We start from the raw sequence: 57463 nt of genomic DNA on the forward strand, positions 1-57463 counted from the left end.
TGGCCACACTGGCAGCACTGCGCACTCACCGCGTTCAGGACACGAACAAGGAGGCTGGCATGAACAAGATGACGTTCCCCAACGCCTGCCAGGTGATGCGTTGGCATTTCCATCCGCTGGGCTTCGAAGCCAGCATGGATGCGCCACGCAGCATGGTCGCCCGGCTGTTCGACCGGGCCACTGGCGAAACCCTGCTGGCGGTGGCCGGCATTCCCTGCGCCACGGTCATGCCTGCGGCCGATGTCGAACGGATCATCGAGGCGGTGGAGGCCGAGATGGACACCTTCGACCTGCTCGCCAGCCCGCTGCGCAGCGCGGTCTAGCCCGCCTGCTGCCGCGCCCGCAGCGCCTGCAAACCTGTCATGAACTGCTCGGCCGGCACCGGCTGGCCGAGCAGGTAGCCCTGTAGCGAATCACACCCCAGGCGGGTCAGGAAGTCCTGCTGGCGATCGGTCTCCACCCCTTCGGCGACGATGCGCAGCCCCAGCGCCTGGCCGAGGGCGACGATGGCCGAGACGATCGCCGCGTCATCGCTGTCCTGCTCCAGGTCGCGAACGAAACCACGATCGATCTTCAGCTCGTTGGCCGGCAAGCGCTTGAGATACATCAGGCTGGAATAACCAGTGCCGAAGTCATCAATGGACAGGTCAACACCCATGTCCGACAGCCGTTGCAGCACGTGCAGGCTGGCATCAGCATCGCGCATGGCAGTGGTCTCGGTGATTTCCAGGGTCAGCCGGTTGGCCGGCAGGCTGTTGTCGGCCAAGGCAGCGGCAACACTGTCGACCAACCCGGCATGGCAGAACTGGATCGCCGAGAGGTTGACCGCGATACGCCAGTCGTCATGCCCTTCGTCCATCCACTGACGCATCTGCCGGCACGCCTCGCTTAATACCCACTCACCGATGGGAATGATCAAGCCGGTCTTCTCGGCCAGGCCGATGAAGCGGTCCGGCAGCATCAGGCCGTGTTGCGGATGCTCCCAGCGCAGCAACGCCTCGGCACCGATGGGCTGGCGCTGCACGGCGTCGAACTTGGGCTGGTAGTGCAAGCGGAACTGGTTGTGTTCCAGGGCCGTGCGCAAGTCCTGGAGCAATTGCAGCTGCTGGCGTGCATTGCTGTTCATCGACGCGTCGAAGAAGCTGTAGCCGTTCTTGCCGGCGCTCTTGGCGTGGTACATGGCGGCGTCGGCGTTGCGTAGCAACTCGTGCTGGTCCAGGCCATTGCCCGGGTACAGGACGATGCCCAGGCTCGCCGACAGCTGCAGGTCGTGTTCGGCCACGCGGAACGGCTTGGCCATCAGGTTGACCTGCTTGACCGCGACATTCATGGCATCGTCTGGCTCGTCCAGTTCCACCAGCAGCACGAACTCGTCGCCGCCGATCCGCGCCAGGGTGTCCTGGCTGTGCAGATGGCCGCGCAGGCGCGCCGCCACGGCCTTGAGCAACAGGTCGCCGACATGGTGGCCGAAGGCATCGTTGACTGGCTTGAAGCCGTCCAGGTCGATGAACATCAAGGCAAAGCAACCGCCCTGCTCCGCCACCCGGCCGATAGCCTGCTCGATCCGGTCGGCCAGCAGCGTGCGGTTGGGCAACCCGGTCAGGGTGTCGTGCAAGGCCAGCTGGGTCAGTTCCTGGTTGGCCAGGGTCAGCGAACGGGCCAGTTCCGCGGTACGCGCCTCCAGGCGCGCATCGAGCACCGAGGTCAGCAGGGCCACCGACAGCACCGCCAGGGTGGTGATCAGCACCAGGTAGTCCAGGCCATCGCCCGCCAGGCCCGTGGTCAACGCGCCACAGAAGCTGCCTTCGGGGAAATTGGCCGCGGCCATGCCGGTGTAGTGCATGCCGACGATGGCGATGCCCATCACCACCGCCGCCACACCACGAATCTGCCGCACGTATGGCGTGTGCTGGCGCAGGCGGAAGGCAATCCACAGCGCGGCGGCCGACGCCCCTACCGCTATGGCCAGCGAGGCACCGAACAGGGTCGGGTCGTAGTCGATGCCCGGCTGCATGCGCAGCGCCGCCATGCCCATGTAGTGCATGCAGGCGATACCGGTGCCCATGATCAGCGCCCCGAACGCCAGCTGCAGCAGCGGCAGCTTCGGCTGGCTCACCAGCCACAGGGCAAAGCCCGAGGACGCCACCGCGATCAGTAGCGACAGCGCCGTGAGCACCGCGTCATAGCCCAGTTCGATGGGCAAGCTGAAGGCGAGCATGCCGATGAAGTGCATCGACCAGATGCCGATACCCATGGCGAACGCCCCGCCAGCCATCCACAGGTACACCGCGCGCCCCTTGGCCGTGGCAATGCGTCCGGTCAGATCCAGGGCGGTATAAGAGGCAAGAATGGCCACGCACAGGGAGATCAACACCAGCGAGGAGGAATAACTACCGATCAGCATGCGTACTTCCAGGAGCGGGCCGAGGGAGGGCCCGAAAAAGCCGATAATTGTACTCAAGCTTTAGCGAAACGCACGGGGTTTTCACTGGCAAGGATGGATCCAATATATGGCTATAGGCGTTGCCAGGCTTGAGGTAGAGCACTTTCGCGGAGCAATAGAGGCATATTGCCATTTATCGATTGTTCTCCCCGGACACGGGCGCACGCTGCAATCCACCACCCCGAACGAAGCGACTCCCGCTAGACTGAGCAGGCCAACACTCGACTATCGACCTTCAGGAGCTCGCGATGGCCACCCTGCCCAGGCGCATCCCTTTGCTCGTCCTCACCTTGTTCGCCATGGCCGTGGTTGTAGGTTGTTCCAGCAAGCACAACAGCAACCGCTACGCGGCCCAAGGCTCCAAATGCTACGCCAAAGCCCTGCCCAGCAGCGGCGAAGGCGGCCTGGCATTCGGCCCGACCCTGGCCATGGCCAGCAAGAAGTCACTGGACAGCTGCGTGCGCTACGCCAGCCGCTCGGGCGGTACACCACGCACCTGCCAGGTCGTGGTCGCCAAGTGCAAAGGCTGAATCAGCCCAAGGCTTCGTAGATCAACCCAGCGACCTCCTTCGCCCGGGATGCCAGCGAAGCATGGCTGGCCTCCAGCGTAAGGGTCTTGCGTGGACTCATCCGCGCCGCCATGCGCTGCTGATTCTCGGGCGCGATCATGTGATCGTCGCTGGAAATCTGATACCAGGCAGGCTTGTGCTTCCAGGCCGGATCGCTGACTACGTCAGCAAAAGTACTCGCCAGCGGCGCCTTCTGCGTCACGGCCATGACCAGCGCCTCATCGGCCGCAAGGTCCTGGCAAAAACTTTCGTGGAACTTGTCAGCCTTGATCCACAGGTAACCGTCGCTGTCCGGCGCGAGGTTGGCCACCGCCTTGGGGATATGCTGCTGGGTAAGCCCGCCAGGGCTTTCGCCTGCATCTGGCGCAAAGGCCGCGATAAACACCAGGCCCACCACATTGGGCTGATTGCCAGCCTGGGTAATCACCGCCCCACCATAGGAATGCCCTACCAACAACACCGGCCCCTGGACCTGCGCCACCATCTTGCGAGTGCGCTCGGCATCGTCGGCCAGGGAGGTCAAGGGCAGCTCCACCGCGCGAATATCATTGATGCCCCTGCCCGCCAATTCGACGATCACCTTGCCCCAATGGGCGGCCCCGCCCCAGAAACCATGTACCAATACGACAGTTGGCTTGCTGCTCATGAAGAAGTGCCTCAGCGAGTGATTGTGCGCGAGGCAACAGCTTAGGCCACCCATCCAAGGGCATTAGATCAAAGCCATTGGCTGCGGCCTTGGCTAATTACCGCACGGATTCGACTTGCTGGCGTCGCCAGCGCTCCAGGTTCTGCTCCACCAGTTGCCCCGGCAACGGCCCGGCCACCAGTTCGCTCATCTTGCGCGCCAGCTTTTCCCGTAGCGCCGGCACATTGCAACCAGATTTGCGGGACAACGCCAGGTACAAACCTTCGCTTGAGATCGGCGGATCGAGGATATCCAACGCCTCGTCTTTATCCAGAGTGCGGGCCAGGGCGAGGCCGGGGTATTGCTCGAAGACCACATAGTCGCTACGCCTCAGCAGCAATTTCTGGAACGCCTGCGAGGCGCTGGGCACTGCCTCCAGGTTCAACTGGGCACGGGCATAGTCGTCGAAGGCCTGGCCGTGGCTGTTGTTGACCAGGGTCCCGCCACGTCGGCCCTTGAGGTCGGACCAGTCGTTGTAGGTGAAACCTTCGCCCTTACGCACCCAGGCCACGCTGGAGGTGTAGAGAAATGGCGGGCTGATGAAGTCGGTCACCAGCTCGCGCGCGTTGGTGCGGAAATACCCGGCCAACAGGTCTACACGCCCGGTGTTGACCTCTTCCTGAGCCCGCGACCACGGCCCCACATACACCACATCCACCACCAACCCCAGCGCCTTGGCCAGGTGCTTGAGCAGGTCGGCGTTGGCGCCGATCAACTGCCGGGGATTTTCTGGGTCACGCCAGAGATATGGGGGGTATTCCGGATTGCCGGTGGCCGTGAGGTGCTGGCAATCGCCCGCGGCCAGCGCAGCCTGGGACAGCCAGACCATGACGAGCGTCAACAACGCAGGCAGGGCCAGACGGCGTTCGCTCATTGTCTTCCTCACCCTATGCAATTGCGCCACTGGCAACGTGGCTGCACATAGTGTGCACGAGAAATGGCCGACCGCCACGTGTTGTGAGCGATCACTGGTGCGGTACAGCGTCACGCGCTACTGGCCAATCGGCTGGATGGCGAAGTAGACGCTGCCGGGATGGCACCGGCTGCGCCGGCTCCTACCTCTAACACATCAGCTTCGCGTCTGCCTCACTGCTCGGCCAACGCAGCCTGGGCATCCCATCCGCCGCCAAGCGCCGCAATCAACTGCACGCTCGCGACCAACCGCCCTTGCAGCAACGTCAGCACACTACGCTCGTTGCTCAAGGCCGTGGTCTGCACGTTCACCACATCCAGGTAGCCGATCAACCCGGCCTTGTACTGGTTTTCGGTCAGGCGCAAAGACTCGCGCGCCGCCTCCAGCGCTTCCTGACGCACCACCGCCTCGTCGCCGTACACCTTCAACTGCACCAGGTAGTTCTCGACTTCCTTGAACCCGTCCAACACGGTCTGGCGGTACTGCGCCACGGTCTGGTCGTACACCGCCACGGTGCGGTCCACCTCGGCGCTGCGTTTGCCGGCATCGAACAGGGTCAGTGCCAATTGCGGGCCCACCGACCAATAACGGTTGGGCAGCTCGATCCAGTTCTTGAAACTGCTGCTGGAATAGCCGCCGCTCATGCTCAACGACAGGTCAGGAAAATATGCCGCGCGCGACACGCCGATATTCGAGTTGGCCGACATGACTTTGCGTTCGGCAGAGGCGATATCGGGGCGGCGCTCCAGCAGCTGCGACGGCAGTGTCACGGGAATCTGTGGCAACGCCGGGATGTCGTTGCTCGCGGCCAGGGCAAAATCGGCCGGCGCCTTGCCCATCAGCACGGCAATGGCGTTCTCGTACTGCGCGCGCTGCCAGGCCAGGTCGATCAGGTCGGCCTGGGTGCTCTTGAGCTGGGTACGCGCCTGGGCCACCGCATCCGGCCCGGCCACGCCGGCGCGATACTGGTTCTCGTTCATTTTCAACGAGCGCTCATAGGCCGCCACCGTGGCCTCGAGCAGGCGTTTCTGCTCATCGATCACCCGCAGTTGCAGGTAGTTCTGCACCAGCTCCGACTGCTGGCTGAGGCGGATCGCCGCCATGTCGGCCAGGCTGGCCTCGGCGCTGGCCTCATTGGCATTGAGGGTTTCGCGTAGCTTGCCCCACAGGTCGATCTCCCAGCTCACGCCAAGCTGGGCGTTGTAGGTGTTGCGAATACCGCTGCTGTTGTTCGACAGGCTGGAGCTGGAACTGCCGGTGCCCTGCGCCGAGCGGTTCTTGCTGGTGGTCAGGTCCAGCGACGGGAACAGCGCCGAGCGGCTGCTGCGCACCAGGGCCTGGGCCTGACGGTACTGCGCCTCGTACTGGGCCACGGTCTGGTTGCTGCGGTTCAGCTCCTCGACCAGGGCATTGAGCTGCTTGTCATCGTAGATTTCCCACCACGCGCCGCGGGCGATGGCATCCGACGGCTTGGCCTGCGTCCAGCCGTCGGCTTGCTTGAACTGTGCCGGGGTGCTGAGTTCGGGCCGGTGGTAGTCCGGGCTCAGGGTACAGGCGCTGAGCATCGCCACGCACAGGCCGGCGCCGAGCAGGCGCGAGCCGCGCCCCTGGGTCAGCAGCTTGAGGGCGTGGTGGATGCGAGTCTGAGCAAAGTTCATAGCGGGGTATCCAGGGCAGCGTCGGTGCGCACACCGCGCCAACGGTTGAAACGGTGGCGCAGGCGGTCGAGGTACAGGTAGACCACCGGCGTTGTGTACAGGGTCAGGACCTGGCTGAACACCAGGCCGCCGATGATGGTCAGGCCCAGGGGCTGGCGCATCTCGGCGCCTTCGGCGCGACTGAGCAACAACGGCAAGGCGCCGAGGATCGCGGCCAGGGTGGTCATCAGGATCGGCCGCAGGCGCAACAGGCAGGCGCGGCGAATCGACTCTTCTGGCGACAGGCCTTCATGGCGCTCCAACTGCAGGGCCAGGTCGATCATCAGGATCGCGTTCTTCTTCACCACGCCAATCAACAGGAACAGCCCCAGCAGCGAGATGAGGCTGAACTCGCCGCCGGTCAGGTACAGGGCCAGCAAGGCCCCCACCCCGGCCGACGGCAAGGTCGAAAGGATGGTCAGGGGGTGGATGTAGCTCTCGTAGAGGATGCCCAGCACCAGATACACCAGCACCAGGGCACCGAGGATCATCAGCGGCTGTCCTTCAGCCGTCTTGGTGAAGGCATTGGCGGTGCCGCCGAGCTTGGCGATCACCGCTTCCGGCAGGCCGAGCTTGGCCACCGCGCGTTCCAGCGCAGCCATGGCCTGGTCGGGGCTGTAGCCCTCGGCGACATCGAAGGCGATTTCTTCGGAGGCGAACTGGTCTTCATGGCTGACCCGGTCGTTGGCCAACGAGTTCTCGTAGCGGGCGAAACTCGACAGCGGCACGCGGGCACCGTCGGCGGTGATCACCTGCACCTGCTCCAGGGTGCTCGGGTCCCAGGCGTACTGGGGGTTGATCTCCAGTACCACCTGGTATTGGTTGAGGCTGTCATAGATGGTCGAGATCTGCCGCTGGCTGTAGGCGTTGTTGAGCACCGCCGTGACCATGTCCATGTCGATCCCCAGGCGCTTGGCCTGGTCGCGGTCGACCACCAGGGTCACCTGCTGGGTGCCGGCGCCATCATGGGCGTCGACGGCCGTCAGCTCGGGCACCTTGCGCATCTCGGCGGCGACTTTCGGGAACCACTCGCGCAGCGCGGCCAGGTCGTCGCTCTGCAAGGTGTAGAGGTATTGCGAGGTGCTCTGGTCACGGCCGCCGCCGCCCAGTTGCAGGTCCTGGTCGGCCATCAGGTACAGGCGCCCGCCCGGGACCTTGGGCATTTCCTTGCGCAGCCGCTCGATGACCTTCTGCGCGTTCTCCTTGCGCTCGGCGATGGGTTTCAGGCGCACCAGCATGAAGGCATTGTTGGTGCCGCTGTTGCCGCCGATGAAGCCGGCCACGCTCTGCACGGCCGGGTCCTTGAGCAGTGCCCGGCGGTAGATCTCCATTTTCGGCTGCATCACGGTGAACGACAGCCCGTCGTCGCCGCGGATGAAACCTTGCAACTGGCCAGTGTCCTGCTGCGGCATCAACGTCTTGGGCACCACCACGTACAGGGCAATGTTGAGGACGATGGTCGCCAGCAGGCTGAGCAAGGTCAGGCGCTTGTGCCGCAGGGCCCAGCCCAGGCTGCGGTCGTAGCCGGCGACCATGCGCTGGTGGATGTGATCGCTCCAGCGCTGCAGGCGGGTCTGCTGCTGCGGGCCGTGGACCTTCAACCAGCGTGAGCAGAGCATCGGCGTCAGGGTCAGCGACACCACCAGCGAGACGATGATCGCCGCCGCCAGGGTGATCGAGAACTCTTTGAACAGACCACGCACGATACCGCCCATGAACAGGATCGAGACGAACACCGCCACCAGCGAGACGTTCATCGACAACAGGGTGAAGCCGACTTCCTTGGCGCCCTTGTAGGCGGCCTGCATTGGGTTCTCGCCGTTCTCGATATGCCGGGAGATGTTCTCCAGCACCACGATGGCATCGTCCACCACCAGGCCGGTGGCGAGGATCAGCGCCATCAGCGACAGGTTGTTCAGTGAAAAACCACACAGATACATGACCGCGAAGGTGCCCACCAGCGACACCGGCACCGCCAGGCTGGGAATCAGCGAGGCGCGGAAATTGCCCAAGAACAGGTACACCACCAGGATCACCAGCACCACGGCGATCAGCAGGGTGTGCTCGGCTTCTTTGAGGGTGGCCTTGATCACCGGCGAGCGGTCCATGGCGACATCGAGCTTGACGCTGGCCGGCAACAGCGATTGCAGTGCCGGCAGTTCGGCCTTGATCTGCTCGACGGTCTGGATGATGTTGGCCCCGGACTGGCGGTTGACCACCAGCAGCACCGCGCTTTCATCGTTGAAGAAGCCACTGTTGTAGCGGTTTTCCACGCCATCGCTGACCTTGGCCACGTCGGACAGGCGCAGGATCGCGCCGTTCTGCTGGCGGATCACCACCGGCTTGTAGTCCTCGGCTTTCTCCAACTGGTCGTTGGCGCGCACCTGCCAGTTCCGCTCGGCGTCCTCGACGAAGCCCATGGGCCGACGCTGGTTGGCATTGGCCACCGCGGTACGCACATCGTCCAGGGCCAGGCCGTACTGATTGAGCAACTGCGGCTCCAGCTCGATGCGCACGGCGGGCAGCGAGCTGCCGCCGATCTGCACCTCCCCTACCCCGCTGACCTGGGACAGGCTCTGGGACAGGATGGTGTCGGCCAGGTCGTACAGCTGGCCCTTGGACAGCACCTCGGACGTCAGCGACAGCACCATGATCGGTGCCTGGGACGGGTTGATCTTCTTGTAGGTGGGCATGCTGCGCATGCCGCTGGGCAACAGGTTGCGGGTGGCGTTGATCGCCGCCTGCACCTCGCGAGCGGCGCCGTCGATGTCGCGGCCCAGGTCAAAGCCGATGATCACCCGGGTCGAGCCCTGGTTGGAGCTGCTGGTCAGGGTGGTGACCCCAGCGATACTGCCGAGCTTGCGCTCCAACGGTGTGGCCACGGTGGAGGCCATGACCTCGGGGCTGGCGCCGGGCAGGCTGGCCTGCACCACGATCACCGGGAAGTCCATCTGCGGCAGTGGCGACACCGGCAACAGGCCGAAGCTGACTCCACCCAGCAACATGATCGCCAGGCTCAGCAGCATGGTCGCGACCGGCCGGCGGATGAAGGGGCCGGAGAGGTTCATTTCCCGCTCCATGCTTCAAGCGGCAAGCGGCAAGCTTCAAGCCGCAAGAAAAAGCGCGCGTGAGCACCGTACTTGCATCCACTCCGATCAGCTTGCCGCTTGCCGCTTGCCGCTTGCCACCGGAAGCTGCTCATACCGCCTCCTCGCTCATACTCGAATCGCCCCAACGCCGCGCCAGGCGATCAAAGTACAGGTAGATCACCGGCGTGGTGAACAACGTCAGCACCTGGCTCACCAGCAGACCGCCGACCATCACCAGGCCTAGCGGCTGGCGCAGCTCGGCGCCGGATCCGGTCGCGAGCATCAGCGGCACGGCGCCGAACAGCGCCGCCAGGGTGGTCATCAGGATCGGCCGGAAGCGCAGCAACGCCGCCTGGTAGATCGCGTCACGCGGGCTCATGCCCTGGTGACGCTCGGCCTCCAGGGCGAAGTCGATCATCATGATCGCGTTCTTCTTGACGATGCCGATCAGCAGGATGATGCCAATGATGGCGATCATGCCCAGGTCGTTGCCGCTGAGCAGCAGCGCGAGCAAGGCGCCCACCGCCGCCGAAGGCAGCGTCGAAAGAATGGTCACCGGGTGGATGTAGCTCTCGTAGAGCACGCCCAGCACGATGTACATGGTCACCACGGCGGCGAGGATCAGCAGCAAGGTGCTCGACAGCGAGGCCTGGAACGCCTCGGCGGCGCCCTGGAAGCGGGTCTGCACGCCCAGCGGCATGCCGATGTCCCGTTGCACCTGCTCGATCACCTGCACCGCCTCGCCCAGGGAGGCGCCATGACCCAGGTTGAACGACATCATCACCGAGGGGAACTGGCCGATGTGCGAGATGGCCAACTGCGCCTGGCGCTGCTCGATGCGCGCCAGCGCCGAGAGGCGCACCTGGCCACCGTCGGCAGCCTTGACATGGATCGACTCGAGCGCCTGCGGGCCGAGACTGGCGGCTGCCTGTGCCTGCAGCACCACACGATACTGGCTGGCCTGGGTGTAGATGGTCGAGATCTGCCGCTGGCCGAAGGCGTCGTACAGGGCGTTGGTGATTTGCGCCACACTGATCCCCAGGCGGCTGGCCATGTCGCGGTCGATCACCAGGTACACCTGCAGGCCCTTGTCCTGCAGGTCGCTGGCGACGTCCTGCAACTCGGCGCGGTCTTTCAGCGCGCGCACCAGCTTGCCACTCCACTCGGCCAGCAGGTCGGCGTCGGGGGACGACAGGCTGAACTGGTACTGGGTGCGGCTGACCCGGTCCTCGATGCTCAGGTCCTGCACCGGTTGCATGAACAGGCGGATACCCACCAGCCGATCGAGCTGCGGTTGCAGGCGGGCGATCACCTCGGCGGCGGTGACGTCGCGCTCGCCGTGGGGCTTGAGGTTGATCAGCAGGCGGCCACTGTTGAGGGTGGCGTTGTCGCCGTCCACGCCGATGTACGACGACAGGCTCTGCACCGCCGGGTCCTCGAGGATTACCTTGGCCAAAGACTGCTGGCGCTGGCTCATGGCACTGAACGAGGTGGCCTGGGGCGCTTCGGAAATGCCCTGGATCACCCCGGTGTCCTGCACCGGGAAGAAGCCCTTGGGCACCATCAGGTACAGCACCACGGTCAGCGCCAGGGTGGCCACGGCCACCAGCAGGGTCAGCGGCTGGCGCTTGAGCACCCAGGTCAGGGCGGTGCCGTAGTGCCGGATCAACCAGTCGATCCAGGCGCCGCTGGCCCGGTAGAAGCCGCTTTGCTCCTCGTCCTTGGGCTCGCGCTTGAGCAAGCGCGCGCACATCATCGGCGTCAGGGTCAGCGACACCACCAGGGAAATCAGGATCGCCACCGCCAAGGTGATGGCGAACTCGCGGAACAGCCGCCCGACCACATCGGCCATGAACAGCAGCGGGATCAGTACCGCGATCAGCGAGAAGGTCAGCGAGATCAAGGTGAAGCCAATCTGCCTGGCGCCCTTGAGCGCGGCCTGCAGCGGTGTCTCGCCCTCTTCTATGTGGCGGGAGATGTTCTCCAGCATGACGATGGCATCGTCCACCACGAAACCGGTGGCGATGGTCAGCGCCATCAGCGTCAGGTTGTTGACCGAGAAGCCGGCCAGGTACATCACGCCGAAGGTGCCGATCAGCGACAGCGGCACAGCGATCGACGGGATGATCGTGGCACTGAAGCGGCGCAGGAAGACGAAGGTGACCATCACCACCAGGGCGATGGCGAACAGCAGCTCGTGCTGCACGTCGCGCACCGCCGCGCGGATGGTCTGGGTACGGTCGGTGAGCACGCTGACGTCCAGGCCCGCCGGCAGGTTGTCGGTGATCGACGGCAGCATGTCCTTGATCCGGTCGACCACCTCGATGACGTTGGCCCCGGGCTGGCGCTGGATGTTCAACAGCACCGCCTCGTTCTGGTTGGCCCAGGCGGCCAGGCGCTCGTTCTCGGCGCCGTCGACGATCTCGGCGACGTCCTTCAGGCGCAGTGGCGCACCGTTGTTGTACTTGAGGATGAGCTCGGCGTACTCGGCCGGCGAGCGCAACTGGTCGTTGGCGTCGAGCATCGACACCCGGGTCGGGCCGTCGAAGTTGCCTTTGGGTTGGTTGACGTTGGAGGCGCCGATCAGCGTGCGCACGTCGTCCAGGTTCAGGCCGTTGGCGGCCAGGGCATCGACATTGACCTTGATTCGCACCGCTTGGCGCTGGCCGCCGGCGATGCTGACCATGCCGACCCCGCTGATCTGGGCGATCTTCTGCGCCACGCGGGTATCGACCAGATCGTTGAGCTTGGGCAGCGGCAGGGTCTTCGAGGAAATGGCCAAGGTCAGCACCGGGGTATCGGCCGGGTTGACCTTGTTGTACACCGGTGGCGCCGGCAGGTCGCTGGGCAACAGGTTGCTGGCGGCGTTGATTGCTGCCTGCACCTGTTGCTCGGCGACATCCATGTTCATGTCGAGGTTGAAACGCAGGGTCAGCACCGAGGCGCCGCCCGAACTGGTCGAGGCCATCTGCTCAAGACCCGGCATCTGCCCGAACTGGCGCTCCAACGGCGCGGTCACCGCGCTGGTCATCACCTGCGGACTGGCGCCAGGGTACAGGGTCATGACCCGGATGGTCGGGTAGTCGACCTGGGGCAAGGCCGCCACGGGCAGCATCTTGTAGGCGATCAGGCCGGCCAGGACGATGGCCAGCATGCTCAGCGTGGTGGCGACCGGCCGCAGGATGAACAGGCGCGAAAGGTTCATGCGCCCGCCTTGGAGCTCGACTCACCGACCTCGGCCGAGCCCTTGGCATCCTGGCCCTGCAGGTGCTGGCCGGGGGTGGTCGGCACTTGCGAGCTGTCGTCGACCACCTCGACCTTGGTGCCTTCGCGCAGGCGGTCGGTGCCTTCGAGCACCAGGCGCTCGCCAGCGGCCAGGCCTTCGACGATCACGCTGTTGTCACCGTCGCTGGGGCCGACCTTGAGCTTGCGGATATTGACCTTGCTGTCCTTGTCGACCACGTAGGCGAAGGTGCCATCGGTGCCGAACTGGATCGCCGCGGCCGGCGCCAGCACCACCTGCTTGAGGGTGTCAGCCAGCAGGCGCACATTGACGAACTGGTTGGGGAACAGCGCGTGGTCACGGTTCTGGAAGGTGCCTTTGAACTTCAAGGTGCCGGTGGTAGTGTCGATCTGGTTGTCGAGGCTGCCCAGTACGCCACTGGCCTGCAGTTTTTGGTCGCCGCGGTCCCAGGCCTCCACCGTCAGGCTAGCGCCGCTGCGGTAGCGGGCGAGGACGGTGTCGAGCTGGGTTTCCGGGAGGGTGAAGGCGACGCTGATCGGCTCGGTCTGGGTGATCACCACCAGCGCGGTGGTGTCGTTAGCCGCCACCAGGTTGCCCAGGTCCAGCTGACGCAGGCCGACCCGGCCACTGATGGGCGCGCGGATCTGGGTGAAATCGAGATTCAGGCGGGCATCGTTGACCTGCGCCTGGTTGGTCTTGACCAACCCGAGGAACTGCCCCACCTGGGCCTCGGCGGTGTCGAGGGTCTGCTTGGCGATACTGTCCTCGGCGTACAAGCCTTTATAGCGGGCCAGGTCGACCTGGGCGTTCTTCAATTGCGCCTGGTTCTGCGCCAAGGTGCCTTCGGCCTGCTGCAGGGCGATGCGATAGGAGCGCGGGTCGATTTCGGCGAGCAGGTCGCCGGCCTTGACCTGCTGGCCTTCCTTGAAGTGGATCTTGACCAGCTCACCGGCCACTCGGCTGCGCACGTTGACCGTGTTGGTCGCGGTGACGGTGCCCAGGGCCTTGTAGTACAGCGGGAAGTCACCAACGCGCACCGGCTCGACGCGCACTGGCACCGGGTCGGCGGAAGCGCCGAAGCCCGGGCGCCCGCCCTTGCCCGGCCGCCCGTTCGCCTCCTTGTGGGCCGGCGTTGCAGGCCACAGCCACCAGGCCAGCAAGGCCACCAGCAGCAGGATCAGCAGGCCGAACAGCCAGCGACGGGGGGAACGGGAATTGGAGGCTTGCATGGGTTGAACGAACCTTGTTCAGGGAAAGACGGCGTGGAGAGCGTGAACGATAAGCACTGGTATCGTTTTAGCAAAGGGGCTTTACCAGTGCTTTACCTTCGACTGACGTTGGCAAAGGGGGAACTTTAAATGAAAACGGCCTGGGACGGGGCCCAGGCCGTAACCGCGTGTAACTTGTGTTCGCGGCTTCAGCCGCGAACACCGGCGCTCCCGCAGGGTGGCGCGATTTACTTCAGTACAGCCAGCGCCGCCTCGTAGTTCGGCTCGTTGGCGATTTCGCCCACCAGCTCGGCGTGCAGCACCTTGTCCTGCTCGTCCAGTACCACCACGGCACGGGCGGCCAGGCCGGCCAGCGGGCCGTCGGCGATGGCGACGCCGTAGTTCTGCAGGAACTCGACACCGCGCAGGGTCGACAGGTTCTTAACGTTCTCCAGGCCTTCGGCACCGCAGAAGCGCGCCTGGGCGAACGGCAGGTCGGCGGAGATGCACAGCACCACGGTGTTGGCCACGTCATTGGCCTGGGCGTTGAACTTGCGCACCGAGGTGGCGCAGGTCGGGGTGTCGACGCTTGGGAAGATGTTCAGCACCTTGCGCTTGCCGGCGAAGTCTTTCAGCGATTTGTCGGACAGGTCACCGGCGACCAGGGAGAAAGCTGGCGCCTGGGCACCGGCCTTGGGCAGCTCGCCTTTGACCTGTACCGGGTTACCTTTGAGCGTCACTTGAGCCATGGCGGAAATCCTTATGCGGGTTTGGAAAAAGACCCCGAGTTAAGCATGAAGCCGCGCAAGTGCCTATACGCAAACATGAAATTGTTGTATTGCCAGACAATTATTGTGGACAAAAAAATGCCCGGGTGGCGACAACCGACCCGGGCATTTTTGCTGTCAGCGCGGCATCAGGCCAGCAGGCCGTACACCACCGAGGTCAGGGCCACCAGGCCGACGACCACCACGAACAGGTTCGACAGCGCGCCGCTGTACTTGCGCATGGAAGGCACGCGGCGGATGGCGTACATCGGCATCAGGAACAGCAGCACGGCGATGATCGGCCCGCCGAGGGATTCGATCATGCCGAGGATGCTCGGGTTGAGGGTGGCGACGATCCAGCACACCACCAGCATCAGCGCGGCGACCACGCGGTCCAGGGCCTTGGCGCCCGGGCGCATGCCGGCCTTGGTGATCATGCCCTTGAGGCCCTCGCTGGCACCGATGTAGTGGCCCAGGAACGACTTGGCGATGGCGATGAAGGCGATAAGCGGCGCGGCGAAGGCGATGGCCGGCTGTTCGAAGTGGTTGGCCAGGTACGACAGGATCGACAGGTTCTGCGCCTTGGCCTCGGCCAGTTGGGCGCTATCGAGGGTCAGCACGCAGCTGAACACGAAGAACAGCACCATCAGCACCATCAGCAGGTGGGCGCGACGCAGGATCTGGCCGCTGCGCTCATCGGCATGCTCGCCGTAGCGACGCTTCTGGTCGACGGCGAAGGCCGAGATGATCGGCGAGTGGTTGAACGAGAACACCATCACCGGGATCGCCAGCCACACGGTGTGCAGGAAGGCCGAGCCCGACGGCACCTGGGAAGCGGTGTCGAGGATGCCACCGGTCCAGTGCGGCACCAGGTACAGGGCCAGCAACGCGAGGGCGACGATGAACGGGTAGACCAGCAGGCTCATGACCTTGACCGTGGCCTGCTCGCCGCAGCGCACGATGCCCAGCAGGCCAAGGATCAGCAGGAATGACAGGATCGCCCGTGGCGGCGGGGCCATGTGCAGCTGGTGCTCCATGAAGCTGCTGACAGTGTTGGTCAGGGCCACGCTATAGATCAGCAGAATCGGGAAGATGGCGAAGAAGTACAGCACGGTGATCAGCGCACCGGCGGTGATGCCGAAGTGCTCCTCGACCACCTCGGTGATGTCGCCAACCTTGCTGCCCGAGAGCACGAAGCGGGTCAGCCCGCGGTGGGCGAAATAGGTCATGGGGAAGGCCAGCAAGGCCAGCACCAGCAGCGGCCAGAAGCCGCCGAGGCCGGCGTTGATGGGCAGGAACAGGGTTCCAGCGCCGATGGCCGTGCCGAACAGGCCCAGCATCCAGGTGGTGTCTTGACGCGACCAACTGCCGAGGGTGGCGGGGGTCGATTCTACAAAGCGTTGTTCAACGCTTGGGGCCTGCTCATTCATTCCGGGTGAAGCTCCACTCGCAAGACTGCAACAGGCTGAGAATGGCGAAATAGACGATTCGCCCAACTCAACCGGGGAAGAGAGGCGCGATTGTGCATGCAAAGGTTGCACTTGGGGAAGCCCCGGCCGAGGGACGGTTGCACTTGTCTGTACAAGAACAAGATTTTTCTGAAGGACAAATGCCCCGCGGTAAAGGCCAGCCCTTTCAAGGTCTTTGCGTTTTTCGGATGTGGCCGCTTCAATTCAAGATTGCCGGGGCTGCGTTGCAGCCCTTTCGCGACACAAGGCCGCTCCTACAGGACGGCACGGTCACCTGTAGGAGCGGCCCTGCCGAGGCGTCGGACCGGTCGGAATGGGTCGCAAAGCGACCCCAAGTCTAAGTCGGACGCCAATTCTCAACACCTTGAAAGGGCTGGCGGTAAAGGCGGGTCAGCCCTTGTAGACGGCGGCGAATGCCTCGGCCACCTGGCGCAGGTTGGCCGGACGCAGGCCAGACATGCACACCCGGCCGCTGTCGATCAGGTACACACCGAACTCGTCACGCAGGCGACGCACCTGCTCGACGCTGAAGCCGGTGTAGCTGAACATGCCGCGCTGGCGCACGAAGAACTGGAAGTCCTGGCCCGGCAGCAGTTCGCCAAGCAGGTCGACCAGGCCCTGGCGCATGTCGAGGATACGCTTGCGCATCACTTCGACTTCCGCCACCCACTGCGCATTGAGGCCGGCATCGCCGAGCACGCCGGCCACCAACTGGGCGCCGAAGCACGGCGGGCTGGAATAGTTGCGGCGCACGGTGGCCTTGAGCTGGCCAAGCACGCTGGCGGCGCTGTCGGCGTCGTCGCAGACCACCGACAGCCCCCCTACCCGCTCGCCGTACAGCGAGAAGATTTTCGAGAACGAGTTGCTCACCAGGCACGGCACGCCGGCGCGGGCCATCTCACGGATGGCGTAGGCGTCGGCCTCCAGCGATTCGCTGAAGCCCTGGTAGGCGATGTCGAGGAATGGGATCAGCTGGCGTGCCTTGACCACCTCGATTACCTGCTGCCACTGCTGCTGGTCCAGGTCGGCGCCGGTGGGGTTGTGGCAGCACGGGTGCAGCAGCACGATGCTGTTGGCCGGCAGGGTCTGCAGGGTTTCGAGCATGCCAGCGAAGTTGACGCCGCGACTGGCCTGGTCGAAGTACGGGTAGCTGTGCACCTTGAAGCCCGCGCCTTCGAAGATCGCCCGGTGGTTATCCCAGGTCGGGTCGCTGACCCAGACTTCAGAGCCGGCGAAGTAGCGCTTGAGGAAGTCGGCGCCGACCTTCAGCGCGCCCGAGCCGCCGACGGTCTGCACCGTGGCCACCCGACCCGCGCTCACCGCCGGGTGCTCGGCACCGAACAGCAGCGCCTGGATCGCCTGGCGGTAGCTGGCCAGGCCTTCCATCGGCAGGTACAGCGAGGCTTCATGGGGTTGCCCGGCCAGGCGCTTTTCCACCTCAGCCACCGCCGCCAGCTGCGGCACCACGCCAGCTTCGTCGTAGTACAGGCCGATGCTCAGGTTGACCTTGTCGGCGCGCGGATCGGCCTTGAAGGTTTCCATCAACGAGAGGATCGGGTCGCCGGCATAGGCATCGACATGTTTGAACACAGCGTGCAGCTCCTTGGTACGGATGGGGTCGCGAAAAAGAAGGTATCGAGAATACCGCCTGCCGACACGGGTTACATCCCCTGGCCGGCAATCGCATATGGCAGCCTTGCAAAGAGCCGGTGTCAACTCGCGTTCAACTGCCTTGCTGAGATTTCTCAATCCGGCGTGACACCTGTGGGAGCAGCCTCAGTCGCAAACACCGCGATGCTTGCTTCGCGGGTAAACCCGCTGCCACAGGCCTAGCGTATGCCCTGAAGCCGGCGCGATCCCTGTGGGAGCGGCTTCAGCCGCGAACACCGGCGCAGCCGGTGCCAGGCACCACCACGCTGGCTTCGCGGCCCGCTGCCACAGAGGGCCTACCCCACCAACGCCTGCAACCCCACCCACTCCTGCTCGCTCAGCGCCACCCCTTCGCGCCCAGCCACTTCGCGCTCGCGATAGCGGCGCTCGCCCGGCATGCGGTTCAACCCCACCGCCTGCATCTGCTCCACCAGTTCGCGGCTACGCTGGGCAAAACGCTCACCCTCGGCCTTGGACGGGTCGATGACGATCAGCAGTTGCCCGGTCCAGGGCGTCTTCGCCCCCGGATGCCCGGACCAGTCGAACTCCCAGGAGAAGTGCCCACCGGTCAACGCCGCCGCCAGCAACTCGACCATCATCGACAGCGCCGAGCCCTTGTGCCCCCCAAACGGCAGCAAGGCGCCACCTTCGAGGATCGCCTGGGGATCGGTGGTAGGCTGGCCGCTGGCATCCACGCCCATGCCTTCCGGCAAGCGCTGCCCGGCCCGCGCGGCGATCTGCACATCGCCATGGGCCATGGCGCTGGTGGCCATGTCGAAGACGATCGGATCAAGCCCGGCGCAAGGCGCGGCGAAGGCAATGGGGTTGGTGCCGAACAGCGGCTTGCGTGCGCCATGGGGCACCACGCAGGTCATGCTGTTGACCACACTCAAGGCCACCAAGCCCTCTTCGGCGAACGGTTCGACATCGGGCCACAGCGCGGCGAAATGATGGGAGTTGTGAATAGCCAGCACCGCGATGCCGGCAGCGCGCGCCTTCGCCACCAGCAGCGCACGCGCCGCCGCCAGCGCCGGCTGGGCAAAACCGCCCCGCGCATCCACCCGTACATACCCCGAAGCCACATCGCTCACCACAGGCTCTGCCTGGCCATCGACCCAGCCACTGGCCAGCGTCGATACATAACCGGGAATACGGAACACGCCATGGCTGTGGGCGCCATCACGCTGGGCGCTGGCGCAGTTGTGGGCAAGCACGGCGGCCACGGCCGCGCTGCAACCGTGGCGCTGCAAGATCGCCTGTAACAGCGCCTGCAGTTCGGCAAATGGCACGCGCACGACAGCGCCGGTGGTAGGTGCGGACATCTGGAGCTCCTTATTGGAATTGGATTCGCTACAGCGCAACGCCCTCGACTCTCCCGCGAATGACAGCTATCTGTCAAATATTGACTTGATGACAGAAAACAGCCATTTTCATTCCCACGCCAGAAATCAGCCGGAGCCGTCCATGAGCCCATCGATCAGGCAACGCCTGGAAAGCAGCCTGCACAGCGCTGCCGCCTCCGGCCGCAAGATCGCCAGCTACATGCTCGCCAACCTGCATGAACTGCCGTTCCAGACCTCCGCCAGCATCGCCGCCAAGCTCGACGTCAGCGAGTCCAGTGTCGGCCGCTTCTGCCGCGCGCTCGGCTACGCGCACCTCAAGGCGCTCAAGCAGGATTTGCAGAGCGACCTGGGCCAAGGCCCCTGGTTGGTCGGCGACCGCCTTCAGGAATACCGCCAGGCCAGCGCCCCGTCCGACCATGACGGCTGCCTGGAAAAGGAAATCGCCGCGCTGGTACGCGTGCACGAATACAGCCGCACCGACACCTGGCACCAGGTCGCCCGGCGCCTGGCCGACCGGCCCCGGGTATTCATCGCCGGGTTCCAGACCGAACGTGGCGTGGCCATGTGCATGGCCCACCTGCTGCAATACCTGCGCGATGGCGTGCAACTGGTCGACGGCAGCGCCGGGCATTTCGGCGATGTGCTGCTGGGCCAGCCCCAGGCCAGCACCCTGGTGGTGTTCGAGGCGCGCCGTTACTCACGCCATGCCCTGCAGCTGTGCCAGCAGGCGCGGGCGCGGGGCATCCCGGTGACCCTGGTCACCGACACCTTCTGCGACTGGGCCGAGGAACACGCCGACGAGGTGTTCCGCATCCCCACCGAATTCAATCTGTTCTGGGAGTCCACCGCGACCATGCTGTCGTGGGTGCACCTGATGGTCAACGAGGTCTGCAAAAAGCTCGGACCGGATGTTGAAACACGCTTGGAAGCAACTGCCGCTCTACATAACGAGTTCGTCGGCTACACCTCGTGGCCGGCGGGCAAACAACAATAGCAAGAGTGCTGGAACAGAGGTGCGAGATGAACAAAACCATGGCTATGGTGGGCGCATGCGCCCTGCTGCTGGCGGGCCACGCCAGCGCCGAAACCCTGCGCTTCGCCACGGAAGGCGCGTATCCCCCGTTCAACTACGTCGATGCCAACAACCAGCTGCACGGCTTCGACATCGACATCACCCATGCCCTGTGTGAACAGATGAAGGTCGAGTGCACCTTGGTGGCCCAGGATTGGGAGGGCATCATCCCGGCGCTGATGGCGCGCAAGTATGACGCCGTGGTCGCCTCGATGATCGATACCGAGGAACGGCGCAAGAAGATCGCCTTCACCGACCACTACTACCGCACCCCACTGACCGTGGCGGTGCCCAAGGACAGCCCGATCAGCGACGCGCAGACCGACTTCAAGGGCTACACCGTCGGTGCCCAGTCGGCCTCGACCCAGGCGATCTACGCCGAGGATGTGTATGGCAAGGCCGGCGCGGACGTGAAGCTGTACCCGACCCTCGACGAAGCCAACGCCGACCTTGCCGCCGGACGCCTGGACGGGGTGATCGCCGACAAGTTCCCGCTGCACGAATGGCTGAACAAGAACAGCCAGGACTGCTGCAAGATCCTCGGCGATGTCGATGGTACCAAGGCCGACGCGGCAATCGCCGTGCGCAAGGACGACCAGGCCCTGCGCACGCGGCTGAACGAGGCGTTGGCAGCGATCGTCGCCAACGGCACCTACCAGAAGATCGCGAGCAAGTATTTCGCCTTCGATATCTACCAGTAGCCACCAGGTCTCCTGTGGGAGCGGGCTTGCCCGCGAAGGCGCCAGATCAGGCAACCCTGTCTCGGCCGCTGACGCATTCGCGGGCAAGCCCGCTCCCACAGGGATGGCGTGCGCACACAGGGGCTTCCCCATGCTCGATCAACTCTCCCTGCTGTCCTTCGCCAGTGGCGGCTGGGGCCAGGCGCTGCTGGCCGGCGCCCTGGTCACCGTGTCGCTGGCCCTGGCCTGCCTGCCCATCGGCCTTCCACTGGGGCTGGTGGTAGCCCTCGCGGCGCGCTCGCGCAAACGCCTGCCGCGCGCCTGGGCCACCACCTTCTCCACGGTGTTTCGCGGCCTGCCCGAACTGCTCACCCTGCTGATCATCTACTACGGCTGCCAGATCGCCGCGCAGAAGATCCTCGCCGCCCTGGGTTATGAAGGCGAGGTACTGATCAACACCTTCCTCGCCGCGATGGCCGCCTTCAGTCTGGTGTTCGCCGCCTTTTCCAGCGAGATCTGGCTGATGGCCTTCAAGACCCTGCCCAAGGGCCAGCTCGAGGCCTGCGCGGCCCTGGGCCTGAGCCGGCGCACGGCGTTCTTCAAGGTCCTGCTGCCGCAACTGACGCGCATCGCCCTGCCGGGGCTGTCGAACAACTGGCTGAGCCTGCTCAAGGACACCTCGCTGGTGTCGACCATTTCGCTGATCGACCTGATGCGCCAGACCAACCTGGCGGTCAGCGTGACCAAGGAGCCGATGCTGTTCTATGGCGTGGCCTGCCTGGTCTACCTGCTGTTCTCGGCGCTCTCGGGGCGGGTCTTCGCCCTGCTCGAACGGCGCAGCAACCGTCACCTGCAAGGAGCCCGGCCATGACCTTCGAGCAATTGCTGGCCTACGTGCTCGACCCCGACCTGCTGGAACGCTACGGCCCACGTTTCATCGACGGGCTGCTGGTGACCGCCAAGCTGGTGGCAATCTCGTTCACCCTCGGCGCACTGCTGGGCATGCTGCTGGCCCTGGCGCGCATGTCGTCGCGCGGCGCCCTGCGACGCCTGGCCGCCGGCTATGTGTACTTCTTCCGCGGCTCGCCACTGCTGGCCCAGCTGTTCCTGCTGTACTACGGGCTGGGCTCGCTCAAGGGCTTCTGGCAGGACGTCGGGCTGTGGTGGTTCTTCCGCGAGGCCTGGTACTGCGCCCTGCTCGCCTTCACCCTCAACACCGCCGCTTACCAGGCCGAGATCTTCCGCGCCAGCCTGATGGCCGTCGCCCCCGGCCAGTACGAAGCCGCCCGGGCCCTCAACCTCAAGCGCTCGACCACCTTCTTCAAGGTGGTGTTGCCACAGTCGCTGCTGGTGGCCATCGGCCCGCTGGGCAATGAACTGATCATGATGATCAAGGCCAGCGCCATCGCCTCGCTGGTGACGATCTATGACCTGATGGGGGTGACCAAGCTGGCCTTCTCGCGCAGCTTCGACTTCCAGATCTACCTGTGGGCGGCGGTGCTGTACCTGCTGATCGTGGAGATCGTCCGACGCACCCTGAAACACCTGGAAGCCCGCCTGGGCCGCCACCTGAACTGATTGAAGGAAGGTTCCATGCATTGCCAGACCATCGTCCTGGGCGCCGGCATCGTCGGCGTCAGCACCGCACTGCACCTGCAAGCCCGCGGGCGCCAGGTGATCCTCATCGATCGCGACGAGCCGGGCAGCGGCACCAGCCATGGCAACGCCGGGCTGATCGAACGCTCCAGCGTGATCCCCTATGCCTTCCCCCGCCAGTTCGGCGCGCTGCTGCGCTATGGCCTGAACCGCCAGCCCGATGTGCGCTACAGCCTTGCTCACCTGCCCAAGGCCGCGCCCTGGCTGTTGCGATATTGGCAACAGTCGGCACCAGGGCGCCTGGCCAAGGCCGCGGCGGACATGCTGCCGCTGGTGCAACGCAGTGTCGAGGAACACGACGCGCTGATCGAGGCCGCCGGGTTGCAGGCACTGGTACAGGACAAAGGCTGGATCGAGGTGTACCGCGACAGCACGCTGTTCACCAAGGCCAAGCAGGAACTGCCGGGCCTGGCCCGCTATGGCCTGCGCTATGAGATTCTCGACCGCGCGGCGCTGCAAGCCCGCGAGCAACAGCTCGACGGTGACGTCATCGGTGGCATTCACTGGCTCGACCCGAAGACCGTGAGCAACCCCGGCGGCCTCACCCGCGGCTATGCCGCGCTGTTCGTCCAGCGCGGCGGGCAGTTTTTCCATGGGGACGCGCGCAGCCTGCGCCAGGTCGAGGGCGGCTGGCAGCTGGACAGCCGCCGCGGCACGGTCAGTGCCGACGAGGTCGTGGCCTGCCTTGGCCCGCAGTCCGCCGAGCTGTACGAGCGCCTGGGCTACCACTTTCCCCTGGGTATCAAGCGCGGCTACCACATGCACTACAGCACCCGCGCCGATGCCGAGCTCAAGCATTCGATCTGCGATACCCAGGGCGGCTATGTGCTGGCGCCGATGGCCCGTGGCGTGCGCCTGACCACCGGCATCGAATTCGCCGCCAGCGACGCCGCGCCCAACGAGATCCAGTTGCGCCGCTGCGAGGCCTTGGCGCGCAAGCTGTTCCCGGCCCTGGGTGAACGACTCGACGACAAGCCATGGCTGGGCCGTCGCCCGTGCCTGCCGGACATGCGCCCGGTGATCGGCCCGGCATCACGACACCGCAACCTGTGGTTCAACTTCGGCCACGCCCACCACGGCCTGACCCTGGGTCCGGTCAGCGGCCGCCTGCTGGCGGAGCTGTTGACCGGCGAGCGTCCCTTCACCGACCCGGCGCCCTACAGCGCCGCGCGTTTCGACTGAACTTTAGCGGGAGAACAACAACATGACCGCCCCCCTGAGCCTTGCCCGCCTGTCCCCTGCCGCCGATACACGTCCGGAATTGATCCGTATCGAGGGCCTGAACAAGCACTACGGCGCCTTCCAGGTGCTGCACGATATCGACCTGTCGGTGCGCGAGGGCGAGCGCATCGTGCTCTGTGGCCCGTCGGGCTCGGGCAAGTCGACGTTGATCCGCTGCATCAACCGCCTGGAGGTCGCCGAACAGGGCAGCATCCAGGTGGCCGGCATCGACCTGGCCGGCAACAGCCGCCAGGCCAGCCAGGTACGCAGCGAGATCGGCATGGTGTTCCAGCACTTCAACCTGTTCCCGCACATGAGCGTGCTCGACAACTGCCTGCTGGCGCCGATGAGCGTGCGCGGGCTGTCGCGCCAGGAGGCCGAGCAGCGTGCGCGGCTGTACCTGAGCAAGGTGGGGATCGAGAACCAGGCGCACAAGTACCCCAACCAGCTCTCCGGCGGTCAGCAGCAGCGTGTGGCCATTGCCCGGGCTTTGTGCATGGAACCGCGGATCATGCTGTTCGACGAGCCGACCTCGGCGCTCGATCCGGAGATGGTCGCCGAGGTGCTCGACGTGCTGGTGCGACTGGCCGACACCGGCATGACCATGCTCTGCGTGACCCACGAGATGGGCTTTGCCCGGCAGGTGGCCGAGCGGGTGCTGTTTCTCGAGGGTGGGCAGATCATCGAAGACAGCACCCCGGAGGAGTTCTTCGGACAGCCCAGGACCGCGCGGGCTCAGGCGTTTCTCAAGCAGATCCTGCATTAGCGATTTACGGATGTTTACAGGCGGGAGCCAACGGGGTGACACGGCCTGTAGGCTGGATGACCAATCAAGCAGTTGTTGCTCTGTTGTTGCTCTGTTGTTGCTCTGTTGTTGCTCTGAAAATCCGTAAGTCCAGCCTCGTCGTCCGCTAGCGGCAGCTGCGCCAGTGCAGACGCCGCCCGTACCTTCGCGACTTCAGGAGGCCGAACGCAGGCCTTGCGGAGGGAGGTGACGGGCATGGATGCCCGTCAAGCGCTGCGCCCCAGGATGGGGCGTTCAGCGCGGTCCTCCCGGGAGCAAGGCCGGAGTGAGGGGACCCGGAGCGAAGCGGAGGGCCGGATGAATGGAGCGCAGCGTTTTTTGGTTACTTTTTGTCGCGTTTGACAAAAAGTGACTCGCCGTAATGGCGAAAAGGTGACTATGCGTCGACATAGCAAATGAATGCGCTTACATCTGTAGAAACCCACGCCGACCGACTTTAACTTTGACTTTGACTTTCGGAGCGTGGGTCTTGAAAGTTATACGCTCATTCATTGGCGATGGCGACGCACAGTCACCTTTCCGCCCTTACGGCGGGTCCCTTTTTGAAGGATCAAAAAGGAACCAAAAAATCCTCGCTCCATTCATCCGGCCCCTACGCTGCGCTCCGGGGTCCCCTCGCTCCGTTCTTGCTCCCGGGAGGGCCGCGCTGAACGCCCCATCCTGGGGCGCAGCGCTTGACGGGCATCCATGCCCGTCACCTCCCTTCGCAAGAACTCCGCTCGGCCTCCTGAAGTCGCAATTGGTGGCGCCTGAACTATCGCGCGCTTAGAAGCAAGATCAAGATCAAGATCAAGATCAAGATCAAGATCAAGATCAAGATCAAGAAACTTGAATCACACTATTGATTCCACACCATGATGCCGCTGCAATAACACAACAGAACCTGAACTTGACCCCAAGCGCTCTCCACCACCTCCCTACCTGAACACCCCGCCTCGACCATCCACCAGGCCTCATCATTGCGCCGATGCAAAGACCCGACTGCGTCGTTAAATATTATTGACCTGCGTCCCCGCCAAACCCTTGTCGCCAAAGGCCCGGCCACCCTCAAGCCCCCGAAAACAGGCACCTTCACCCCACGCCACTCGTTTGACATATCGAACGGCTCTGGCAAGCTATGACTCAGGCCCCGACCGACATCGCCCGCAAGGCGAGCCGGCAGTGCTCGGGGCTCCAGGCAGCACTCAAGGCCCCGGCCGTGCGCCTGCACAACAACGACAGGCATGACCTGTCCCAAGGTGACATATGTCCAACAGCAACATTGGCAACAAGCAACCCTCCCTGCGCAAACCCATCGTCCTGATGACCATGGGCAGCCAAGAGCGCAAAGGCCATGACTATCAAGTCATGACCCACAAATACATCACCCCGCTGGTCGAATTCGCAGGTTGCGTCCCGGTCCTGGTGCCCACCTGCTGCGGCGTCGAAGACCTCGAGACCTACCTCGACATGGCCGACGGCGTGTACCTGACCGGTGCCGGCAGCAACATCGACCCCGCCCTCTACGGCCAGGAAAACCAAACCCCCGGCAAAGGCCAGGACCAGAACCGCGACCTGTTCGACATCCCCCTGGTCAAAGCCGCGATCAAGCGCGGCCTGCCAATCTTCGGCATCTGCCGCGGCATGCAGGAAATCAACGTGGCCCTGGGCGGTGACATTTACCAGAAGGTCTACGCCGAGCCCGGCTTCAACGACCACCGGGAAAACCCGGAAGACCCGGTTGAAGTGCAATACGCCCAAGTGCATGGCGTGAAGATCAACCCAGGCAGCTGGCTGCGCGACACCCTGGGCACCGACGAGATCCGCGTCAACTCGCTGCACGGCCAAGGCCTGCGCAAGCTCGGTGCCGGCATCGAGCCGATTGCCCATGCTGAAGACGGTCTGGTCGAGGCCATCCACGCCCCGAGCATTTCGCCCTTCCTGTTCGCGGTGCAGTGGCACCCGGAGTGGCAGGCGGCGAAGAACCCCGATTCGATCAAGATGTTCCAGGCCTTCGGCGACGCTTGCCGCGCCCAGGTCCGCAAGTCCCAGATCAAGCACCACCAGGCTGCCTGATCCGTCTAAGCTTCGTTAGCTTCGATCGCGGGGCGGCGCAAGGCCGCCCCCGCTTGCCACGGTCACCCTCTGCTGGTCCCAGAACACTTCCCGTGACAAGCGGGCGGCGGGCATGTGCCTGTCTCCGCGATCCTTTTTTCGGCCTGCGCACCTGGCATCACGACGCCCGAACAGATGCTCACGTACCTCGACGTGCCGCGGACGGCGGCTGCCCCATGACTCGCCGGTACGCACTGGCAAACGCGCTGGAGCTGTCGTAGCCAAGATCCAGGGCTATCGCAGTCACCGCCTCGCCCGCCGCCAAACGGGTGACCGCAGCCATCAGGCAAGCCTGCTGCCGCCATTGGCCGAACGAAAGCCCGGTCTGCTCACGAAAACGCCGGCTGAAGGTACGCGGGCTCATGTTCATCGACCGCGCCCACTCCTCGGCGCGGACAGTGATCGCAGGCTTGACCAGCAACGCCTGGCACAGCCGCGCCAGCGCGGGCTCAGCCGGCATCGGCGCAAATAGCGGCAGGCGCCGGGCGCTGCCCAATTCGTGCAGGATCAAGCCGAGCAGCAGGCCATCGCGCCCCGCGGGCGCGTACAGCGCCGGCACCTCGGCACTGGCCAACAGCAACTGGTGCAGCAACGGCCCGACCTGCAATGCCTCGCAGGCATCGCCCGTGCGCGGCACTGCCTCCGGCTCGATGTACAAGCTGCGCGTGCTCACCCCACGCATGCGCACCTGGTGTGGCTTGCCGGGCGGAATCCAGACCCCGCTGTAGGGTGGGATGACCCAGGCGCCGTCGTCGGTCTGCACCTCCATCAACCCGCTCATCGCGTACAGGAACTGCGCGCGGCGATGGACATGCCGGGGCAACAGCGTATCGGGCGGGTAGTCGGTGGCGATCGCCAGCACCGGGCGCGGGGTGGCATCGACCTGGGACAGCGGGGTATTGCGCATCGCAATGGACCATGGCTGAAAAACGATGATTATTGGCCAGTTGACGAAAGCTGGCCAGCCCTGTCCGCCCTACGCTGGCAAGCCCTCACCTGTGAAAGGCCCTCGCCATGTTCTATCCCCTGCTCGGCCTGTTCGGTCTGTGCGCCGGTATCACCACCCTGCTGTTCGGCTTTGGCGGTGGCTTCTTCGCGGTGCCCCTGCTCTATGCGCTGCTGCTGGCCAGCCACGGTGCTGGCTCCACGGTGGCCGAACACGCCATGCAGATTGCCGTGGCCACCTCGGCCGCAGTGATGATCTTCAGCAGCGCCTTGGCCACCTGGCGCCATCACCACGCCGGCAGCCTGCACTGGGACCTGGTGCGCCCACTGGCCCCGGCCATCGCCCTGGGCGCCCTGCTCGGCGCCTGCGCGGCCTTGTACGTGACCAGCGCCTGGTTACGCTGGCTGTTCATCGCCTACCTGCTGCTGAGCCTGCTCGACGCCTGGCTGCGCCCTGGTTTCGTTCGTGCCAGTGGCCAACCGCTGAATGGGCTGAGTCGCGTCGGCGCGACCCTGGCCGGCGTGCCCATCGGCGCGCTCGCCGCCCTGCTGGGCGTGGGCGGCAGCGTGATGACCGTGCCACTGCTGCGTCGCCGCGGCGCCAGCATGCGCACCGCCACGGCCATGGCCAATCCACTGTCGCTGCCCATGGCCCTGGCAGCCACGCTGGTGTATGCCCTGTTCCCGGCGTCCAGCCTCGACCTCGGCGCTGGCGTGCTGGGCTTGGTCGACTGGCGTGCCGCGCTGGTGATGGCCCTCGGCGCCTGGCTTGGCATGCACCTGGCCGCGCCGCTGCTTGGGCGCATCTCCGATACGGCCCACGCCAGGGCCTACCTGGCCTTGTTGGCCGGGGTGTTGCTGGTGATGCTGGCCACGGGAGGCTGAAGATCGTCTAGAGGGCCACAAACTGACAGCAAAGTGCTGGCCCCCAGGCCACTGAAGCAAAGGCAAACTTCGTTTCTCTTCAGATGCTTAGGACAGCAATATGCGGGTACTTCTTGCCACCGTGACCGGCTGCCTGCTGGCCACCGCCGCCTTCGGCGCCCAGGCCCGGGCCCTGAGCCAGAATGAACGCCAGGTGTGCGGCTGGGGCGCGCAGATCGCCGCCGAGGCGCAGCAGGCCAAACTTTCCGGGGTGACCCTGTACGCCACGCGCAAGAAGTTGCAGGTACGCAAGTTCGCCAAGCCGTGGATGCGCATGACCGCGTTCGGGATTACCGAGCAGACCTACAACAGCCGCTCCCGGCTCAAGCCGGCGGCGATCAGGCAGACGTATTACGAGCAGTGCGCGCAGCATGCCGTAGCCAAGAGATAGATAAATAAAAACAAATATTTATCACAGTGAATTGAGGCCGCTGATCGTGCGAGCCGTGGTCTTGCCGAGTTGTTCAATCTGCCACTGGTGACGAAAAGGGGCGCAACACGCGCCCCTCGCCATCGATCAAGGCTCGGCGATACCCGTGGTATCGCCAATCAGCGACTCAGCCTTCAACGCCACCGGCGCCACCTTGCGCAGCGCCTTCACCTGCCCGGCATCCACCGCCGGCGCCTGGTTGCCCCAACTGCTGCGGATGAAGTTCACCACATCGGCCACCTGCTGGTCCGACAGGCGCCAGCCGAAGCCCGGCATGCTGAAGGTCGAAGGCGCCGTCGCCGTGGCCGGCAAGGTCGCCCCTTCCAGCACGATATGGATCAGCGAAGTAGGGTCCTGCCCCTGCACCACCGGGTTGCCGGCCAACGCCGGGAACACCCGCGCATAGCCTTGACCATCGGTGCGGTGGCATGCCCCGCAGTTGTCCACGTACAACGCCGCGCCGGTCTTGCCGTCATCGCCCTGCCAGAGTGCCTTTGCCACCGCCGGGTCGGCCTGGAACGGCTGGTCGCCTGGATTGACCGCCGGTAGCGTCTTCAGGTAGCGGGCAATGGCCGTCAGGTCGGCATCGCTCATGTACTGCATGCTGTGCTCGACCACATCGCTCATGCCGCCGAACACCGCCGTGCGTTCATTGCGCCCGGTCTTGAGGAAGGTAACGATCTGCGCTTCATTCCAGCTGCCCAGGCCATCCTTGTGGTCGCCGCGCAGGCTCTTGGCGATCCAGCCTTCCAGCGGTGCGCTGCCGGCCAGGAATGCCTCACCATCGCCAGCCTCCAGGGCTTTCTCCTGCATGGTGATCGCCCGCGGCGTGTGGCAGGCACCGCAGTGCCCCAGGCCTTCGACCAGGTAGGCGCCACGCGCCACCACCGGGTCACGCCCGGCAGCGTCGAACGCTTTCACCTCAGGGGCGAACAACCCACGCCAGAACGCCAGCGGCCAACGCATGCTCAACGGCCAGGGGATGTCGCTGTCCTTGTTGGCTTGCGCCACCGGCTGCACGCCATGCATGAAATAGGCATACAACGCCTGCATGTCCTGGTCGCTGACCCGTGCGTAGGACGGGTACGGCATCGCGGGATAGAGCGTGCTGCCGTCCTTGCCGATACCCTGGCGCACGGCTCGCTCGAAATCCTCGTAACGGTAGTTGCCGATACCCGTGGCATCGGGGGTGATATTGGTCGAATACAGGGTGCCGATGGGCGTTTCCATCGGCAATCCACCCGCGAATGGCTTGCCGCCCTTGGCGGTATGGCAGGCCACGCAGTCGCCCGCACGGGCCAGGTATTCGCCCTGCTTGAGCAACGCCGGATCGACGTTTTCAGCGGCGTGCAGCAGGCTGCTGGCACCCAGGCCGAGCATGGCGATGAACAGTGTCTTGAGCTTCATGACCGACCTCCTCATGCCTGCACCAGTGGGCCGGGGTTCTTCAGGTAGTGCTCGCGGATCGCCCGCGCCGACCAATAGGTCAGCGCCGCCACCAGCCCGGTGGGGTTGTAGCCCAGGCCCTGGGGGAAGGCCGAGGCGCCGGGGACGAACACGTTGTGCACGTCCCAGCACTGCAGGTAGCGGTTGAGCGCGCTGGTCTTGGGGTCGGTGCCCATGATCGCGCCGCCGTTGAGGTGGGTGGTCTGGTAGGTGGAGGCATCGAAATGCTGGCCGAAGGCCTTTTGCCCCGCGCTGATTGCCTTGGGCCCCATGGCCTCGGCGATCTTGCTCATGCGCTCGACCATGAAGCGGTTCATCTTCACGTCGTTGTCCTTCCAGTCGAAGGTCATGCGCAGCAGTGGCTGGCCGTAGGCGTCCTTGTACACCGGGTCCAGGTCCAGGTAGTTGTCGCGGTACGACTGGTGCGCGCCGTGCGCGTCCATCGACAGCATGTGCCGGTAGCTGTCGGCCACCGCGGCCTTCCAGGCGCTGCCCCACTTCGGCGTGCCCGGTGGCGTCTTGACCCCGGAGATCGGTTTGGCGCCGGCCTGGTTGACCCAGAACGGCGAACCGCCGACGAAGCCATGGGGGCCGTGGTCGAAGTTGTCGGCGTTGAAGTCGTCCACCGCCACGCCGTTGCCGCCAGCACCGATGAACGGATTGGTGTGATGGCTGTCACGGTCGAAGAACGCACTGACCGTGGAGATGTTCTGGTAGGCGAAGTTGCGCCCCACCACCCCTTCGTTGCTGATTGGGTCGTAGGGTTTGCCGATGCCGGAGAGCAACATCAGGCGCACGTTGTTGTACTGGAACGCGCCGAGGATCACCAGGTCGGCCGGCTGCTCGATCTCGCGCCCCTGGCTATCGACGTAGGTCACGCCGGTGGCCAGGCGCTTGTCGGCGCTGAGGTTGACCCGCAGCACATGGGCGTTGTTGCGCAACTCGAAGTTCGGCACCTGGCGCAGGGCCGGGAGGATGTTCACGTTGGGCGAAGCCTTGGAATACATGTAGCAGGCATAGCCGCTGCAGTAGCCGCAGAAGTTGCACGGCCCCATCTGCGCGCCATAGGGGTTGGTGTAGGGCCCGGAGGTATTGGCCGACGGCAGGTTGTAGGGGTGGTAGCCGACCTCGCGCGCGGCCTTTTCGAACAACTGCGCCGACACGGTGTTCTTCTGCGCCACCAGCGGGAAGTCGCTGGAGCGATCGGCGGCGAACGGGTTGCCGCCCTTGTCGCGGCCCACCACTTGGCCGTTGATCGACCAGGCCGTGCCGGAGGTGCCGAACACCTTCTCGGCGAAATCGAAGTAGGGTTCCAGCTCTTCGTAGCTGACGCCGAAGTCCTGGATGGTCATGCCCTCGGGGATGAACGCCTTGCCGTAGCGCTCCTCGTAGTGGCTGCGCAGGCGCAGCTCCACCGGATCGACGCGAAAGTGCACGCCGGACCAGTGCAGGCCGGCGCCGCCGGTACCGGTGCCGGGCAGGAAGGCGCCGAACTGGCGATAGGGCACGGCCACATCGTTGACACTGTGGCGCAGGGTGACGGTCTCGCGGGAGATGTCCATGAACAGCTTCTTGCGCGAGTTGTAGGTCAACTCGTCCATAGTCTGCGGATAGACGCCGTCCGGGTAGGTGTCACGGGCCGGACCACGCTCCAGGGCAAGCACCTGCAGGCCAGCCTCGGTGAGCTCTTTGGCCATGATCGCCCCGGCCCAGCCGAACCCGACGATGACCACATCGACTTTTTTCATCTGGCTCATGGTTTACCCCCGCTCGCCGCTGATGGAGACCGGCGGGAACGGATAGCGCTCGTCGCGCTCCACCCAGTCCATGAAATCGGCGCGGGCGCCGGGGAAACCGACCAGCTTCCAGCCGGCCAGGCCCTGGTTGCCGCCGTGCAGCGGGTCACTGAAGAAGCCTTCGCGGGTGTTGAGCCAAAGCATGTTGAAGAAGGTCGCCGCCGGTACCGCGGTAAACGCCGCCTGGCCGCTGTCCAGGGCCTCGAGCGTCTGCTGCTGGCGCGCCGCGTCGAGCTGGGCGAAGCCTCGCCCCCACTGCGCCTGGCACCAGGCGTCGGTCTCGGCGATGCCCAGGCGGTAGATTTCCTGGGGGTTGAGCTTGAGCTGGTAGCCCAGTTCGCTGGGCGCATCGGGGCGGAACGGCCCCTGCATGTACCACAGCCCACCGCTGCCATAGCGGGTGTTGAGCTGACGGTCGATGAATTCGGGCACGCCGGCCTCGGCCGCACCAGCACCGAGGGCGTCGGTGGGAATCAGCACGGCCACGGCGGCGCTGACGAACGCCCATTCCTCGGCAGTGAAAAACGTCGGCTGGTAGGCCCGGGCCGGCGTCGGGCTGGCCGGCTCGGTGGGCTTGGCTGGAGCGGTGTCGGCAAGCACTGCGCTACCCATGCCCGAGCTGGCGAGGGTCGCCACCGGGATCAGGGTCAGGGATTTGCGCAGGAACTCCCGGCGCGCCGGTTGCACGGAGGCGGGTTGGTCCTTGGACATGAGGATGTCTCTCTATCGATCAGGTCATACGGGAATCGTCGCTCTTTTGGTGGGAGGTTCCGGGGCCGCACCGCGGCCCCAGTATCTTGAATGCCACACAAGAGCTGTTGTTATCAGGCAAGCACAACGCTCACCCGGTTCAATGGCTTCGGCGCGCCCACGCCCCCGGGTTGACCAGGTTCGCTGGCCGCTCGCCGGCCAGCGCGGCCAGCAGGTTGTCCACCGCGCAGCGAGCCATGGCCTCGCGGGTTTCCAGCGTCGCCGAGCCGATATGCGGGGTGACCACCAGGTTGTCCAGTTGCAGCAGTGGCGAATCCGCCGGCAACGGTTCCTGCACGAACACATCCAAACCGGCGCCACGGATACGCCGTTCAGCCAATGTGCGCAGCAGCGCTGCTTCGTCCAGCACGCGCCCGCGCGAAATATTCACCAGGATAGCCGAGGGCTTCATCAGGGCCAGCTCACGCTCGCCGATCAGGTTTTGTGTCTCGGCACTCAACGGCAGGCACAGGCAGACGAAATCCGACTCGGCCAACAGCGCGTCGAGGCTGCGGTAGCCGGCGTCGAATCGTGCCTCCACCTCGGGCCGTGGCCGCCGGGTGTGGTACAGCACGCGCATGCCGAAGCCGGCATGCGCGCGACGGGCCAGGGCCTCGCCGATGCGGCCCATGCCAACGATGCCCAGGGTCTTGCCCTGCACATCGCAGCCAAACTGCGCCGGGCCAATACTGGCGCGCCAATGACCGGCGCGAATCCAGCCATCGAGCTCCACCACCCGCCGGGCGCAAGCCAGGATCAGGGCGAAACCGGTGTCGGCGGTGGTCTCGGTGAGCACGTCGGGGGTATTGGTGAGCAGCACGCCGCGTTGGTCCAGCGCCTCGATATCGTAGTTATCCACGCCTACCGACACACTGGACACCACCTCCAGCTGCGGCGCCAGGTCGAGCAGCGCGCTGTCCAGGCGCAGGCTGGCGCCGAGCAGGCCATGGGCGCCCGGCAGCGCCGCGCGCAGGCGGGCCAGGCCATCGGCGCTGGGCGACTCCACCAGGGTCACCTCGGCCTGCGCCCGCAGGCGCGCCATCAGCTCATCGGACAGGCGTTTGTAGACGACGATGCGTTTGTTCATCAGAGGCTTCCTATCGGCTCGGCGCCAGGCTGTGCCGGCGCGTCTGTTGCAAGGGATTGAGGACGGCAGTCAGGGCCACGGCCAGCAGCAGCGCGACGCACATGAACAGGTACGAGGCGCCGGGACCACCGGTGGCGCCATTGAGATAACCGACCAGGTACGAGCCCGAGAACGAGCCCAGCGCGCCCATGCTGTTGATCAGCGCCATGGCGCCACCGGCGACGTTGGCCGGCAGCAGCTCGGGGACGATGGCGAAGAACGGCCCGTAAGGCGCGTACATGCAGGCGCCGGCGATCACCAGCAAGGCATACGACCACCAGAAGTGCTCGGTGCCCAAGGCATAAGAGCCGTAAAACGCCAGGGCGGCGATCAGCAGCGGCGGCCAAACGAAGCGCTTGCGCTTTTGCAGCCGGTCCGAAGCCCAGGACACTCCGAGCATGGCCAGCACCGCGCCCAGGTAGGGCACCGCCGACAGCCAACCGGCGGTGACGATGTCCAGCGCCGCGGCCTGCTTGAGGATCGACGGCAACCACAGGACGAAGCCGTACACGCCGATGCTCCAGCAGAAGTACTGCAGCGAGAGGATGATCACCGTCGGCGAGCGGAACGCCTCGGCATAGTTTTTCACCGGTTTGATGCCCTGCTGCTCGGCGTCCAGCGCCTCGCGCAGCGCGGTCTTTTCCCGGGCATCGAGCCATTTGGCCTGCTCGGGCCGGTCATCCACCAGGCGCCACCAGATGAACGCCCAGATGATCGCCGGGGCGCCTTCGATGATGAACATCCAACGCCAGTCGAACTGCTGCACCAGGTAGCCGGACACCACCGACATCCACAGGATGGTCACCGGGTTGCCGAGGATCAGGAAGGTATTGGCCCGCGAACGCTCGGCGCGGGTGAACCAGTGGCACAGGTAGATCAGCATGGCCGGCATCACAGCCGCCTCGACCACGCCCAGGAGGAAGCGAATGGCGATCAGCCAGTAGACGTCATGGACGATCCCGGTCAGCGTCGCCAGGCCGCCCCAGAGGATCAGGCTGGCGAAGATCAACTGTTTGACACTGCGCTTTTGCGCATAGATCGCGCCGGGTACCTGGAAGAAGAAATAGCCGAGGAAGAACAACGCGCCGAGCAGCGAGGACAGCGCCGGGGTGATCTTCAGGTCGTCGGCCATGCCTGAGGCGGCGGCAAAACCGTAGTTGGCCCGGTCGAGGTAGGCCAGGCTGTAGGTGATGAAGACGATGGGCATGATGTACCACCAGCGTCTGGGGGCGAGGCGATCGGTCTGCATGGAGGTGCTCCTGGTCTTGTTGTTTTTGTCACATCAGGTTCAAGGGGGTTCAGATTCGGTTGATCAGGTTGCTTTCGTACTGTTCCAGCTCATGCCGCTGCGGTAGTCCTTCCATGTCGCCGCGGCTCTGCACCGCGCGGCTGCCGCACCAGTTGCCGCGGTCCACCGCGCGGCGCAATGGCAGTCCGGCGAGCAAGGCGCTGACCACGCCGACGGCGAAGGCGTCGCCGGCGCCGACGGTATCCACCACCTGCTCCACCGGATGGCCAGGCACCACGCCGTGGCGACCCTGGGCATCACGCCAGTAGGCACCCTCGGCGCCCAGTTTGATCGCCACGTACTGCACGCCACGCGACAGGTAAAAGTCGGCGATCGCCTGCGGCGTGTCGCACCCGGTGAGCAGGCGGCCCTCCTCCAGCCCCGGCAGTACCCAGTCGGCCTTGAACGCCAGGGCGTTGATCTCATCGATCATGGTCTGCCGGTCAGGCCACAGCGAAGGACGCAGGTTGGGGTCGAAGGAAATGCTGCGACCCTGCGCGCGCATGCCGTCGAGCAACGCATGGGACAACGCGCGACAACTGGCCGAGAGCGCCGGCGGGATGCCCGTGGCATGCAGGTGGCGCGCCTGCAGCGCGCGAGGGTGCAGTTGCGCAGGCGACAACCGGCTGGCCGCCGAGCCACGACGGAAGTACTCGACCTTGGGGTCGCGACCATCGTCGCAACGCTCCTTGAGCTGGAATCCAGTGGGGTGCTCGCTGTCGACTTCGACCTGGGTGCAATCGAGCCCCTCGCTACGCAAGGTGGCGAGCACGAAGGCGCCCAGCGAATCGTCACCGACCCGGCTCAGCCAGTTGACCCGCAGGCCCAGGCGCGCCAGGCCGATGGCCACGTTGCTGTCGGCACCGGCGATGCGCTTGCCGAAGCCCTCGACCTGGGCCAGGTCGCCGCACTGGCCGGCGACGAACATGGCCATGGTTTCGCCAAAACACAGCACGTCATGCTCAGCCATGGCACACCTGCCCTTCGAGTTCGGCCAGCTGGGCGACCTGCTGCGCGGTGAGCGCCAGCAGATCCTCGGCCACCAGCGGGTATTCGATGGCGCGCGGCAGGCCTGGGGCGAAGTGCGTCATCAGCTCGCGCCACTGGGCCAGGTCCTGGGCCTGGGGGCGCACCGCCACCAGACGCCCATCGTCACGCCGGGCCACGGCCTTGCAGTGCACATAGCGCACCCACGGGCCAAGCAATTGCGCCGCCAGCAGCGGCGATTCATCGTGCCAGTACCAGTTGCCGATATCGAAGGTCATGCCAGGGGCAACGCCCAGACGCTGGGCTTCACGGAAAAACTGCACCAAGGTGTCCAGCCGGCCACCCTGGGGTGTCTGGTCGTTTTCCACCAGCAGCGCCACGCGGTGCTGCAACAACGGCACGAGGGTGTGCAAATCGCAGCCGTCGCGGTAATGGCCCAGCGACACCTTCAAGGCCACGGCCCCCAGTGTTTCGGCCCACTGCAAACGCTCGACGATGGCTGGCTCCAGCTGGCCATCCTCGCGCCACAGCTCCAATGGCGTGGAGTAGAGACTCTCCAGGCCATATTCGGCAGCCTGGTTGCGCAAGGCCAGAAGATCGGGCGTTTCGCTGAACAACTCTTCACGCCATTCCACTCGGCGTACACCCGTGGCCGCCAGCAAAGGCAGGTAGGACGCCTGGCCGAGCTGGCGCACGGTGTCGGCACCGAAACTCGACAGGCTGATGGAGACAGTGTTGCTGTGCATGGTGGTAATCCTTGTTCTTGTAAAGATGAAACCGGTTTCATTCTTGGGCGAGCGCAACCGCGTCGATGACGCCGTCACGGACGCGGTCGGGTGGAACCTCGAGGGATCAGTCGGGCACGCAGGCCCAAGCGCCTGGCCTGTGCATGGCTGCCCTGCAGGCGCTCCAGCAAACACTGCACGGCGGCTGCGCCAATCTCGGCGGTCGGTTGCGCCAGGGCGGTAATGCCGCTGCCTACCAGGGGGTACCAGTCCAGTTCGTCGAGCGCGAGCAGGCCGACTTGGTCGAACAGTTGCCCGCCGCGCGCATGCAGCTGGCGCACCACCTCCAGGGTGGCAACACCGTTGCAGGTAAACAGCGCCTGTGGCCCGTGCCCTGCCCCGGCGAGAAAACCGGCCAACTGTTCGGCCAACTGCGCGCCGGTCTCCAGCACCTGCCCACGCATGCCAGGACGCTGAGCAATACCCGCCAGGAAGGCATCGACCCGTTCCTGCCGCGAACTCGTGCCATCGAGCGGTTCGGTCACGGCCAGGATGTCGCGGTAGCCCTGCCGTTGCAGGTGATCGAGGGCCTGCTCGACGGCATCGCCGTTGTCCAGGCCCACCAGGTCGACCGCCAGCCCGGCCAGTTGCCGGTCGACCAGCACCATCGGCAGCTCACGGGCCAAACCGGCCAGCTCGCCGGCCCGATGACCAAGGGTGTTCACGATCAAGCCATCGACGTTGTAGGCCTGCAGGGCCTGCAGGTGGGTGCGCTCCTGGTCATCGTCACAATCGGTGTTGCACACCACCAGGCTGTAGCCCTGCTGGCGGCAGGCGGTTTCGACGCCGTGCATCACCGCCACCGAATAGGGGTTGCGGATATCCGCCAGGAGCATGCCGATCAACCCGGTGCGGCCGCGCTTCAGCGCGCTGGCCATGCGGTTGGGGCGATAGCCGAGGCGTTCGACCACTGCGGCGATACGCGCGGCGGTGGCCTCGGCCAGCAATTGACGATCTTCACCCATGTAGCGCGAGACGGTGGCCTTCGACACGCCGGCCGCCTTGGCGACTTCGCTGATGGTGACCCGCGTGCGAACGGGAGCTTGATCCTTGTCCACCCAATGCCCTTCTTGTCTTGTTATCGATGCATGCGCAGGGGTTATGAAAACGGTTTCAATGAAATCAGGGATGGCCCGGATCGTCAAGTGACGCTCGTTCGGCCAAAGCACCGGCGAAGTGTGCCAAGGGACTGTACGGTCGAAACATGCACGTTATGGTGGAGCAGGAGTCCATCTCGACCGTATCGGAGAGCGCCATGACCACCGTATTTCGCATCAGCCTGCTGTTGTTGCTCGCCGGCGTGTTCCTGGGCGATATCGTCGTGGCCAGCATCGGCCTGGCGGGCCTGTGTGGCGGCGCGGTCTATGTCAGCATCCTGCAGGATGCCGAGGCGCCCGCCCCGGTCGAATCGGAATTCATCGCCTAGCAGCCGGTCAACGCCACGGCCCGTCGCTCCCCGGCAAAGAACATCGGGCGTAGGCGCACACCCACCAGGTTGCCAGCGTACGCCGCCACCAGCCACAACCAACCATGCACGCTGCCCGAAGCGATACCGCTGAAATACGCGCCGATATTGCAGCCATAGGCCAGACGTGAGCCATAGCCGAGCAACAGCCCGCCAATCACCGCCGCCAGCAGCGAGGCCAGGGGAATCTTCAGGCTGGGCGCAAAACGCCCGGCCAGGCCGGCGGCGAGCAGTGCCCCCAGCACGATGCCAATGTCCATGACCGTGGTGATGTCCTGCCACAGCGGCGCGGCCAGGGCCTTGGCATTGGCCGGCGCCTGCCAGAACACCCAACTCCCCACCTCAACGCCCAGGCCGTTCAGGGCCTTGGCCCCCCACAAGGCGAACGCCGAGGTGATGCCCCAAGGCCGCCCGGCCAGGGCCAGCGTGGCGTAGTTCAGCAGTGCCAGGGCAATGGCGCCCCACAACAGCGGCCACGGCCCCCGCAGCACGCGGCGCAGCCCCTGGTGCTCGCTGACGGGTGCGGCCTCCAGCACGCCATGGCGACGCTTCTCCAGCACCACCGTGGCCCACCCGATCACCGCGAACAGCGCCAGGCTGGCCAGCAGCGCTGGGCCCACGCCCCAGGCCTGGACGATCGAGGTCGCCGGGAACGACGGCAGCGCGAACCACCAGTCGGCATGGTGGGTGGCGGTTACCGAACCAATGATGAAGAACAGCAGGGTCACCAGCATCCGCGCATTACCGCCACCCACGGTGAACAACGTGCCCGAGGCGCAGCCGCCGCCAAGCTGCATGCCAATGCCGAAGATGAACGCACCGAACACCACCGACACCCCGGCCGGAGCGACCAGCCCGGTTACCGGTTGGCCGAACAAATTGCCCGCCGCCAGCGCCGGGAAGAACAGCAGCACCGCCAGTGCCAGCATGACCATCTGTGCCCGCAGCCCTGCGCCTCGACGCTCGTTGATAAATACCCGCCAAGCCGAGGTAAAGCCGAAGGCGGCGTGATAAAGGGTCAAGCCCAGCGCGGCGCCAACGCTCAGCAGCAGCACCTGCTTGTAGCCGACTTGCAGGTTGAGGAACCAGGCCCCAGCCAATAGCAGGGCCAGGGCGAACGAAGGCGCGCCAAGGCGACGCGGCAGGGATGTGGCAGGCATGGAAAGACCCATCAGAATACTCGGACATCAGTGGAACAGGCAGCGAGTATACCGTCGCGGCGCAGCAATACCTCGGAAACAGCCTAACGTAGGTACAAGAAATTTCGGATTGGTCGTTGTGTTTTGCTACGGGCTTGGATTTCCCGTCACAGGACAGTGCCATGCTCAAACCCGCGCAACTCGAAAAGCTCCGCGAAGTCATCTCGGAAAACCTCCGCGTCCAGCGCGACAACGACCCGGTCGCCTACATCAGCGTCGGCACCGCCCTGCAGGATGCGGTCGCCAAGCAGAACCACGCCATCTTCGCCCGCCGCGGCTGTGGCAAGACCCTGCTGCTGCACCACTCCTCGCGCAGCCTCAAACCCGAGCTCAAGAGCATCTACCTCAACTGCGAGGACTTCAAACGTCACTCCTTCCCCAATGTGCTGGTGGAGATCCTCGCGTCGATCTTCCGCGAACTCGACAAGAACATCTCGGGCTGGTTCGGCAAGAAGAAAAAGCTCAAGCAGATCATCAAGGACATCCTCGACAAGCTCAAGACCCTGCACGTCAACGCCGATGCCCACGAGGAAGAGGTCAGGAGCCGCAGCGCCAGCGAGCAGCATGCTGGTTTCGACGCCGGCATCAAGATCGACGACATCACCTTGAGCGCCAAGAGCACGGCCAAGGAAAGCCAGGAAGTCGAGCGTTCGTTCCGCATCCACCGGCAGAAGCTGCAGGAACTCGACCTCTGGCTGCCGCGGCTCAAGGACAACCTGCGCGAGCTGTTCGTGGCCTCGAGCACGGTCAAGGGCATCTTGCTGCAGATCGACGACCTGTATCACCTCAAGCGCACCGACCAGGCGTTCGTCGTCGACTACGTGCACCGGCTGTGCAAGGACATCCCGATCTACTTCAAGATCGCCACCCTGCGCCACTCCTCCACCCTCTACGTCGACCGCGAGGGCCAGCCTATCGGCGCCCAGGAGCGCCACGACTATCAACCCATCGACATCGACTACACCTTCAGCAACTTCCCCCGCACCCTCAAGCAGAACCGCGCCATCCTCTTGCAGTTCGGTGCCCAGGCGGGCATCAGCGAGGAGCAGATCATGGGGCTGTTCAAGGGCGAGGGCTTCGAGCGCCTGGTGATGGCTGGCGGCGGCGTGCCGCGCGATGTGCTGTCGCTGTTCCTGCATCTGCTGAACGATACCGTGCAGAACGAAGGCGGCAAGATCGGCAAGGACGAGGTGCGGATCCTCTCGCGCAACAACTTCGAGCGCAAGATCGAGGAACTCAAGCAGGACTCCAAGGATGATGAGCAGGACGACCTGATCAAGGGCATCTACATCATCAAGAGTTTCTGCCTGGACAAGAAGAACAACATTTTCGTCATCGAGGAAAAGCTGCTGCAGCAGAACGATGCGCTACGGGCCTTGATCTACCGCCTGCTCGACTACCGAATCATCCACAGCTGCGCCACCGCCCTGACCCACAAGTCAGCCGAAGGCACCTTCCAGGCCTTCGCCGTGGACATCGGCTGCTACGCCCACTACCGCAAGCTCGACAGGCGCTTCAACGAAATCGACGTAACCCATGCCGCGGCCAAGGAGCGCATGCGCTCGGCGCCGATTCTCGACCAGACCAAGATCGACAACATCGTGGCCTCCCTGCCCGGCCATGGCCCAGTGGAGTTGCTGGCCGAAGCCATGGAGGAGGAAACCAGCGAGGCCTAGCCCTTGCGTGCCCAACAGCCAAACGCCACGTCACCGATGTATATGCCCTGGGTTTGCCGGCGCTCGGCCTCAAGCCGGGCCGGCAGGGTCTCGATGCCGACCTGTCGCGGCGTGGCCACGCCCAGGGCGACGATGCGCGGCAGGCAGGCGCGGATGATCTCGGCCAGGCCCGTGTCATTGTCAGGGGTCTGTATCACGCATTCGGCGCGCAGGTCGTGTACGGTCAGGCCGGCCTGGCTCAGGGTGCCGTGCAGGTGAAAACCACAGTGCAGGTCCGCGCCCTCCGCCGCCAGCATGCGCTGTAACCAGTGGGTCGCCTTGCGGTGCAATGGGAACGGCTCGAGGCTGGCTGGGGCCAGGGTGGTGTCATGCTCCTGGAACACCATCACGCCCCCTGGCAGTAACTGCCGGGCCAGCGCCCGCACAGCCTTGACCGCGTCCGCCTGGTACATCAGCACCCGCCGCCCGACCACCGCGTCGAACAGCCCCAGGGCGGTTGGTGGGGCGTTCAGGTCACACACCTGAAATTCCAGCGCTGCCGCGCCCTTGGCGGCGTCCTGTTGGCGGGCGATGTCGAGTGCGGTGGCCGACTGGTCGATCCCTACCACGGCCCCGTCGCGCCCGACCAGTGTTGCCAGCAAGCGGGTCACCTCGCCCCTGCCACAGCCGACATCGAGCACGCGCATGCCCGGGCCGATCCCGGCGTCGACCAGCAGGCGTGTGGTGAAATCCGCTGTTGCAGGTGCCATGGCATGCTCCTTTGCAAGGCGGCCAGTGTGCCGAGCCTGGGGGGATGGGCACAAGGATTCCTTTCCTCATTGGCCGATTTACGGGCCGGACTTGGAAAAGTTGAAATTGGTTTTTGACCATTAGTTATTTACTGGCTGTTCCGGCCCTTTCGCGGGTAAACCCGCTCCCACAGAGCGGTCTGTAACCCTGTGGGAGCGGGTTTACCCGCGAATGCGGTCCTGAGATCAAGTAGCAACAGCTGCGCCAGTGGTAACTAAGGCACCTGGTCACCCGCCACCCGCGCCCGATAACTCCCCGGACTCTGCCCGGTCCACTTCTTGAACGCCCGGTGAAACGCGCTCGGCTCCTGAAAACCGGTCTGCCCGGCAATCTCGGCAATACTCAACCGCCCCTCGCGCAACAGTTCGAAAGCCATGGCTCGACGCACCTCGTCCTTGATCTGCTGGTACGAGCGCCCTTCCCGCTCCAGCTGGCGACGAAAACTGCTGGCACTGACCCGCTGACGTTCGGCCATGGCGTTGAGCGTCGGCCACTGCCCGTAGTGCCGCGCCCGCAGATGCCGATAAACCTCGGCCACCAAGCCGTTCTGGTTGCGAAAACGAATCACCAGCCCTTGCGGCGCGCTGCGCAAAAAGGTCTTCAACGCCGCCAGATCCTGCACCACCGGCAGCCGCAGCCAGGCGCTGTCGAACTCCACCTCGGTACGCCCGCTGCCCAACCGCAGGTCCGGCCCCCAGAGCAAGGCGTCGTCTTCCTGGGCCGGGCGCGGCAGTGCCAGTTCCGTACGGTCGATGGCGATACGCCGCCCAGCCAGCCAACAGAGCAGGCCAACCACCAGCACCAGGTAGGTCTCCTCGGCATACACCCGCGTCAACGGGTCATCGATGGTCGAGGTCACAGCAATCACCGCCCGCGCACCGCGCACGCTGACACTACCGCGCAGGTCGCGCAGGAACAGGCTGAAACTGCCCAGGCACTGGCGCAGGGCCTTGCCCACATCCGGCTCCTGGATCAAGCCACGGCAGATCAGGGCGAAGCTGCCCAGGGGCATGCCGTGGCTGTCGAGGTGGAAGAACTCGTCGTGCAATTCGTCGATCAACGCCAGCCACAGCTGGGCGAAGGCCTTGGCCGGCACCCGTGCCTGGGGCTGGGCCAGCAGCGCCGGGTCGATGCCTACCGCGCGCAGATGCGCGTCGCGCGCCGCAGGGCGTTCGCGCAGGGCATGGAGCATGGCGTTGAGAAAATACACCGCGACCGTATCGCTATCGCGCATGGCTGGAAGTCCACTGTCTAGGCTGAGTGGCAAAAAATGCCAGGTTGGCTGAGCAGATCCGGCATAGGCCGCCTCCAGACCTTTGCCTAGACTCGATCCACCGACGGGGTTGCAAGAACGTGCCGCGCATTGTCGCAGAGCCTCGCCCCACCTCGCCATGCCTTCGCAAACGGAGCCCTTATGAGCAGCACAGAAATCTACGTCGTCAGCGCAGTACGTTCGGCCATCGGCAGCTTCGGCGGTTCGCTCAAGGACCTGCCCCTGGCCGACCTGGCCACCCAGGTGAGCCGTGCAGCCATCGCACGCTCAGGCGTGCCCGCCGAACAGATCGGCCATGTGGTGATGGGCAACGTGATCCCCACCGAGCCGCGTGACGCCTACCTGGGCCGGGTCGCGGCGATGAACGCCGGCATCCCCAAGGAAACCCCGGCGTTCAGCGTCAACCGCCTGTGCGGCTCGGGCCTGCAGGCGATCGTTTCAGCCGCCCAGGGCCTGCTGCTGGGCGACAGCGACATCGCCCTGGCCGCCGGCGCCGAATCCATGAGCCGTGGCCCCTACTTGCTGCCGCAAGCCCGTTGGGGCGCGCGCATGGGCGACCTGCAAGGCATCGACTACATGGTTGGCATCCTTCAGGACCCATTCGAACACTTCCACATGGGCATCACCGCCGAGAACGTCGCGGCAGCGCACGGCATCACCCGTGAAATGCAGGATGAAGTGGCCCTGACCAGCCAGCATCGCGCTGCCCGGGCCATCGCCGAAGGGCGCTTCGACAGCCAGATCGTGCCCATCGAGCTCAAGACCCGCAAAGGCACCGTGCAGTTTGCCGTGGACGAGAACGTGCGCGCCGAGGCCAGCGCCGAGCAGCTCGCCGGCATGAAAGCGGTGTTCAAGAAAGACGGCACCGTCACCGCCGGCAACGCCAGCAGCATCAACGATGGCGCCGCCGCCCTGGTGCTGGCCACCGGCGATGCGGTGCAGCGCCTGGGCCTTAAACCACTGGCACGCCTGGTGGCCTATGCCCATGCCGGCGTTGAGCCAGCACTGATGGGCCTGGGGCCGATTCCGGCGACCCAGAAAGTGCTGGAAAAAGCTGGCCTGAAGGTGTCCGACCTGGATGTGATCGAGTCCAACGAGGCCTTCGCCTCCCAGGCCTGCGCCGTGGCCCGTGCGCTGGGCTTCGACCCGGAGAAGGTCAACCCCAACGGCTCGGGCATCTCCCTCGGCCACCCGGTCGGCGCCACCGGCGCGATCATCGCCACCAAGGCCATTCACGAACTGCAGCGCATCCAGGGCCGCTACGCCCTGACCACCATGTGCATCGGCGGCGGCCAGGGTATCGCCATCGTCTTCGAACGCGTTTAAGGAGCCAGCAGGATGACTATCGAACAGATCGCCGTGATCGGCGCCGGCACCATGGGCAACGGCATCGCCCAGGTCTGCGCCCTGGCCGGTTACCAGGTTTTGCTGGTGGACGTGGCCGAGGCGGCCTTGGAGCGAGGCCTGGCCACCCTGGGCAAGAACCTCGAACGCCAGGTCAGCAAAGGCACCGTCGAGGCCGACAAGGCCGACGCGGCCAAGGCGCGCATCCGCACCAGCACCGATTACGCGCAGCTGGCCGGCGCGCAACTGGTGATCGAGGCGGCCACCGAGAACCTGGCCCTCAAGCAACGCATTCTCCAGCAGGTGGCGGCCAACGTCAGCGCCGACTGCCTGATCGCCACCAACACCTCGTCGCTGTCTGTGACCCAGCTGGCCGCCAGCATCGACAACCCGCAGCGCTTCATCGGCGTGCACTTCTTCAACCCGGTGCCAATGATGGCCCTGGTCGAGATCATCCGCGGCCTGCAGACCAGCGACAACACCTACGCCCAGGCTCTGCTGGTCACCGAAAAGCTCGGCAAGACGCCAATCACCGCCGGCAACCGCCCAGGCTTCGTGGTCAACCGCATCCTGGTGCCGATGATCAACGAAGCGATCTTCGTGCGCCAGGAAGGCCTGGCCAGTGCCGAGGACATCGACACCGGCATGCGCCTGGGCTGCAACCAGCCGATCGGGCCGCTGGCCCTGGCCGACCTGGTGGGCCTGGACACCCTGCTGGCGATCATGGAGGCCTTCCACGAGGGCTTCAACGACAGCAAGTACCGCCCCGCCCCGCTGCTCAAGGAGATGGTTGCCGCCGGCTATCTCGGACGCAAGAGCGGCCGCGGCTTCTTCACCTACTGAGGAGCGCAGGCCATGCCCCCGGTCAACGCGGCACTGCGCTGCGCCAACTTCGAGGAACGGCGTGACCGGGCCATGGCCCTGTTCGCCGAGAAAGGCTTCGGCCAGGTCAGCATGCGCGAGCTGGCGGCGCACGTAGGCCTGACCGCCGGCTCGCTGTACCACCACTTTCCCAGCAAGCAGGACCTGCTCTACGACCTGATCGAGGAGTTCTACGAGGAACTCCAGGCCACCCTGGACCAGGGCCGCCGCGCCCTGGCCCGGGGCACCCCTGTGCTGCCCTGCCTGATCGCCGCGCATTGGCAACTGCATGCCGAGCGGCCCCTGCAGTTTCGCCTGGCCGAACGCGACTTCTGCTGCCTGAGCGCCGCGCAACAGACGCGCCTGGGCGCCTTGCGCGAACGCTACCAGACCGGCCTGCTGCGCCTGGTCGCACCACAGTCGCGCCTAACCGGCGAGGCGCTGGCGGCCACAGGGCATGTGCTGGCGACCTTGCTCAACCAGTTGCCAGGCATGCTACGCGAGCGGGCACTGAGCGAGGCCGAAGGGCTGGCCCTGATGGAAAGCCTGGTCCAGGGCGGCATCGAGCGGACCTTGGGCTGATGCGCCTTGCTTGGCGAAAAAGCGCTGGTCGCCCATGGTTCCCGGTGCGGTAAACGAGTAAGGTTGATCCCCTTTCATCGCTCGTGAGACCTGGATTGCCACACGCCAAGCATGGACTGCGCCTGGACCTGCGCACGCTCATCCTCGTGCTCTGCGCCCTGACCGCCGTGGTGATGCTGCTGAGCAGCTATTTCGCCAGCTACCGGGTGCAGCGCCAGTTGCTGATCGACCACGCGCTGGAGGCCAACCGCGTGTATGCCGCCAAGCTCGCGGCCATCACCGAGACGTCCCTGGGCAACGCCCTGCAACAGCTTGCTTTCAGCGCCCAGGTACAAGGCCGCCAATTGACCGACGACGCGGCCTTGCAGGCCGAGACCGAACGCGTGCTGCGACAAAGCAGTGCCTTCAATTCCACGTTCATGATCGACGCCAAGGGCACCCTGCGGGCGATTTCACCCGCCTCGCTACGCCACCTCACCGGCACGCCCTCCACCTCCCCTGGCGCCTTGGAAGCCTTGCGCGAACGACGCACGCTGGTGTCCACGGCATACCTGTCGGCCGCCAACAATCTGGTGGTGGTGCTGTCGCAACCGATCTACAACGCCCAAGGTCGCTACCTGGGCTATGTCGGTGGCAGCCTGTACCTGCGCGAGCGCAATATCCTCAAGGGGCTGCTGGGCGAGCACTTCTACCAGGACGGCTCGTACCTCTATGTGATCGACCGCAACCACCGCCTGCTCTACCACCCCGATGGCGAACGTGTCGGCACGCTGGTCACGGGCAACACCTTGGTTGACCAACTGGCCACCCTCGGCAGCGGCACCCGCCGCGTGGTCAACAGCCAGGGCGTGGAAATGCTGGCCGGGTTCGCCAATGTGCCCAGCGCCGGCTGGAGCGTGGTGGCGCAACAGCCGCTGACGGCGACCGTCGCACCGATGCACCATCTGATTCTCAACGTGATCGGTATTTCCGCGCCATTGGCCCTGCTCGGCAGCCTGCTGCTGTGGTGGCTGGCGTTGGTCATCGTACGCCCGCTGTGGCAGCTGGCCGCGGCCGCGCGCAACCTGGACCGCGCCGGCACCGCCGAACGCCTGCACCGGGTGCGCGCCTGGTACTTCGAGGCCGCCGAGCTAAAGCGTGCGCTGCTGTTCGGCCTGAACCTGCTGCAGGAACGGATCGGCCGCCTCAACCACGACGCCCAGACCGACCCGCTGACCGGGCTGGTCAACCGTCGCGGCCTGGCCACCACCTTGGCGCACTGGCAGGCGCAGGCCCAGCCATTCGCCGCCATCGTGCTGGATGTGGACCACTTCAAGCGGGTCAACGATACCTACGGACACGATGTGGGCGACGCCGTGCTGCGGCGCCTGGCCGAACTGATGCGCGGCGCCTGCCGTGAAGGCGATGTGCTGTGCCGCACCGGCGGCGAGGAATTCCTGATGCTGTTGCCCGGCGCCAGCCTGGCAGCCGCCAGCAACGTGGCCGAACGCCTGCGCCTGTCAGTGGAGCAAACGCTTTTCGCACCCGTTGGGCAGTTGACCATATCCCTCGGGGTGGCCCATTGGCTCGCCACCGAACATGAAGCACCCTCTGCCGTACTCAAGCGCGCGGACGATGCCCTTTACATGGCAAAACAGAGCGGTCGCAATCAAGTTTTCAGTACCGGCGCCGAAGACAATTCAATGTAAATTCCGACCTGTCCGAGCGCCCCAGATGACCACGCCAGCAACGACCAACACACAAGCTTCACCGTCCCGACCGCTAACGAACACGATCTATGCCTTGGTTTTTGCCCTGTGGATCGCTCTAGTATTGATAGCCTGTATTTACCCCGACTCCATGATCGTGATCGCTATTGGCTATACCGGCCTATTGCCCTTTCTCCTCGGTGCCATCTGGCTCTCACGTCTGAATGATCGCTACGGGATTTCCAGCAGGGTATCCAGCTGGCTCGGCAGGATCCTGATCACTTGGGCACTGTTTGGCTACGCCATCTACGCACAGAAATGGGCAGCAGCGACCATCAATGAGATTTTCCACATCGACGCCAATCATCTGGGTATCACCTACCTGGTGGTCGCAGCACTGTTTGCGCCCTTCGAGCTGTTGTACCAGGACAACATCATGGCGTACGGGCTGCTGTTGATCATTGCCGTGGGCAATTTCCAGGCGCTATGGCTGATCCTTCGACTGCTCGGCGACACTGCCCACGACAAAATACCGACCGTCAGGATCGTCATCATCAGCATTCTCACACTCATGCTGGGTGCGTTCTTTTTTACCATCGGCAGCAACATTGCCCGCGACAAGGCCATGTTGATCAAAACCTTTGCAGTATGGGCAGACTTCAACACCAGCCATCCCTGCAGCGATGACTGGGCTCCGACGGTCGACAGCCTAGTATTTCTGGAGGGGGGCAAGGTGCTCACCTACCAGAAAAGCGCTAAAGATGAACAGTTCAAATTTCAATCATGCGACTACAAGAAAGCCTTCCATCAGCCATCCAGTCCACTAACTGAACCCCCTGGCCATCCTCACCCAGCCGACCACACCGCCAGCTCATAGCCATCCGGGTCGATGAAGTGAAAGCGTCGCCCACCCGGAAAGGCGAACACCGCCCGGCTGATCCGCCCCTGCGCCGCCTCGACGCGGCGCTGCGCCTCGGCCAGGTCTTCGGCATAGAGAATCACCAACGGCCCACCTGGGCGTACCGGCTCCCCGGTGGTGAAGCCACCGGTCAAGCGGCCATCGCTGAACTCGGTGTAGCTCGGCCCGAAGTCGGTGAAGCGCCAGCCGAACACCTGGCCGTAGAACGCCTTGCTGCGGGCGATATCGGCCACGTTGAACTCGATGTTGTCGATCTGCCGGTCGTTGCCGCGCATGCCCATGGTTGCCTCCTGGCATTGGTCTGTGGATGGTCATCCTAACCCTTGGGGCCGATGTAACAAGCCTTGTCTTAAAACTGTCACGTTACGGTCATAGGATTGACCTCGCTCTGACATTTTCCACTCAAGGATGACTGCCATGCGTCGTGTCGTGTTCAACCAAAAAGGCGGGGTCGGCAAGTCCAGCATTGCCTGCAACCTGGCCGCCGCCAGTGCAGCCGAAGGCTACCGCACCCTGCTGGTGGACCTCGACCCGCAGGCCAACGCGACCTACTACCTGACCGGCCTCAGCGGCGGCTCGATCCCGACCGGCATCGCTGATTTCTTCCGCCAGACCCTGGCGCCCAACCCGGCGGCCGGCAAGCAACACCGGGTGGCCATCACCCCAACCCGCTACGCCAACCTGCACCTGGTCACCGCCAGCCCCGACCTGGCCGAGCTGCAGGGCAAACTGCAAAGCAAGTTCAAGATCAACAAGCTGCGCAAGTTGCTGGTGGCCCTGTCGGCCGACTACGAGCGCATCTACATCGATACACCGCCAGCGCTCGACTTCTACACGTTCAGCGCCCTGGTCGCCGCCGAACGGCTGCTGATCCCCTTCGATTGCGACAGCTTTTCGCGCCAGGCGCTGCACACGGTGATGGCCGAGGTCGAGGCACTGCGCCAGGACCACAATGCCGCGCTCACGGTCGAGGGCGTGGTGGTCAATCAGTTCGCCGGACGCACGGCGCTGCACCAGACCTTGGTCGAGCAACTGCGTAGCGAGGGCCTGCCCGTGCTGCCGGTGTACCTGAACAGTTCGATCAAGATGCGTGAGTCCCATGAGGCGGCCGTGCCGTTGGTGCACCTGGCGCCGCGGCATCGCCTGGCCCAGGCCTTCGTCGAACTGCTGGATGTGCTGGAGCGGGCGGCCTGAGGCCGGAGCGCAGCTGCGACAATCCACCACACCCCGCCAGTTCCCGGCCCATCCATCCGGATGGTAGATTCGCCGCCATGAAAATCACCCGCCGGACACGTTCGCTGACCGCCTGGGCGCTGTATGCCAGCGTCCTGTTCAGCCTATTGCTGTGCGGCCTGCACCACGGCCAGATGGGTGGCTTGCGCCTGTCCGGCCTGGAGGGCGGCTACTGCTCGCTGGACAGCCCCCACGGCGCGGCCATCGACCTCGAAGGCGCCGGCGGCGACGCGCACATGGCCCAGCTCGACTGCCCGGTGTGCTCCTCCTTCGCCATGGCCGTGCCGCTGAGCAGCAACGGCTGGTCCTTCACCACGGCCCAGGGCCAGGCACCGTCCCCCATCGTCGTGCGCAGCTGGGCGCAGCCCCCGCCGCGCTACCTGCGGCACACCATCAATCCCCGCGCCTCCCCTCGCCAGTTCCCCGCAGCAGCCCTCTTCGCCTGATCCTCGTCGGTGCGCCCGCGCACCCTGGGGGTCGGCCTTGCCAAGACCTTTGCGTGGAAGCCACACAACATGATCCGCAACACTTCCCTGGTGCTCCTGATGGGCGCCACCTGCACCTGTGCCTGGGCGGCGGACGCCCCGCTGGAACTCAGCGCCACCACCATCGACGGCGAGCGCGAAGCGCCCACCGGCGTGCAACTGGACGAACCGATCCGCACCGGTTCGCGCCTGGGCCTCACGGCCCGGGAAACCCCAGCCTCGGTCAGCGTCTCCGATCGCCGGGTGATCGAGGCGCGCGACGCCAAGGACACCCAGGACGTGATCAACGCCATGACTGGCGTCAACGCCTCGGCCAACCCCGGCTACGGCGGTTTCGTCACCTACCGTGGCTTCACCCAGAACCAGGTCACCCAGCTGTTCAACGGCATCAACCTGGGCTACAGCAGCGCCACCCGCCCGGTCGATGCCTGGGTCATCGACCGTGTCGAACTGCTCGGCGGCCCGTCGTCGTTCCTGCATGGCGCCGGGGCCGTCGGTGGCTCGATCAACTACATCAGCAAGCTCGCCAGTCGCGACCAGCAGACCATCGATGGGCGCATCCGCTACGGCAGCTACGATGACGCCGAGTTCGCCTTCGGCATCAACCAGGCCTTGGCCGACAACCCCGCCGACGCGCGCCACTTCGCCCGCCTGGACTTCAGCCGCAGCCAGGGCAACGGCTACATCGATCGCAACCAGCGCAAGACCGACACCCTGGCGTTTTCGCTGCTCAGCGACCTCACCCCCGACCTCACCCACACCCTGGCCATCGAGTACCAGGAGGACAAGGAAGACAGCCCCTACTGGGGTTCGCCCATCCTGCCTGGGCGCAGCACCATGAAGATCGACAAGCATCGCCGCTTCGAGAACTACAACGTCGCCGACGGCCGCTACGAGCAGCGCGTGCGCTGGATACGCTCCCTGCTCGACTACCAGCTGAGCGACAGCACCAGCCTGCACAACACCCTGTACCACTACCAGGCTCAGCGCGATTACCGCAACGTCGAGCGCTATCGCTACAACGGCGACGGCAACGTGGCGCGCTCCAGCCCCTACCTGCAGAGCCACCAGCAGAGCGTGCTGGGCGATCGCATCGAACTGCGCCACGACAACCACCTGTTCGGCCTGCCCAGCCAGTGGGCGCTAGGTCTGGACTGGTCGCACATGCGCCAGTCGGTGTACCCCACCTCCAGCAGCTGGACCGACACGGTGGACCCGGACCATTTCGACCCCGGCAGCTTCGACGCCATCCCCGGGGTCAACCAGGGCCTGACCAAGCAGCGCCGGCATGTCACCAGCAACCGTGCGCTGTTCGCCGAGAACCGCCTCGAGCTCACCGACCGCCTGGCCCTGCTCACCGCCCTGCGCTACGACTACCTGGACATGGAAGTGACCAACTACGGCAAGGTCTCGCCTACCGCGCCGGCGTTCTTCGAGCGCCGCTGGGAGCCGCTGTCGGGACGCATTGGTTTGACCTATGCTCTCACCCCTGCCGCCAGCCTGTACCTGCAATACAGTACTGCCGCCGACCTGCCCGCAGGTTCGCTGGCCGCCGCCACCTATTCCAACGTTGGCCTGTTCGACCTGTCCAAGGGTGAGCAATGGGAGGCCGGCAGCAAGTTCGACTTTCTCGACGGACGCGGCGCGGCGACGGTGGCGGTGTACCAAATCGTGCGCAAGGACTTCGCCGTGACCGACAGCAACAACCCCAACCAGTCAGTGCAGGCTGGCCAGCAGACCTCTCGCGGCATCGAGCTGTCGGGGCGCCTGCAGGTGACGCCGAAGCTGCTGGCCGAGGCCAACTACGCCTATGTCCACGCCCGTTACGACGACTTCAACGAGGCGGTCGGCGGGGTCTCGGTGTCGCGCAAGGGCAATGCGCCGGTCAACGTGCCGGCCAACGTCGGCAACCTGTGGCTGACCTACAGCTTCACCCCGGACTGGTCGGCGGGGGTCGATGCCCGCTACGTCGACTCGGTGTACGCGGACAACGCCAACAGCCTCAAGGCCCCGGCCTACACCCTGTTCGGCGCCTTCGCCCGCTACCGCCTGGATGAACACACCACACTGACCGGCCGGGTACGCAACCTGACCGACGAGGTGTACGCCAAGCAGGCCTACAACACCCAGTACTACATGGGCGCACCGAGGACCTTCGAACTGGCGATGGATGTGCGGTTCTAGCCCTCCCGGTCCGCAAACACCGCGTCGCCTGCTTCGCGGGTAAACCCGCTCCCACAGGTGTGGTGTATGCCCTGAGGTCGGCACGGTCCCTTCCCAGTGGGAGCGGCTTCAGCCACGAATACCGGCGCAGCCGGTGCCAGGCACCGCGTCGCCTGCTTCGCGGCGGTGCGGCGGTCCGACAAGCCCGCTCCCACAGTTTGGACAGTCAGTGCGGTCGCCATGGACGGCTCGCCTGGTGAGCGAAGCACTACAGAACGCCCTTTCCATGCTGTAGGATTCGCCGCTTTTCTCATGGATGACGCGGCATGCGTTTGCTGTTCCTGCTGTTCCTGCTCACCCTCACGTCCTGCGCACCACGCCTGCCATCGCCGGTGGTATCGCCACCCAGCGCAACCCCGCTGACCCTCCTCGACCACGGACGCTTCCAGCTCTGGTACGACTGCCAACGCGGCGAGCCGCATCGCTTCATGTTCACCTTGGATCGGGATGAAGGCCAACTGGAACGCCTCGACAATTTCCGCATCGACCGCAGCCTGCCCGAGGGCTGCAAGGGCCAACTCTCGGCCAAGGCCTACTCACTGCCCAAGGGTTATCACCGTGGGCACCTGGCAGCAAACAACCACTTCGACGACGACCGCGCGGCCATGGACGCCTCCAACCTGATGAGCAACATCGTCCCGCAACTGGCCACGCACAACAGTCGCACCTGGTACCAGACCGAGCTGCTGACCGAGTGCTACCGCGACCTGCACCCGGTGACGGTGATCGGCGGCGTAGTGTTTGGGCATGCGGGCCAGGCGCTGGTCAACGATCACTTCGTCGAGTCCCACGGCATCGCGACGCCCGAGGTGTTCTGGAAGGTGCTGCTGACCGAAGATGACCAGGGCCAGCCCCAAGCCATTGCCTGGTGGATTCCCCATGCGACCGGGCTGGGCAGCAACCTGGACCCGTACCTGCGCAGCGTGCGTGAGATCGAAGCACTGCTCGGCCCCGACGAGGCGCCAATCGCGGTACCCGAGGCGGTCAAGGATCAGCGGCCAGTGCATACCTGGTCGGTCACGGTCGGTTGTGATCGGCAATGACGATCGACCGGCAGGCCCCAACACTTGCACCCAGCCTGCGAGGGACTAAAAATCTGCCATCGCGCTACGTCCAGTAGCGACGTACCCCAACACCTGGCACATGAACGTGCCGGCCTTTTCTCCAAGGACGTTTCAGTGCCGAACCTCCATCGCCCCACCCTCGCGTTACTCGCCCTGCTGACCCTCATGGGCTGCAGCCAGAAAACCACGGCAACCCCAGCCGTCGATGCCCCGACCATGGCCGCCTTCATTGCCGGCATGCAGAACGCATTGAGCAGCCGGCTGAACGCCGCCAACCAGGGCACCCTGGTCGGCGCGGTCACCCTCAGGCTCAGCCTGGACCGCAACAGCCGCCCCATCGCCTGCAAAGCTGTGCCAAGCTCGCCGCAGATCGCCCGCCTGCTTCCCGCAGACGCCATCGTCTCGGACTTTGCCGCACTGGCACGCCTGGCCGAACGGGAATGCTGGCTCACTACCTACCCGCCCGTTCCAGAAGGCCTGTTCGAGCACGACCAGGTCGAGGTGGCAGCACCCTTGGTGTTGATGCCGCGCCCAACATGGACAACATCGTCGCGACCTGATCGGCCATAACGGATATCCCGGAGTCGCCCCTGGCACAGCACCCTCTGCCACGGGCCGGTCTACTGCCCTGACAACAATGACGGCGCGCCCCGAGCGCGCCGCACTTGTCCAGGCTGCCCAGACCACCGGAGAGCACGTTCATGTCCACCCCCCATGAGGTCCCACCTGCCACCCTGCGCCGGGTGATCGCCGCCTCGGCCATCGGCAACTTCGTCGAATGGTTCGACTTTGCCGTCTACGGTTTCCTCGCCACGCTGATCGCCAGCCAGTTCTTTACCGGTGAAAGCGCCAGCGTCGCCCTGCTCAAGACCTTCGCCGTGTTCGCCGTGGCCTTCGCCCTGCGCCCGCTGGGCGGCATCGTGTTCGGCGCCCTGGGCGATCGCCTGGGGCGCAAGCGCATCCTGTCGCTGACCATCCTGCTGATGGCCGGCTCCACCACCCTGATCGGCCTGCTGCCGACCTACGCCAGCATCGGTGTGCTGGCACCGCTGCTACTGACCCTGGCGCGCTGCCTGCAAGGGTTTTCCGCTGGTGGTGAATACGCCGGGGCCTGTGCCTACCTGATGGAGCATGCGCCCCAGCACAAACGCGCGTTCTATGGCAGCTTCGTGCCGGTCTCGACCTTTTCCGCCTTCGCCTGCGCGGCAGTGATCGCCTACGGCCTGGAGGCAAGCCTGACGCCCGAGGCGATGAATACCTGGGGCTGGCGCATTCCGTTCCTGATTGCCGCGCCCCTGGGACTGGTCGGCTTGTATCTGCGCTGGCGTATGGAAGAAACCCCGGCCTTCCGCCAGGCCATGGCCGAAGGCAAGGCCCATGCGCATTCACCGCTGGGCGACACCCTGCGCCACCATGGTCGCACCATCCGCAACCTGGGCGCGTTCATCTCGCTCACCGCCCTGTCGTTCTACATGTTCACCACCTACTTCGCCACCTACCTGCAGACCGTCGGCCAGCTCAGCCGGGCCCAGGCCTTGCTGGTGTCCACCGTGGCGCTGCTGTTCGCCGCCGCTGGCTGCCCGCTGGCCGGGGCGTTCTCCGACCGGGTCGGGCGTCGGCGGACCATTGGCTTTACCTGCCTGTGGGTGATGCTCGCGGTGTTTCCAGCCTACTGGTTGGCCAGCTCGGGCTCGTTGGCCGGGGCCTTGCTGGGGGTGATCCTGCTGGCCATCGGCGCGCTCATGAGCGGCGTGGTCACCACAGCGCTGCTGTCGGAGTGTTTCCCGACCCGCAGTCGTTACACCGCCTCGGCGATCACCTACAACGTGGCCTACACCTTGTTCGGTGGTACCGCGCCGCTGGTGGCGACTTGGTTGATCGAGCAGAGCGGCAGTCGCCTGGCGCCGGCGTTCTATCTGGTGGTGATTGCCCTGCTGGCGTTGATCGGTGGGTTGGCGTTGCCAGAGACGTCGCGGCTGTCGCTGCACGATGAGCCCGGCGATACCGCGGAGCGCGAGGCAACCTCGAGCACCGCTCGCTAAAGAACAGGCGGTGCTGCGCGCCTGCCCCGAAGCGCAGGTGCCAACCTCACCGACGAGCCAGGTAGCAGGGTGGCCGGCATCGCGAAGCCGGCGTTCGCCGGGCGATTCCCACGGCAATCGGATGTACTAGGGGTATTGCGGTAGTCAGCTCAACCCTTGGCGGCGCCAGCGATCGAAATGACTCCCCGGGTAGTTCAGGTAAGAAGACTTGAGCTCGATATCCATCTCGCGCGCCGCCTGCAGGATCGACTCACGCTGCGACAGCCCCGAGTTACGAATGGCAATCGCCCGCAGTTTGAACGCCTGGGAATCGGTACCAGGCGCAAGCTCGGTAACCGGCAGCATTGCACTCTGCCCATCACTCGCGTGCCCTGGCGGCTCCAAACCTTGGTCGGCCAAGCGCTTGCCCAAAACCCACAAACCAGCGTCCAACGCCTTGAGCTGGTCGAGGCGCGCCGACATGGGCGCCAGCTGCGCCTCGGCCAGCACTTGCAACCACCATTGCTGGTAGCCCTCGTAGGTATCCAGCGTCAAGTTCTCCTGCCCCATGCCCACCGGCCTGGCCGTGAGGAAGCGATACGCCGCCACTACCCAGCGATCAATGATCGGAAACACTCGCGGATTCAAGCAATGCAACAGGAACACCGGCATGACCACGCTCGACCACAAACCGAAACGCTGCTCCATGTCGCGGATGATGCCAGGATGGAACGCCTGCAGACGTCGGACCTCGCAGGCCCACTCGTAGAACGCCGGCGAAGCCAGGATTGCTTCGTGCCGCTCACCATGGGTATTGGGTTTGACACGCTCTACCCGGTAACGCACGGCAAACGGCTCGGCCTGAAAAGGCCCGGCAGCATCGCGGAAGATCTTGCCATCCTTCCAGGCCAAGGCATGCGCCAACAGTTGCGCCAGCGCCTCTGGAGAGGCGGCGTTGCCAATCTGGGTCATCAGGAACAGGTAGACATCGGCGGGGTACTTGCGCTCGTCAAATTGCGCGGCAGCCGTTGCCAGCAAGTCAGTGAGGAGGGTCATTACAGGCTCCTTGGCTTGAAAAGTAGGCGCATCCTGCGCTTTATTCACTAATAAATCAACAAGTGAATAAAATACCTTTCCGAGCCACCGCCCTCCAAGCGCGCCGCAGCCGGCATGACATGCCTGGGGCATGCCATGCCGGTTACGTCACTGCAGATCGAAGCGGTCCAGCTCCATGACTTTCACCCAGGCCGCGACAAAGTCCCTGGCAAACTTCTGCCCGCTGTCGCTACTGCCATACACCTCGCTGATCGCCCGCAACTGGGCGTGGGAGCCGAACACCAGGTCGACCCGGCTGGCCGTCCACTTCACCTGTCCGGTCTTGCGGTCACGCCCTTCAAAGGCCTCGTTGTCCGCCGTGGTCGGCTTCCACTCCACGCCCATGTCCAGCAGGTTGCGGAAGAAGTCGTTGCTGAGCACGCCGACCTTGTCGGTGAACACGCCCTGCTTGCCGCCGCCATGGTTGGCGCCCAGCACGCGCAGGCCTCCGATCAGCACGGTCA

Annotated in this window: 50 protein-coding genes (1 of these 50 only partly in view); 24 read left to right on the forward strand and 26 right to left on the reverse strand. The window is 65.0% G+C overall.

Annotation, left to right across the window (positions count from 1 at the left end):
- Nucleotides 1-59: 59 nt before the first annotated feature.
- Complete coding sequence (locus tag HU772_RS14350; protein ID WP_186654441.1) at nt 60-323, forward strand: DUF1652 domain-containing protein; 264 nt, start codon at nt 60-62, stop codon at nt 321-323.
- Here the strand turns inward: HU772_RS14350 and HU772_RS14355 are convergent.
- Nucleotides 320-2404: a putative bifunctional diguanylate cyclase/phosphodiesterase gene (locus tag HU772_RS14355; RefSeq protein ID WP_186654436.1), complete on the reverse strand. Its 2085-nt coding sequence runs from the start codon at nt 2402-2404 to the stop codon at nt 320-322. The two genes, HU772_RS14350 and HU772_RS14355, sit on opposite strands and share 4 nt — an antisense overlap.
- Before the next feature lie 287 nt (nt 2405-2691).
- Here HU772_RS14355 and HU772_RS14360 point away from each other — a divergent pair, with 287 nt between their 5' ends.
- Nucleotides 2692-2973: a hypothetical protein gene (locus HU772_RS14360; protein WP_186654425.1), complete on the forward strand. Its 282-nt coding sequence runs from the start codon at nt 2692-2694 to the stop codon at nt 2971-2973.
- Between the two features lies 1 nt (nt 2974).
- On the opposite strand, the gene HU772_RS14365 is transcribed toward HU772_RS14360, so the two are convergent.
- The 10 genes from HU772_RS14365 to HU772_RS14410 form a co-directional block, all read right to left on the reverse strand.
- Nucleotides 2975-3658, reverse strand: a complete 684-nt coding sequence (locus HU772_RS14365; protein ID WP_186654418.1) for an alpha/beta hydrolase — start codon at nt 3656-3658, stop codon at nt 2975-2977.
- A 97-nt stretch (nt 3659-3755) separates the two neighbouring features.
- Nucleotides 3756-4571: a substrate-binding periplasmic protein gene (locus HU772_RS14370; RefSeq protein ID WP_186654411.1), complete on the reverse strand. Its 816-nt coding sequence runs from the start codon at nt 4569-4571 to the stop codon at nt 3756-3758.
- A 212-nt stretch (nt 4572-4783) separates the two neighbouring features.
- A complete protein-coding gene (locus HU772_RS14375) occupies nt 4784-6268 on the reverse strand; it encodes an efflux transporter outer membrane subunit (RefSeq protein ID WP_186654406.1) in 1485 nt (494 codons plus the stop codon).
- Complete coding sequence (locus HU772_RS14380; protein WP_186654402.1) at nt 6265-9375, reverse strand: multidrug efflux RND transporter permease subunit; 3111 nt, start codon at nt 9373-9375, stop codon at nt 6265-6267. The genes HU772_RS14375 and HU772_RS14380 overlap by 4 nt, the downstream gene beginning before the upstream one ends.
- 130 nt (nt 9376-9505) lie before the next feature.
- Nucleotides 9506-12601 (reverse strand): MdtB/MuxB family multidrug efflux RND transporter permease subunit, encoded by a 3096-nt coding sequence (locus HU772_RS14385; protein ID WP_186654396.1) that lies wholly within the window; start codon nt 12599-12601, stop codon nt 9506-9508.
- Nucleotides 12598-13869, reverse strand: coding sequence for an MdtA/MuxA family multidrug efflux RND transporter periplasmic adaptor subunit (locus HU772_RS14390; protein WP_186654388.1), 1272 nt, complete (start codon nt 13867-13869; stop codon nt 12598-12600). The genes HU772_RS14385 and HU772_RS14390 overlap by 4 nt, the downstream gene beginning before the upstream one ends.
- 227 nt (nt 13870-14096) lie before the next feature.
- Nucleotides 14097-14597, reverse strand: coding sequence for a thiol peroxidase (gene tpx / locus HU772_RS14395; protein ID WP_186654381.1), 501 nt, complete (start codon nt 14595-14597; stop codon nt 14097-14099).
- Nucleotides 14598-14764: 167 nt separating this feature from the next.
- Nucleotides 14765-16045 (reverse strand): serine/threonine transporter, encoded by a 1281-nt coding sequence (locus HU772_RS14400; protein WP_186654374.1) that lies wholly within the window; start codon nt 16043-16045, stop codon nt 14765-14767.
- Between the two features lie 429 nt (nt 16046-16474).
- Nucleotides 16475-17674, reverse strand: a complete 1200-nt coding sequence (locus tag HU772_RS14405) for an amino acid aminotransferase (RefSeq protein WP_186654367.1) — start codon at nt 17672-17674, stop codon at nt 16475-16477.
- A 356-nt stretch (nt 17675-18030) separates the two neighbouring features.
- Nucleotides 18031-19056, reverse strand: coding sequence for an Ldh family oxidoreductase (locus HU772_RS14410; protein WP_186654359.1), 1026 nt, complete (start codon nt 19054-19056; stop codon nt 18031-18033).
- A gap of 142 nt (nt 19057-19198) precedes the next feature.
- Here HU772_RS14410 and HU772_RS14415 point away from each other — a divergent pair, with 142 nt between their 5' ends.
- The 7 genes from HU772_RS14415 (at nt 19199) to HU772_RS14445 (ending at nt 26566) form a co-directional block, all read left to right on the forward strand.
- Nucleotides 19199-20071, forward strand: a complete 873-nt coding sequence (locus tag HU772_RS14415; RefSeq protein ID WP_186654352.1) for a MurR/RpiR family transcriptional regulator — start codon at nt 19199-19201, stop codon at nt 20069-20071.
- 26 nt (nt 20072-20097) lie between these two features.
- On the forward strand, nt 20098-20850 hold the full coding sequence (locus tag HU772_RS14420) for a transporter substrate-binding domain-containing protein (RefSeq protein WP_186654345.1): 753 nt from the start codon (nt 20098-20100) through the stop codon (nt 20848-20850).
- 130 nt (nt 20851-20980) lie between these two features.
- Complete coding sequence (locus HU772_RS14425) at nt 20981-21700, forward strand: ABC transporter permease (protein WP_186654340.1); 720 nt, start codon at nt 20981-20983, stop codon at nt 21698-21700.
- Nucleotides 21697-22407, forward strand: a complete 711-nt coding sequence (locus HU772_RS14430; protein WP_186654327.1) for an ABC transporter permease — start codon at nt 21697-21699, stop codon at nt 22405-22407. Before HU772_RS14425 ends, HU772_RS14430 begins: the two co-directional genes overlap by 4 nt.
- Before the next feature lie 15 nt (nt 22408-22422).
- Nucleotides 22423-23667, forward strand: a complete 1245-nt coding sequence (locus HU772_RS14435; RefSeq protein ID WP_186654321.1) for an NAD(P)/FAD-dependent oxidoreductase — start codon at nt 22423-22425, stop codon at nt 23665-23667.
- Between the two features lie 22 nt (nt 23668-23689).
- On the forward strand, nt 23690-24472 hold the full coding sequence (locus HU772_RS14440; RefSeq protein WP_186654314.1) for an amino acid ABC transporter ATP-binding protein: 783 nt from the start codon (nt 23690-23692) through the stop codon (nt 24470-24472).
- 1284 nt (nt 24473-25756) lie between these two features.
- A complete protein-coding gene (locus tag HU772_RS14445) occupies nt 25757-26566 on the forward strand; it encodes a gamma-glutamyl-gamma-aminobutyrate hydrolase family protein (protein ID WP_186654311.1) in 810 nt (269 codons plus the stop codon).
- 178 nt (nt 26567-26744) lie between these two features.
- On the opposite strand, the gene HU772_RS14450 is transcribed toward HU772_RS14445, so the two are convergent.
- Complete coding sequence (locus HU772_RS14450; protein ID WP_186654309.1) at nt 26745-27512, reverse strand: AraC family transcriptional regulator; 768 nt, start codon at nt 27510-27512, stop codon at nt 26745-26747.
- A 107-nt stretch (nt 27513-27619) separates the two neighbouring features.
- Between HU772_RS14450 and HU772_RS14455 the strand changes: the two genes are divergently transcribed.
- Nucleotides 27620-28435: a sulfite exporter TauE/SafE family protein gene (locus HU772_RS14455; RefSeq protein ID WP_186654306.1), complete on the forward strand. Its 816-nt coding sequence runs from the start codon at nt 27620-27622 to the stop codon at nt 28433-28435.
- A 100-nt stretch (nt 28436-28535) separates the two neighbouring features.
- The gene (locus tag HU772_RS14460; RefSeq protein ID WP_186654304.1) at nt 28536-28865 is read left to right on the forward strand and encodes a hypothetical protein; all 330 of its coding nucleotides are present in this window, start codon (nt 28536-28538) and stop codon (nt 28863-28865) included.
- Nucleotides 28866-28991: 126 nt separating this feature from the next.
- On the opposite strand, the gene HU772_RS14465 is transcribed toward HU772_RS14460, so the two are convergent.
- From HU772_RS14465 to HU772_RS14500, 8 genes are all read right to left on the reverse strand, one after another.
- The gene (locus HU772_RS14465) at nt 28992-30311 is read right to left on the reverse strand and encodes a cytochrome c (RefSeq protein WP_186654301.1); all 1320 of its coding nucleotides are present in this window, start codon (nt 30309-30311) and stop codon (nt 28992-28994) included.
- Between the two features lie 11 nt (nt 30312-30322).
- Nucleotides 30323-32098: a GMC family oxidoreductase gene (locus HU772_RS14470; protein ID WP_437182441.1), complete on the reverse strand. Its 1776-nt coding sequence runs from the start codon at nt 32096-32098 to the stop codon at nt 30323-30325.
- Nucleotides 32099-32110: 12 nt separating this feature from the next.
- Nucleotides 32111-32857: a gluconate 2-dehydrogenase subunit 3 family protein gene (locus HU772_RS14475; protein ID WP_186654289.1), complete on the reverse strand. Its 747-nt coding sequence runs from the start codon at nt 32855-32857 to the stop codon at nt 32111-32113.
- A 139-nt stretch (nt 32858-32996) separates the two neighbouring features.
- Nucleotides 32997-33983: a 2-hydroxyacid dehydrogenase gene (locus tag HU772_RS14480; RefSeq protein ID WP_186654286.1), complete on the reverse strand. Its 987-nt coding sequence runs from the start codon at nt 33981-33983 to the stop codon at nt 32997-32999.
- 10 nt (nt 33984-33993) lie between these two features.
- Nucleotides 33994-35271: an MFS transporter gene (locus tag HU772_RS14485; RefSeq protein WP_186654283.1), complete on the reverse strand. Its 1278-nt coding sequence runs from the start codon at nt 35269-35271 to the stop codon at nt 33994-33996.
- Nucleotides 35272-35320: 49 nt separating this feature from the next.
- Nucleotides 35321-36280: a sugar kinase gene (locus tag HU772_RS14490; RefSeq protein ID WP_186654281.1), complete on the reverse strand. Its 960-nt coding sequence runs from the start codon at nt 36278-36280 to the stop codon at nt 35321-35323.
- Nucleotides 36273-37043 carry a sugar phosphate isomerase/epimerase family protein gene (locus HU772_RS14495; protein WP_186654279.1) on the reverse strand — a complete coding sequence of 257 codons (771 nt, stop codon included), beginning with the start codon at nt 37041-37043 and terminating at the stop codon, nt 36273-36275. Before HU772_RS14495 ends, HU772_RS14490 begins: the two co-directional genes overlap by 8 nt.
- Before the next feature lie 74 nt (nt 37044-37117).
- Nucleotides 37118-38140 carry a LacI family DNA-binding transcriptional regulator gene (locus HU772_RS14500; protein WP_186654277.1) on the reverse strand — a complete coding sequence of 341 codons (1023 nt, stop codon included), beginning with the start codon at nt 38138-38140 and terminating at the stop codon, nt 37118-37120.
- Nucleotides 38141-38337: 197 nt separating this feature from the next.
- Here HU772_RS14500 and HU772_RS14505 point away from each other — a divergent pair, with 197 nt between their 5' ends.
- Entirely contained in the window at nt 38338-38508 is a 171-nt protein-coding gene (locus HU772_RS14505; protein WP_186654275.1) for a hypothetical protein, read from the forward strand.
- On the opposite strand, the gene HU772_RS14510 is transcribed toward HU772_RS14505, so the two are convergent.
- Entirely contained in the window at nt 38505-39719 is a 1215-nt protein-coding gene (locus tag HU772_RS14510; protein WP_186654273.1) for a YeeE/YedE family protein, read from the reverse strand. The two genes, HU772_RS14505 and HU772_RS14510, sit on opposite strands and share 4 nt — an antisense overlap.
- 149 nt (nt 39720-39868) lie before the next feature.
- Here HU772_RS14510 and HU772_RS14515 point away from each other — a divergent pair, with 149 nt between their 5' ends.
- Complete coding sequence (locus HU772_RS14515; protein ID WP_186654258.1) at nt 39869-41422, forward strand: P-loop NTPase family protein; 1554 nt, start codon at nt 39869-39871, stop codon at nt 41420-41422.
- Here HU772_RS14515 and HU772_RS14520 read toward each other — a convergent pair.
- A complete protein-coding gene (locus HU772_RS14520; RefSeq protein WP_186654244.1) occupies nt 41419-42171 on the reverse strand; it encodes a class I SAM-dependent methyltransferase in 753 nt (250 codons plus the stop codon). The two genes, HU772_RS14515 and HU772_RS14520, sit on opposite strands and share 4 nt — an antisense overlap.
- 254 nt (nt 42172-42425) lie before the next feature.
- Nucleotides 42426-43445: an AraC family transcriptional regulator gene (locus HU772_RS14525; RefSeq protein ID WP_186654242.1), complete on the reverse strand. Its 1020-nt coding sequence runs from the start codon at nt 43443-43445 to the stop codon at nt 42426-42428.
- Between the two features lie 180 nt (nt 43446-43625).
- Between HU772_RS14525 and HU772_RS14530 the strand changes: the two genes are divergently transcribed.
- The 5 genes from HU772_RS14530 to HU772_RS14550 all read left to right on the forward strand — a co-directional run bounded on the left by HU772_RS14530 (nt 43626) and on the right by HU772_RS14550 (nt 48836).
- Entirely contained in the window at nt 43626-44810 is a 1185-nt protein-coding gene (locus HU772_RS14530; RefSeq protein WP_186654239.1) for an acetyl-CoA C-acyltransferase family protein, read from the forward strand.
- Between the two features lie 12 nt (nt 44811-44822).
- On the forward strand, nt 44823-45671 hold the full coding sequence (locus HU772_RS14535) for a 3-hydroxybutyryl-CoA dehydrogenase (protein ID WP_186654235.1): 849 nt from the start codon (nt 44823-44825) through the stop codon (nt 45669-45671).
- A gap of 12 nt (nt 45672-45683) precedes the next feature.
- Nucleotides 45684-46271, forward strand: a complete 588-nt coding sequence (locus HU772_RS14540; RefSeq protein ID WP_186654232.1) for a TetR/AcrR family transcriptional regulator — start codon at nt 45684-45686, stop codon at nt 46269-46271.
- Between the two features lie 95 nt (nt 46272-46366).
- Entirely contained in the window at nt 46367-47959 is a 1593-nt protein-coding gene (locus HU772_RS14545; protein WP_186654229.1) for a sensor domain-containing diguanylate cyclase, read from the forward strand.
- A gap of 25 nt (nt 47960-47984) precedes the next feature.
- Entirely contained in the window at nt 47985-48836 is an 852-nt protein-coding gene (locus tag HU772_RS14550) for a hypothetical protein (protein ID WP_186654227.1), read from the forward strand.
- On the opposite strand, the gene HU772_RS14555 is transcribed toward HU772_RS14550, so the two are convergent.
- Nucleotides 48806-49159, reverse strand: coding sequence for a VOC family protein (locus tag HU772_RS14555; protein WP_186654224.1), 354 nt, complete (start codon nt 49157-49159; stop codon nt 48806-48808). The two genes, HU772_RS14550 and HU772_RS14555, sit on opposite strands and share 31 nt — an antisense overlap.
- Nucleotides 49160-49295: 136 nt before the next feature.
- On the opposite strand from HU772_RS14555, the gene HU772_RS14560 reads away from it, so the two are divergent.
- The 6 genes from HU772_RS14560 (at nt 49296) to HU772_RS14585 (ending at nt 55925) form a co-directional block, all read left to right on the forward strand.
- Nucleotides 49296-50072 carry a ParA family protein gene (locus HU772_RS14560; protein ID WP_186654220.1) on the forward strand — a complete coding sequence of 259 codons (777 nt, stop codon included), beginning with the start codon at nt 49296-49298 and terminating at the stop codon, nt 50070-50072.
- A 77-nt stretch (nt 50073-50149) separates the two neighbouring features.
- Nucleotides 50150-50557 carry a DUF2946 family protein gene (locus tag HU772_RS14565; RefSeq protein WP_186654217.1) on the forward strand — a complete coding sequence of 136 codons (408 nt, stop codon included), beginning with the start codon at nt 50150-50152 and terminating at the stop codon, nt 50555-50557.
- A 69-nt stretch (nt 50558-50626) separates the two neighbouring features.
- Nucleotides 50627-52780, forward strand: a complete 2154-nt coding sequence (locus tag HU772_RS14570) for a TonB-dependent receptor (RefSeq protein WP_186654215.1) — start codon at nt 50627-50629, stop codon at nt 52778-52780.
- Between the two features lie 305 nt (nt 52781-53085).
- On the forward strand, nt 53086-53862 hold the full coding sequence (locus HU772_RS14575; RefSeq protein WP_186654212.1) for a DNA/RNA non-specific endonuclease: 777 nt from the start codon (nt 53086-53088) through the stop codon (nt 53860-53862).
- A gap of 135 nt (nt 53863-53997) precedes the next feature.
- Nucleotides 53998-54453: a hypothetical protein gene (locus HU772_RS14580; RefSeq protein ID WP_186654210.1), complete on the forward strand. Its 456-nt coding sequence runs from the start codon at nt 53998-54000 to the stop codon at nt 54451-54453.
- A gap of 131 nt (nt 54454-54584) precedes the next feature.
- The gene (locus tag HU772_RS14585; RefSeq protein ID WP_186654207.1) at nt 54585-55925 is read left to right on the forward strand and encodes an MFS transporter; all 1341 of its coding nucleotides are present in this window, start codon (nt 54585-54587) and stop codon (nt 55923-55925) included.
- Between the two features lie 144 nt (nt 55926-56069).
- Here the strand turns inward: HU772_RS14585 and HU772_RS14590 are convergent, their stop codons facing one another.
- Together HU772_RS14590 and katG are read right to left on the reverse strand one after the other, a co-directional pair.
- A complete protein-coding gene (locus tag HU772_RS14590; protein WP_186654205.1) occupies nt 56070-56960 on the reverse strand; it encodes a hypothetical protein in 891 nt (296 codons plus the stop codon).
- 147 nt (nt 56961-57107) lie between these two features.
- Nucleotides 57108-57463, reverse strand: the 3' end of a protein-coding gene (katG, locus tag HU772_RS14595; RefSeq protein ID WP_186654202.1) for a catalase/peroxidase HPI. The gene runs 1879 nt beyond the window's last position; only the last 356 of its 2235 coding nucleotides appear in the window; the start codon falls outside the window, past its right edge — the gene reads right to left on this strand; it ends in the stop codon at nt 57108-57110.

The organism is Pseudomonas xantholysinigenes, from assembly GCF_014268885.2.
GTDB classification, from domain to species: domain Bacteria; phylum Pseudomonadota; class Gammaproteobacteria; order Pseudomonadales; family Pseudomonadaceae; genus Aquipseudomonas; species Aquipseudomonas xantholysinigenes.

What these genes read in the sequence shown, in the direction of transcription:
- HU772_RS14350 (WP_186654441.1), top strand. Translation starts at nt 60, where the DNA reads ATGAACAAGATGACGTTCCCCAACGCCTGCCAGGTGATGCGTTGGCAT.
- HU772_RS14355 (WP_186654436.1), bottom strand. Translation starts at nt 2,404, where the DNA reads ATGCTGATCGGTAGTTATTCCTCCTCGCTGGTGTTGATCTCCCTGTGC.
- HU772_RS14360 (WP_186654425.1), top strand. Translation starts at nt 2,692, where the DNA reads ATGGCCACCCTGCCCAGGCGCATCCCTTTGCTCGTCCTCACCTTGTTC.
- HU772_RS14365 (WP_186654418.1), bottom strand. Translation starts at nt 3,658, where the DNA reads ATGAGCAGCAAGCCAACTGTCGTATTGGTACATGGTTTCTGGGGCGGG.
- HU772_RS14370 (WP_186654411.1), bottom strand. Translation starts at nt 4,571, where the DNA reads ATGAGCGAACGCCGTCTGGCCCTGCCTGCGTTGTTGACGCTCGTCATG.
- HU772_RS14375 (WP_186654406.1), bottom strand. Translation starts at nt 6,268, where the DNA reads ATGAACTTTGCTCAGACTCGCATCCACCACGCCCTCAAGCTGCTGACC.
- HU772_RS14380 (WP_186654402.1), bottom strand. Translation starts at nt 9,375, where the DNA reads ATGAACCTCTCCGGCCCCTTCATCCGCCGGCCGGTCGCGACCATGCTG.
- HU772_RS14385 (WP_186654396.1), bottom strand. Translation starts at nt 12,601, where the DNA reads ATGAACCTTTCGCGCCTGTTCATCCTGCGGCCGGTCGCCACCACGCTG.
- HU772_RS14390 (WP_186654388.1), bottom strand. Translation starts at nt 13,869, where the DNA reads ATGCAAGCCTCCAATTCCCGTTCCCCCCGTCGCTGGCTGTTCGGCCTG.
- tpx (WP_186654381.1), bottom strand. Translation starts at nt 14,597, where the DNA reads ATGGCTCAAGTGACGCTCAAAGGTAACCCGGTACAGGTCAAAGGCGAG.
- HU772_RS14400 (WP_186654374.1), bottom strand. Translation starts at nt 16,045, where the DNA reads ATGAATGAGCAGGCCCCAAGCGTTGAACAACGCTTTGTAGAATCGACC.
- HU772_RS14410 (WP_186654359.1), bottom strand. Translation starts at nt 19,056, where the DNA reads ATGTCCGCACCTACCACCGGCGCTGTCGTGCGCGTGCCATTTGCCGAA.
- HU772_RS14415 (WP_186654352.1), top strand. Translation starts at nt 19,199, where the DNA reads ATGAGCCCATCGATCAGGCAACGCCTGGAAAGCAGCCTGCACAGCGCT.
- HU772_RS14420 (WP_186654345.1), top strand. Translation starts at nt 20,098, where the DNA reads ATGAACAAAACCATGGCTATGGTGGGCGCATGCGCCCTGCTGCTGGCG.
- HU772_RS14425 (WP_186654340.1), top strand. Translation starts at nt 20,981, where the DNA reads ATGCTCGATCAACTCTCCCTGCTGTCCTTCGCCAGTGGCGGCTGGGGC.
- HU772_RS14430 (WP_186654327.1), top strand. Translation starts at nt 21,697, where the DNA reads ATGACCTTCGAGCAATTGCTGGCCTACGTGCTCGACCCCGACCTGCTG.
- HU772_RS14435 (WP_186654321.1), top strand. Translation starts at nt 22,423, where the DNA reads ATGCATTGCCAGACCATCGTCCTGGGCGCCGGCATCGTCGGCGTCAGC.
- HU772_RS14440 (WP_186654314.1), top strand. Translation starts at nt 23,690, where the DNA reads ATGACCGCCCCCCTGAGCCTTGCCCGCCTGTCCCCTGCCGCCGATACA.
- HU772_RS14445 (WP_186654311.1), top strand. Translation starts at nt 25,757, where the DNA reads ATGTCCAACAGCAACATTGGCAACAAGCAACCCTCCCTGCGCAAACCC.
- HU772_RS14450 (WP_186654309.1), bottom strand. Translation starts at nt 27,512, where the DNA reads ATGCGCAATACCCCGCTGTCCCAGGTCGATGCCACCCCGCGCCCGGTG.
- HU772_RS14455 (WP_186654306.1), top strand. Translation starts at nt 27,620, where the DNA reads ATGTTCTATCCCCTGCTCGGCCTGTTCGGTCTGTGCGCCGGTATCACC.
- HU772_RS14460 (WP_186654304.1), top strand. Translation starts at nt 28,536, where the DNA reads ATGCGGGTACTTCTTGCCACCGTGACCGGCTGCCTGCTGGCCACCGCC.
- HU772_RS14465 (WP_186654301.1), bottom strand. Translation starts at nt 30,311, where the DNA reads ATGAAGCTCAAGACACTGTTCATCGCCATGCTCGGCCTGGGTGCCAGC.
- HU772_RS14470 (WP_437182441.1), bottom strand. Translation starts at nt 32,098, where the DNA reads ATGAAAAAAGTCGATGTGGTCATCGTCGGGTTCGGCTGGGCCGGGGCG.
- HU772_RS14475 (WP_186654289.1), bottom strand. Translation starts at nt 32,857, where the DNA reads ATGTCCAAGGACCAACCCGCCTCCGTGCAACCGGCGCGCCGGGAGTTC.
- HU772_RS14480 (WP_186654286.1), bottom strand. Translation starts at nt 33,983, where the DNA reads ATGAACAAACGCATCGTCGTCTACAAACGCCTGTCCGATGAGCTGATG.
- HU772_RS14485 (WP_186654283.1), bottom strand. Translation starts at nt 35,271, where the DNA reads ATGCAGACCGATCGCCTCGCCCCCAGACGCTGGTGGTACATCATGCCC.
- HU772_RS14490 (WP_186654281.1), bottom strand. Translation starts at nt 36,280, where the DNA reads ATGGCTGAGCATGACGTGCTGTGTTTTGGCGAAACCATGGCCATGTTC.
- HU772_RS14495 (WP_186654279.1), bottom strand. Translation starts at nt 37,043, where the DNA reads ATGCACAGCAACACTGTCTCCATCAGCCTGTCGAGTTTCGGTGCCGAC.
- HU772_RS14505 (WP_186654275.1), top strand. Translation starts at nt 38,338, where the DNA reads ATGACCACCGTATTTCGCATCAGCCTGCTGTTGTTGCTCGCCGGCGTG.
- HU772_RS14510 (WP_186654273.1), bottom strand. Translation starts at nt 39,719, where the DNA reads ATGGGTCTTTCCATGCCTGCCACATCCCTGCCGCGTCGCCTTGGCGCG.
- HU772_RS14515 (WP_186654258.1), top strand. Translation starts at nt 39,869, where the DNA reads ATGCTCAAACCCGCGCAACTCGAAAAGCTCCGCGAAGTCATCTCGGAA.
- HU772_RS14520 (WP_186654244.1), bottom strand. Translation starts at nt 42,171, where the DNA reads ATGGCACCTGCAACAGCGGATTTCACCACACGCCTGCTGGTCGACGCC.
- HU772_RS14525 (WP_186654242.1), bottom strand. Translation starts at nt 43,445, where the DNA reads ATGCGCGATAGCGATACGGTCGCGGTGTATTTTCTCAACGCCATGCTC.
- HU772_RS14530 (WP_186654239.1), top strand. Translation starts at nt 43,626, where the DNA reads ATGAGCAGCACAGAAATCTACGTCGTCAGCGCAGTACGTTCGGCCATC.
- HU772_RS14535 (WP_186654235.1), top strand. Translation starts at nt 44,823, where the DNA reads ATGACTATCGAACAGATCGCCGTGATCGGCGCCGGCACCATGGGCAAC.
- HU772_RS14540 (WP_186654232.1), top strand. Translation starts at nt 45,684, where the DNA reads ATGCCCCCGGTCAACGCGGCACTGCGCTGCGCCAACTTCGAGGAACGG.
- HU772_RS14550 (WP_186654227.1), top strand. Translation starts at nt 47,985, where the DNA reads ATGACCACGCCAGCAACGACCAACACACAAGCTTCACCGTCCCGACCG.
- HU772_RS14555 (WP_186654224.1), bottom strand. Translation starts at nt 49,159, where the DNA reads ATGGGCATGCGCGGCAACGACCGGCAGATCGACAACATCGAGTTCAAC.
- HU772_RS14560 (WP_186654220.1), top strand. Translation starts at nt 49,296, where the DNA reads ATGCGTCGTGTCGTGTTCAACCAAAAAGGCGGGGTCGGCAAGTCCAGC.
- HU772_RS14565 (WP_186654217.1), top strand. Translation starts at nt 50,150, where the DNA reads ATGAAAATCACCCGCCGGACACGTTCGCTGACCGCCTGGGCGCTGTAT.
- HU772_RS14570 (WP_186654215.1), top strand. Translation starts at nt 50,627, where the DNA reads ATGATCCGCAACACTTCCCTGGTGCTCCTGATGGGCGCCACCTGCACC.
- HU772_RS14575 (WP_186654212.1), top strand. Translation starts at nt 53,086, where the DNA reads ATGCGTTTGCTGTTCCTGCTGTTCCTGCTCACCCTCACGTCCTGCGCA.
- HU772_RS14585 (WP_186654207.1), top strand. Translation starts at nt 54,585, where the DNA reads ATGTCCACCCCCCATGAGGTCCCACCTGCCACCCTGCGCCGGGTGATC.
- HU772_RS14590 (WP_186654205.1), bottom strand. Translation starts at nt 56,960, where the DNA reads ATGACCCTCCTCACTGACTTGCTGGCAACGGCTGCCGCGCAATTTGAC.